The 57,487-nt window shown below is 54.7% G+C and carries 55 protein-coding genes and 6 pseudogenes (2 of these 61 only partly in view); 28 read left to right on the top strand and 33 right to left on the bottom strand.

The window, feature by feature from the left end:
• The 4 genes from P406_RS12110 to P406_RS12090 all read left to right on the top strand — a co-directional run.
• A protein-coding gene (locus tag P406_RS12110; protein ID WP_024648504.1) for a major capsid protein crosses the window boundary here: on the top strand, window positions 1-23 show its 3' end. The gene continues 217 nt to the left of window position 1, outside the view; only the last 23 of its 240 coding nucleotides appear in the window; its start codon lies off the left edge, out of view; it ends in the stop codon at window positions 21-23.
• A 124-nt stretch (window positions 24-147) separates the two neighbouring features.
• The gene (locus P406_RS29570; RefSeq protein ID WP_156174828.1) at window positions 148-1,377 is read left to right on the top strand and encodes a hypothetical protein; all 1,230 of its coding nucleotides are present in this window, start codon (window positions 148-150) and stop codon (window positions 1,375-1,377) included.
• Window positions 1,378-1,384: 7 nt separating this feature from the next.
• Complete coding sequence (locus tag P406_RS12095; RefSeq protein WP_003314998.1) at window positions 1,385-1,744, top strand: DUF2523 family protein; 360 nt, start codon at window positions 1,385-1,387, stop codon at window positions 1,742-1,744.
• Between the two features lies 1 nt (window position 1,745).
• A complete protein-coding gene (locus tag P406_RS12090; RefSeq protein WP_046236270.1) occupies window positions 1,746-3,062 on the top strand; it encodes a zonular occludens toxin domain-containing protein in 1,317 nt (438 codons plus the stop codon).
• Between the two features lie 238 nt (window positions 3,063-3,300).
• On the opposite strand, the gene P406_RS28860 is transcribed toward P406_RS12090, so the two are convergent.
• The 5 genes from P406_RS28860 to P406_RS12070 all read right to left on the bottom strand — a co-directional run bounded on the left by P406_RS28860 (window position 3,301) and on the right by P406_RS12070 (window position 8,311).
• A complete protein-coding gene (locus P406_RS28860) occupies window positions 3,301-3,783 on the bottom strand; it encodes a hypothetical protein (protein WP_129398314.1) in 483 nt (160 codons plus the stop codon).
• Entirely contained in the window at window positions 3,770-4,642 is an 873-nt protein-coding gene (locus P406_RS12085) for a hypothetical protein (protein WP_024642193.1), read from the bottom strand. Before P406_RS12085 ends, P406_RS28860 begins: the two co-directional genes overlap by 14 nt.
• A gap of 109 nt (window positions 4,643-4,751) precedes the next feature.
• Complete coding sequence (locus P406_RS12080) at window positions 4,752-5,579, bottom strand: hypothetical protein (protein WP_024659689.1); 828 nt, start codon at window positions 5,577-5,579, stop codon at window positions 4,752-4,754.
• Window positions 5,579-6,475, bottom strand: coding sequence for a TniB family NTP-binding protein (locus tag P406_RS12075; protein WP_024642195.1), 897 nt, complete (start codon window positions 6,473-6,475; stop codon window positions 5,579-5,581). Before P406_RS12075 ends, P406_RS12080 begins: the two co-directional genes overlap by 1 nt.
• 3 nt (window positions 6,476-6,478) lie before the next feature.
• The gene (locus tag P406_RS12070) at window positions 6,479-8,311 is read right to left on the bottom strand and encodes a TnsB C-terminal domain-containing protein (protein ID WP_158527656.1); all 1,833 of its coding nucleotides are present in this window, start codon (window positions 8,309-8,311) and stop codon (window positions 6,479-6,481) included.
• Window positions 8,312-8,564: 253 nt separating this feature from the next.
• On the opposite strand from P406_RS12070, the gene P406_RS12065 reads away from it, so the two are divergent.
• On the top strand, window positions 8,565-9,419 hold the full coding sequence (locus P406_RS12065; RefSeq protein WP_046236269.1) for a hypothetical protein: 855 nt from the start codon (window positions 8,565-8,567) through the stop codon (window positions 9,417-9,419).
• On the opposite strand, the gene P406_RS12060 is transcribed toward P406_RS12065, so the two are convergent.
• Window positions 9,403-9,843: a DNA-binding protein gene (locus P406_RS12060; protein ID WP_024642198.1), complete on the bottom strand. Its 441-nt coding sequence runs from the start codon at window positions 9,841-9,843 to the stop codon at window positions 9,403-9,405. The two genes, P406_RS12065 and P406_RS12060, sit on opposite strands and share 17 nt — an antisense overlap.
• A 368-nt stretch (window positions 9,844-10,211) precedes the next feature.
• Between P406_RS12060 and P406_RS12055 the strand changes: the two genes are divergently transcribed.
• Window positions 10,212-10,691, top strand: coding sequence for a hypothetical protein (locus P406_RS12055; protein WP_024642199.1), 480 nt, complete (start codon window positions 10,212-10,214; stop codon window positions 10,689-10,691).
• Window positions 10,692-10,951: 260 nt separating this feature from the next.
• Here P406_RS12055 and P406_RS12050 read toward each other — a convergent pair whose 3' ends face one another.
• The 3 genes from P406_RS12050 to P406_RS12040 form a co-directional block, all read right to left on the bottom strand.
• Complete coding sequence (locus P406_RS12050; protein ID WP_024642200.1) at window positions 10,952-11,185, bottom strand: hypothetical protein; 234 nt, start codon at window positions 11,183-11,185, stop codon at window positions 10,952-10,954.
• 465 nt (window positions 11,186-11,650) lie between these two features.
• Window positions 11,651-12,406 (bottom strand): SIR2 family NAD-dependent protein deacylase, encoded by a 756-nt coding sequence (locus P406_RS12045; RefSeq protein ID WP_046236268.1) that lies wholly within the window; start codon window positions 12,404-12,406, stop codon window positions 11,651-11,653.
• A 93-nt stretch (window positions 12,407-12,499) separates the two neighbouring features.
• The gene (locus P406_RS12040) at window positions 12,500-12,970 is read right to left on the bottom strand and encodes a hypothetical protein (RefSeq protein WP_024642202.1); all 471 of its coding nucleotides are present in this window, start codon (window positions 12,968-12,970) and stop codon (window positions 12,500-12,502) included.
• 193 nt (window positions 12,971-13,163) lie between these two features.
• Here P406_RS12040 and P406_RS12035 point away from each other — a divergent pair, with 193 nt between their 5' ends.
• From P406_RS12035 to P406_RS12020, 3 genes and pseudogenes are all read left to right on the top strand, one after another.
• Window positions 13,164-13,436, top strand: a complete 273-nt coding sequence (locus P406_RS12035) for a helix-turn-helix domain-containing protein (RefSeq protein WP_024642203.1) — start codon at window positions 13,164-13,166, stop codon at window positions 13,434-13,436.
• A 1,709-nt stretch (window positions 13,437-15,145) separates the two neighbouring features.
• On the top strand, window positions 15,146-15,403 hold the full coding sequence (locus P406_RS30030) for a BPSL0761 family protein (protein WP_024642205.1): 258 nt from the start codon (window positions 15,146-15,148) through the stop codon (window positions 15,401-15,403).
• A gap of 661 nt (window positions 15,404-16,064) precedes the next feature.
• Window positions 16,065-17,495: pseudogene (locus tag P406_RS12020) on the top strand (IS1182 family transposase).
• Window positions 17,496-17,797: 302 nt separating this feature from the next.
• Here P406_RS12020 and P406_RS12015 read toward each other — a convergent pair.
• From P406_RS12015 to oxdA, 7 genes are all read right to left on the bottom strand, one after another.
• Window positions 17,798-18,475: an energy-coupling factor ABC transporter permease gene (locus tag P406_RS12015; RefSeq protein ID WP_024642026.1), complete on the bottom strand. Its 678-nt coding sequence runs from the start codon at window positions 18,473-18,475 to the stop codon at window positions 17,798-17,800.
• A gap of 72 nt (window positions 18,476-18,547) precedes the next feature.
• The gene (locus P406_RS12010; RefSeq protein WP_024642027.1) at window positions 18,548-18,988 is read right to left on the bottom strand and encodes a nitrile hydratase accessory protein; all 441 of its coding nucleotides are present in this window, start codon (window positions 18,986-18,988) and stop codon (window positions 18,548-18,550) included.
• A complete protein-coding gene (gene nthB / locus P406_RS12005; RefSeq protein WP_024642028.1) occupies window positions 18,985-19,638 on the bottom strand; it encodes a nitrile hydratase subunit beta in 654 nt (217 codons plus the stop codon). The genes P406_RS12010 and nthB overlap by 4 nt, the downstream gene beginning before the upstream one ends.
• A gap of 20 nt (window positions 19,639-19,658) precedes the next feature.
• Window positions 19,659-20,285, bottom strand: a complete 627-nt coding sequence (gene nthA, locus P406_RS12000) for a nitrile hydratase subunit alpha (RefSeq protein WP_024642029.1) — start codon at window positions 20,283-20,285, stop codon at window positions 19,659-19,661.
• 187 nt (window positions 20,286-20,472) lie between these two features.
• Window positions 20,473-21,987 (bottom strand): amidase, encoded by a 1,515-nt coding sequence (locus P406_RS11995; protein ID WP_046236267.1) that lies wholly within the window; start codon window positions 21,985-21,987, stop codon window positions 20,473-20,475.
• Between the two features lie 336 nt (window positions 21,988-22,323).
• Entirely contained in the window at window positions 22,324-23,193 is an 870-nt protein-coding gene (locus tag P406_RS11990; protein ID WP_024642031.1) for a transporter, read from the bottom strand.
• Between the two features lie 140 nt (window positions 23,194-23,333).
• Complete coding sequence (oxdA, locus tag P406_RS11985) at window positions 23,334-24,380, bottom strand: aliphatic aldoxime dehydratase (RefSeq protein ID WP_024642032.1); 1,047 nt, start codon at window positions 24,378-24,380, stop codon at window positions 23,334-23,336.
• A gap of 587 nt (window positions 24,381-24,967) precedes the next feature.
• On the opposite strand from oxdA, the gene P406_RS11980 reads away from it, so the two are divergent.
• Window positions 24,968-25,903 (top strand): helix-turn-helix domain-containing protein, encoded by a 936-nt coding sequence (locus tag P406_RS11980; RefSeq protein WP_024642033.1) that lies wholly within the window; start codon window positions 24,968-24,970, stop codon window positions 25,901-25,903.
• An 889-nt stretch (window positions 25,904-26,792) separates the two neighbouring features.
• Here P406_RS11980 and tnpC read toward each other — a convergent pair.
• From tnpC to P406_RS11960, 3 genes and pseudogenes are all read right to left on the bottom strand, one after another.
• A pseudogene (tnpC, locus tag P406_RS11975) lies at window positions 26,793-27,335 on the bottom strand (IS66 family transposase); the annotation flags it as partial.
• Between the two features lie 170 nt (window positions 27,336-27,505).
• Window positions 27,506-27,976 (bottom strand): methyl-accepting chemotaxis protein, encoded by a 471-nt coding sequence (locus P406_RS29955; RefSeq protein WP_024642036.1) that lies wholly within the window; start codon window positions 27,974-27,976, stop codon window positions 27,506-27,508.
• Window positions 27,973-28,515: a hypothetical protein gene (locus P406_RS11960; protein ID WP_046236266.1), complete on the bottom strand. Its 543-nt coding sequence runs from the start codon at window positions 28,513-28,515 to the stop codon at window positions 27,973-27,975. Before P406_RS11960 ends, P406_RS29955 begins: the two co-directional genes overlap by 4 nt.
• A 503-nt stretch (window positions 28,516-29,018) precedes the next feature.
• On the opposite strand from P406_RS11960, the gene P406_RS11955 reads away from it, so the two are divergent.
• A complete protein-coding gene (locus tag P406_RS11955; protein WP_024642038.1) occupies window positions 29,019-29,504 on the top strand; it encodes a hypothetical protein in 486 nt (161 codons plus the stop codon).
• Between the two features lie 357 nt (window positions 29,505-29,861).
• Here the strand turns inward: P406_RS11955 and P406_RS27605 are convergent, their stop codons facing one another.
• Entirely contained in the window at window positions 29,862-30,830 is a 969-nt protein-coding gene (locus P406_RS27605; protein WP_050594029.1) for an alpha/beta hydrolase, read from the bottom strand.
• Between the two features lie 12 nt (window positions 30,831-30,842).
• On the bottom strand, window positions 30,843-31,361 hold the full coding sequence (locus P406_RS11945) for a phenolic acid decarboxylase (RefSeq protein ID WP_046236265.1): 519 nt from the start codon (window positions 31,359-31,361) through the stop codon (window positions 30,843-30,845).
• 121 nt (window positions 31,362-31,482) lie between these two features.
• Here P406_RS11945 and P406_RS11940 point away from each other — a divergent pair, with 121 nt between their 5' ends.
• Together P406_RS11940 and P406_RS11935 are read left to right on the top strand one after the other, a co-directional pair.
• Window positions 31,483-32,388 (top strand): LysR substrate-binding domain-containing protein, encoded by a 906-nt coding sequence (locus P406_RS11940; protein WP_024642041.1) that lies wholly within the window; start codon window positions 31,483-31,485, stop codon window positions 32,386-32,388.
• A 346-nt stretch (window positions 32,389-32,734) separates the two neighbouring features.
• Entirely contained in the window at window positions 32,735-34,723 is a 1,989-nt protein-coding gene (locus tag P406_RS11935; RefSeq protein WP_024660464.1) for a putative bifunctional diguanylate cyclase/phosphodiesterase, read from the top strand.
• A 100-nt stretch (window positions 34,724-34,823) separates the two neighbouring features.
• On the opposite strand, the pseudogene P406_RS11930 reads toward P406_RS11935, so the two are convergent.
• Window positions 34,824-34,955: pseudogene (locus tag P406_RS11930) on the bottom strand (tyrosine-type recombinase/integrase); the annotation flags it as partial.
• A gap of 150 nt (window positions 34,956-35,105) precedes the next feature.
• Window positions 35,106-36,125 (bottom strand): sensor histidine kinase, encoded by a 1,020-nt coding sequence (locus P406_RS11925; protein WP_197709712.1) that lies wholly within the window; start codon window positions 36,123-36,125, stop codon window positions 35,106-35,108.
• A gap of 557 nt (window positions 36,126-36,682) precedes the next feature.
• Here P406_RS11925 and P406_RS29840 point away from each other — a divergent pair.
• The 5 genes and pseudogenes from P406_RS29840 (at window position 36,683) to P406_RS11905 (ending at window position 41,203) form a co-directional block, all read left to right on the top strand.
• A complete protein-coding gene (locus P406_RS29840) occupies window positions 36,683-37,876 on the top strand; it encodes a PAS domain-containing protein (protein WP_225650022.1) in 1,194 nt (397 codons plus the stop codon).
• 177 nt (window positions 37,877-38,053) lie between these two features.
• Window positions 38,054-38,749: a response regulator gene (locus P406_RS29835; RefSeq protein WP_235203229.1), complete on the top strand. Its 696-nt coding sequence runs from the start codon at window positions 38,054-38,056 to the stop codon at window positions 38,747-38,749.
• Window positions 38,703-39,107 (top strand): response regulator, encoded by a 405-nt coding sequence (locus P406_RS27600; protein WP_024642044.1) that lies wholly within the window; start codon window positions 38,703-38,705, stop codon window positions 39,105-39,107. The genes P406_RS29835 and P406_RS27600 overlap by 47 nt, the downstream gene beginning before the upstream one ends.
• Window positions 39,108-39,573: 466 nt before the next feature.
• Window positions 39,574-39,725, top strand: a pseudogene (locus tag P406_RS27595) (IS66 family transposase); the annotation flags it as partial.
• 683 nt (window positions 39,726-40,408) lie between these two features.
• Window positions 40,409-41,203 carry an SDR family NAD(P)-dependent oxidoreductase gene (locus tag P406_RS11905; RefSeq protein ID WP_024642046.1) on the top strand — a complete coding sequence of 265 codons (795 nt, stop codon included), beginning with the start codon at window positions 40,409-40,411 and terminating at the stop codon, window positions 41,201-41,203.
• Between the two features lie 105 nt (window positions 41,204-41,308).
• On the opposite strand, the gene P406_RS29830 is transcribed toward P406_RS11905, so the two are convergent.
• From P406_RS29830 to P406_RS11895, 3 genes are all read right to left on the bottom strand, one after another.
• A complete protein-coding gene (locus P406_RS29830; protein WP_225650026.1) occupies window positions 41,309-41,461 on the bottom strand; it encodes a hypothetical protein in 153 nt (50 codons plus the stop codon).
• Entirely contained in the window at window positions 41,424-41,891 is a 468-nt protein-coding gene (locus tag P406_RS11900; RefSeq protein WP_225650028.1) for a carboxymuconolactone decarboxylase family protein, read from the bottom strand. Before P406_RS11900 ends, P406_RS29830 begins: the two co-directional genes overlap by 38 nt.
• Before the next feature lie 120 nt (window positions 41,892-42,011).
• Window positions 42,012-43,379 carry an MFS transporter gene (locus tag P406_RS11895; RefSeq protein ID WP_046236264.1) on the bottom strand — a complete coding sequence of 456 codons (1,368 nt, stop codon included), beginning with the start codon at window positions 43,377-43,379 and terminating at the stop codon, window positions 42,012-42,014.
• A gap of 98 nt (window positions 43,380-43,477) precedes the next feature.
• Here P406_RS11895 and P406_RS11890 point away from each other — a divergent pair, with 98 nt between their 5' ends.
• On the top strand, window positions 43,478-44,347 hold the full coding sequence (locus tag P406_RS11890; protein WP_225651242.1) for a LysR family transcriptional regulator: 870 nt from the start codon (window positions 43,478-43,480) through the stop codon (window positions 44,345-44,347).
• Between the two features lie 45 nt (window positions 44,348-44,392).
• Here P406_RS11890 and P406_RS11885 read toward each other — a convergent pair whose 3' ends face one another.
• On the bottom strand, window positions 44,393-44,746 hold the full coding sequence (locus P406_RS11885) for a putative quinol monooxygenase (RefSeq protein ID WP_024642048.1): 354 nt from the start codon (window positions 44,744-44,746) through the stop codon (window positions 44,393-44,395).
• 87 nt (window positions 44,747-44,833) lie between these two features.
• Entirely contained in the window at window positions 44,834-45,031 is a 198-nt protein-coding gene (locus P406_RS11880) for a tautomerase family protein (RefSeq protein ID WP_024642049.1), read from the bottom strand.
• A gap of 259 nt (window positions 45,032-45,290) precedes the next feature.
• Between P406_RS11880 and salA the strand changes: the two genes are divergently transcribed.
• The 4 genes and pseudogenes from salA to P406_RS27585 form a co-directional block, all read left to right on the top strand.
• Window positions 45,291-46,580 carry a salicylate 1-monooxygenase gene (salA, locus tag P406_RS11875; RefSeq protein ID WP_046236263.1) on the top strand — a complete coding sequence of 430 codons (1,290 nt, stop codon included), beginning with the start codon at window positions 45,291-45,293 and terminating at the stop codon, window positions 46,578-46,580.
• A gap of 599 nt (window positions 46,581-47,179) precedes the next feature.
• On the top strand, window positions 47,180-48,001 hold the full coding sequence (locus P406_RS11870; protein WP_024660461.1) for a C58 family peptidase: 822 nt from the start codon (window positions 47,180-47,182) through the stop codon (window positions 47,999-48,001).
• Window positions 48,002-48,075: 74 nt separating this feature from the next.
• Window positions 48,076-48,213: pseudogene (locus tag P406_RS29825) on the top strand (helix-turn-helix domain-containing protein); the annotation flags it as partial.
• 143 nt (window positions 48,214-48,356) lie between these two features.
• Window positions 48,357-48,575 (top strand): annotated as a pseudogene (locus P406_RS27585) (type II toxin-antitoxin system RelE/ParE family toxin); the annotation flags it as partial.
• A 145-nt stretch (window positions 48,576-48,720) separates the two neighbouring features.
• Here P406_RS27585 and P406_RS11860 read toward each other — a convergent pair.
• Complete coding sequence (locus P406_RS11860) at window positions 48,721-49,968, bottom strand: hypothetical protein (protein ID WP_046236261.1); 1,248 nt, start codon at window positions 49,966-49,968, stop codon at window positions 48,721-48,723.
• Between the two features lie 742 nt (window positions 49,969-50,710).
• On the opposite strand from P406_RS11860, the gene catA reads away from it, so the two are divergent.
• The 4 genes from catA (at window position 50,711) to P406_RS11840 (ending at window position 55,358) form a co-directional block, all read left to right on the top strand.
• A complete protein-coding gene (gene catA / locus P406_RS11855) occupies window positions 50,711-51,667 on the top strand; it encodes a catechol 1,2-dioxygenase (protein WP_032607580.1) in 957 nt (318 codons plus the stop codon).
• Between the two features lie 46 nt (window positions 51,668-51,713).
• Window positions 51,714-52,862 carry an NAD(P)-dependent alcohol dehydrogenase gene (locus P406_RS11850; protein ID WP_024642054.1) on the top strand — a complete coding sequence of 383 codons (1,149 nt, stop codon included), beginning with the start codon at window positions 51,714-51,716 and terminating at the stop codon, window positions 52,860-52,862.
• A gap of 27 nt (window positions 52,863-52,889) precedes the next feature.
• Window positions 52,890-54,341, top strand: coding sequence for an aldehyde dehydrogenase (locus P406_RS11845; protein WP_046236260.1), 1,452 nt, complete (start codon window positions 52,890-52,892; stop codon window positions 54,339-54,341).
• A 150-nt stretch (window positions 54,342-54,491) separates the two neighbouring features.
• Window positions 54,492-55,358, top strand: coding sequence for a SphA family protein (locus P406_RS11840; RefSeq protein WP_046236259.1), 867 nt, complete (start codon window positions 54,492-54,494; stop codon window positions 55,356-55,358).
• A 48-nt stretch (window positions 55,359-55,406) separates the two neighbouring features.
• On the opposite strand, the gene P406_RS29820 is transcribed toward P406_RS11840, so the two are convergent.
• The 4 genes from P406_RS29820 to P406_RS11825 all read right to left on the bottom strand — a co-directional run bounded on the left by P406_RS29820 (window position 55,407) and on the right by P406_RS11825 (window position 57,105).
• Entirely contained in the window at window positions 55,407-55,565 is a 159-nt protein-coding gene (locus P406_RS29820) for a glutathione S-transferase family protein (protein WP_231992662.1), read from the bottom strand.
• Between the two features lie 47 nt (window positions 55,566-55,612).
• Window positions 55,613-56,050 carry a glutaredoxin 2 gene (grxB, locus tag P406_RS11835; RefSeq protein ID WP_231992660.1) on the bottom strand — a complete coding sequence of 146 codons (438 nt, stop codon included), beginning with the start codon at window positions 56,048-56,050 and terminating at the stop codon, window positions 55,613-55,615.
• A 113-nt stretch (window positions 56,051-56,163) separates the two neighbouring features.
• On the bottom strand, window positions 56,164-56,469 hold the full coding sequence (locus tag P406_RS11830; protein WP_024642057.1) for a putative quinol monooxygenase: 306 nt from the start codon (window positions 56,467-56,469) through the stop codon (window positions 56,164-56,166).
• 21 nt (window positions 56,470-56,490) lie between these two features.
• Window positions 56,491-57,105 carry a nitroreductase family protein gene (locus tag P406_RS11825; RefSeq protein WP_024642058.1) on the bottom strand — a complete coding sequence of 205 codons (615 nt, stop codon included), beginning with the start codon at window positions 57,103-57,105 and terminating at the stop codon, window positions 56,491-56,493.
• Window positions 57,106-57,212: 107 nt separating this feature from the next.
• Between P406_RS11825 and P406_RS11820 the strand changes: the two genes are divergently transcribed.
• Window positions 57,213-57,487 carry the start of a LysR family transcriptional regulator gene (locus P406_RS11820; protein WP_024642059.1) on the top strand. Its footprint extends 622 nt past the window's final position, so only the first 275 of its 897 coding nucleotides appear in the window; its start codon is at window positions 57,213-57,215; its stop codon lies off the right edge, out of view.

The following is a 57,487-nucleotide window of genomic DNA, read 5'->3' as shown; positions in this document are numbered from 1 at the left end:
TCGCACTCGTCCGCAAGGTCTAACCAGCCTTGATCTGGTCTGCGCTGGTCGGTGTTCTTATGGCCAGCGCACTGGTTTCAGGTATCCGGTGCGCTGAGTATCTCTAACTTCGGCCCCGTTTACGGGGCTTTTTTATGGATACTCATCATGCCAATAAAGTTTGTTTTACGTTTTCTTTTTATCTTCTTTTTTTCTTATTCGTCATTTGTTTCTGCTGCTTATTATGGTTGGAACGGTCCAGCCGGATCTGGCAAATCGTCTCCGCAATCTGCGTGCCTTTCTGATCTATCAATTGGCATTTCAACCACTCTATCTGTTGTCATGCAGAGCCCTACTAGTGCTCGCTGTATTTATTCTTATACCGACAAGGATGGTAACCCCCAAGTCATTAATGGCAGCGTAGTTAACCTCGATGGTGATTCATGTCCTTCTGGTGAAGTTTTCAACCCTTCTAATGGTACTTGTCAATCATCCAACCAGAAGTGCCAAGATGCCAAAGGTGCTGTTTCAAAGTCATATTCTTGGAATCAATCTAGTGACACTCCGCATCCTCCTGATATCGGCGGTTGTGGCACTTCTATATCCGGTGTGGCTATTTGCCGCGCCTCTGGTTCTGGTGCAGGCTTTACCTGCACTGCCGATGTAACCATTACAGGTGATCCCTATGAAGCCCCGGCTCCTGATCCATCCCCCGATACCGGCACTGGCTCTGGCGGTGACACTGGCACTACTCCTACGCCTGGCACTGGATCTGGATCAGATTCGGGCACTGGCACGGGTACTGGTTCCGGCTCTGATACCGGCTCAGGCGGTGGTACAGGTACTGGTAACGGTTCTGGCTCTGGTTCGGGTTCCGGCTCTGGTACGGGCTCAGGCTCAGGCTCTGGTAGCGGTTCTGGCTCAGGTTCAGGTAGTGGTTCTGGTTCTGGTACTGGTTCAGGCTCTGGTAGTGGTACCGGCTCTGGATCAGGTAGCGGTTCTGGGTCTGGCTCTGGTTCTGGCAGCGGTTCTGGCACTGGCAGCGGTGGTAACGGAACTTGTACATCCGACTGTGGTGAAGGTGATGGCCCCTCGACGACCAAGCTTAAAGCCCCCGAGCAAGGTTCTTTAGATGGTGAGAATGAAAAATGGCAGAAGAAAATCGACGATTCTAAAGATGAAATTAAGGACGGTTTAGACAAGCTCAAAAGTGTATTTTCACCTATCGGTGATCTTTCCCTTGGTGGTGGTGGCACTCTTTATTGCCCACCACCCGTTACCGTTCTCGGCAAAAGTATAAGTTTCTGTTTGGATAAATATTCAGGCTCTCTCGACTGGATTGCTCAGGCAGTTCTATTTATGTGTGCGGTTATTGCCCTATTTATTGTCTTTGCATAGGTGATTTATGGATCTTTCGTGGTTAGCTGCATGGCTTGATAGTGCTAATACTTTCTTCCAGTACATCTGGGACTTCATGGCTAGTGGTATCTATCAGTTCTTCAAGGATGCTCTCGTTATCATAACGAAAGCGCTTATCTACTCTTATTTGCAATTCAAAGTTATTATGCTTGACATTGCATACACTGTCGTTAAAGAGATATCCGAAGAGAGCGGGGTGGTTGCGCTTGTTAAGTCCGCATGGGGAAGTATCCCCGGCGATATCCAGTCTACACTCGCGTTCTTTAAGATTCCTCAAGGCTTAACTATGATCTTCTCCGCTATCCCAGCTCGCTGGGCAATGAAGTTTATTCCCGGAGCCAATTAACATGGCCATAAAAATTCATCACGGACCCAATGGTTCATATAAAACGTCTGGTGCGGTCTGGGATGACGCTGTTCCCGCTGCTAAGGCTGGGCGATTGATCGTCACAAATATACGGGGTATGTCTAGTGAAAAGTTCCACAGCTTGTTTCCTGATCTTCCTGATACTTTTGATCTTCTATATATCGATCACGAGTCCCAAGAAGGTATGGAGCGAATTAGAACTTGGTTCCATTGGGTGTCTCGAAACGCCTTTATGATTTTCGATGAGGCCCAAACCCTGTTCCCCCAAAAGTGGACAGATAAATGGGTTGAGCGTTACGACTATCCTGAAGGTATGGATGCAGCCAAGGCTGCTGACCGTCCTATGAACTTCCTTGATGCCTGGACACGCCACCGGCATTGGAACTGGGACATCATTCTTACGACGCCGAATATTAAGTATGTTCACACCGATATTCGTCAGACCTCTGAGGCCGCTTATCAGCACTCTAACCTGATGTTGCTTGGTAAATGGCTAAAGTTCCTTGTTGCCAAAGACTACAAGGAGGCTATGCATTCAGCTCAAGAGAATAGGGCACCTACCGATGGATCAAACATCGTTGCACTCAGAAAAATTGACAAACGAGTCTTCCAGCTCTACGACTCAACAGCAACCGGCCAGCATCGAGACACCATGGCGGGCAAAAACGCGCTCGCATCGCCTCGCGTTGTTATTCTCCTCGGAGTATTGGTTGCTATCTTCAGCACTATTTACTGGCGTAACGGGGCTAGTGCTTTCAGCAATCCGTTATCTGTGGGATCTCCTAAGCCCGTTACGTCGGTTTCTCAAAGTCCTGTTCCTCAAAGTCCTGTTAAAGCTCCTAACGTGGCTCCTGATATTTTACCTAATAAGCAAGTTGTGCCACTTCCTAGCGTAACTTCTGATCCTTTTGGAAGTTATGAGATAGTCATTAAGGGAAGTATCACTAGTGAGACTCGCGGCACTATATTCGTTTTTGAGTTATCCAAAGGCGACCGTTCTTTCACTCAGACCACACGTGACATGCTCGCGGCCGGCTACGCTATTTTTCCACATGGCGGCTGCGTGGCTGAACTGCATTACCGTGGTGAGCAACGTACCGTTGCCTGTCTTGGCTCATCGTCCAGCGGCGGTGGCGAGAAGTGGCTCGGTGCAGAGCGACGAGCCGCCGCCGCTGGACCGAATCCTTCATCCGTTCATTCGTCCACATCAACCCCAGGTACACAAACGCCAGCCTCGAAAGGCGCCAGTTTTACCGTCGTTGCTGACAGCAGTCGCACGGCACGTACCATCAACTGACAGGCAGCCGGTTATAACTCGACTAAACTGTCAGCATTCGTTAATTAATGGAATTCTTAACCTGTTGATTTCAAAGGCTTTCCACTGATTAGCCACTAATCAACGGAAAAAACACCTTGAGATGGCATGGTTTTCCGGTGATTAATGACCAGGTTTCCAGGAAGGGCAGATCGCAACGAAGGCGACGACTACCGGATGTAAGTGGCCTCGTCTGAACCTGTTAGATTTTTCTAATACGCTATTTGAGGTATTGGGCGAGCAAGTTGTGTTCGCTAAATTTTTCCTGAAAATATGTATCAGCAATGCTCGGTTGGAAGTAACCCCATTCGATGATTTTTCTCAAGTACTTCAATGGTAGATCAATGATGAAGTCAACGAATGCTTCATCTGCTTCGTTTAAATTCCAGCGGTGAAAACACTGCGTATGAGTAGCGCTGGTGTGAATTCTTGCTACGCCCGGAAACCATGGCGCGCACCCGTCGAAGGAGAGGCGCCAGGGTGAATGAGATGCTACATTCTCCCGCATACGGCAAGATAGGATTAACCTATGTCGTTGAACTGGAATGTTGCGTGTGAGGATAAATCCGAAGACCTTTCCTGACTGTCTGTCCATGGCAAAGCTAAGATAGTGGGGCAGGATGCCGCTGGTACTCGGTGGCGTCCCAATGCCTAATCTCACATAACGGAAGTCGATTTTTGAAATTTTGTTATAGCGGCTCAAGCGCCATCCCCCTGACGAATGCCTTGGTGTGTTTGTGGTTGAAGGTGCCCAGCGCATTTCGGATCTGCCGCGAGTACGTCTGGTCGTGACTTTTGTAAATTTGGCTGCAGGACGTTCCGAGAAATTCTGGATCCCATCTGCACGCCCACCAGCTTCGGACATATTCGGTCTGGTTGTTGAGCTCCTCAATCTCCTGGCGGGTGACATACCCAGTTATGATGCCCATCATTATCAAAGCGCAGGTGCGTTCTGCAGCGTTGGCCTGAAGTGCACCAACTTTCATGAGAAGCTTGAAACGCATATCTGTCAGTGCGACGTCTCCGGCCCTGGGAGTCGTGACGAATTGAGTCGCGAGGCCCGCGCCGTAGTGGGCGGCGTGCAGCAAAAACTCCATGATGTACTTTCGCGCATGAAAGATTGAGAATTCTCGAGTTCCTGCGCTGTGAGGATTGGAGACTAGCTGCTTCTCGAGTTTTAGCATCAGCACCTGTACCTTCAATCCTGCCTTGATCACAGCGTCGAGCGCGGAACCAGTTATGGTTAACCGTAGCGGGACTGGTGGACCGGTCAAGAACTGTAGATAGCTGGATTTTCGTCTGCCGTAATCTGTCAGGATCTTTGAATGCTTTGGACAGATGGGTGCTAACAGGTACCGCCACGATTTCATTAGGACGATTCGACCATGTTGGCGGAGTGCGTTAGCGATGCAGTCGGCACAGGCGTAATCTCCGACAGTGTGCGGCACCAGCCAAAGGCAATCAGCACGAAAGCGCTCAAAAAACGCCACTTTCTTCAGGCCAAACGCATCCTTAATGCGTGATTCGAAGACGGGCGGTGACTCGAAATCCGGATCACGCAACCGAAGTTCCGCAAGGGGGTGGGGTTTCAGGTTCAGAATCTCGTCAATCGCACGCCATTGCGCTGCTGTGCGAGGTTGCAGCCGATGGCACCACGATGAGAACGACTCTTCAGCTATCGGTAAGGTCACGGAGTGATTTGGCATTGGCATATACAATTTCTCGATAGGACAGTTTGAACAGCTTGGCGCAGACACCAGTTTCTGCTGACAAAATGGTGCGCCTGACGCATTCTCGGAGGTATTCGAGCAGGCGCGCAGTGTTACCCCGGCTGAGCTTGAAAAGTGATTTCGCGTAGAGTGGCAAATCGACATCGAGTTCGTACGTCCTGTAGACGAGCGAAGAAATGTCCTTCAAGTAATTCCGGAACAAGTCATTAAAGCGCCATTCTTCGATACAAATCGTTCGACCGTTTGGCCGATGTGATGCCCACGACCCTTTGATGTGATCAGAAGGGCCGGCGAGCACGATGCGTAGTGAAATGGGTGGCGCAGTAAGCTGACTCCATTGGTGCATATGCTTGCGTTTTTGCTCTAGGCTGGCTACGCCTGCCAGATAATCTTCTATGAGCATTATCGAATGGGCCAGTATGCCTCCAAGCGCAAAGACTTCTCGGGGCAATACCTTATGGTAGTGCCGAGTCGCGAACCGAAACCCAAAATGGTGCAGCAGATACTCGCTTGGCAGATACTGGTCGTTGATCTCCGGTCTGGCCAACGTGAAGCACGCTGTGCCATTTGCGTGGCCCAGGCGTTGTGATGTCTCAGCCAAAACGGTAGAAACGCCCGAACCCGACAAGCCGGAAAGATAGATCACGGGGTCGGCTTCGGTCTGCAACGCCGCCATCATTTGTTGAATGGCAGCCTCCACCTGAGGCGTACGCAGCACCAGGTGCTGGTCTACATCAAACGCTCGCCTGATCAAACTGATATTTTTCATCATCGGTCAGAGGGGGAGTGGAGCAGGATAGAGACGCCGAACTTGGCGGCGAGCAAGGGGGCGCGATCGATAATCTCGGCGGTGATTTTCTCGACACCCGAAAGAATTGCCTCGGCCGCGCAGACCTGGATGATCTTTGCTACGGCGTCCATCAAGCCGGCGGACAAGGCAAAGAGCCGCGTTGCCAGTTCTTCTGACCACAGATTCGAGGCTATCTTCAACGGAAGCACGCGTTCATACCCAGCCAAAAAAGCGCGAAAATCACCATTGAGGGACCACATGGGCAACGGCCACTGCATGTAGCGACGTTCGAGTTGGGGGTCCAGACGTAGCGCCTCGCTGGCCTTGTCGATCCCAAAGGCAAACACGCTCAGGTTATAAGGATCGCCCGAAAGGTTTTTGAGCAATGACAGATTGACCTTTTGCTGAAAAGCGGTAAGTGTCAACGCGTCATGGATTTCATCGATTACGATTCCGCGGATATTCTGTCGTTCTACCGTTAGGGTGAATTCTTTGGAGGCGTCATATGAGCTGAACTTCCTTTTGATGGGTAATCCAAACGCCTCAAACAGTAATTCGCGGAAATTATAGTTATTCGGATTTTGGCGCAAGCTCATGAATACCAGCTTCTCTTCTTGACTGGCATTGTGAGCCTTCAGTTGCCTGATGATGCTGGTTTTTCCGAATCCACCACTTCCCCATACCAACATGCAAGGTGCTTGAACTTTTCGCTTTACCTTCAGCATGTAACTGGAGGTCTCGATAATTGATTGTGCTGCCGGGTAATCAATAAATACATCTTCCAGGCAAAACAAGACGCGTTCTTGGTCAGGCAATGTGGGGTAATGCTGCAACGATTGACGCAGGTGAGGATAAAGATGGGTTGGTGTTGTCATGAATCAGTCCTTGGTGTCAAAAAGCGTAGGTGGTCGACTGTAATCAACGCGCTCGATTACTGGGGCCGCGACGGGCACAGAGGAAATTTCTTTTGGCATATGCTTCGGCACGCCGTTGGATAAATGTTCGCGGTGGTGGGATTTAGCTGCTGACTGTTTTTTCGCATCACGCTTGCTTTTCTGAGTGTTACGTTTGGCTTGCATCACAAGCTTGTTGTTGTGAATCAGTTGAAGTAAGGCTTCTGGATCTGTGACCGTTCCCGGTGGGAGTTTTTTGTTGTATGCTCGATTGGTTCGATAATATTCAAAATTGACGTAATCATGGGAGGCCCGGGCAAGGGGCGCTAGAACGTACTCCGCTTTTAACTTCACCCAGATTTTGGTCATGTCGTAAGGGTCAAACTTGACCACAACCTTGCCTCGACCCTGGTGTGCCATCAAGTCGCGGCAATAATAGATGCCCGCATTGATAGTTATTCCGTTATTGCGTATGGGCTTGTGCTTTTCAGGCAAGAAGTCAAGATACAAATTACGTTTATTGATTGCCACGGGCGGCAGTTTCCCACTTTCGCGTGAGAAGTAGTTTGTCCAGGCATCTTTGGGCGAGCAACGGAGCGTCGAATGGACGGTCCCGTGATAAATCAGGATCTGCCCTGCAAACCAAGATCTGAAATCCTTGAAAGTCATGGCCGCGCGTGCTTCGCTGTTGTATTCACCGCGCTGCTTGACGTTTGAGTAGGTCGTGCCGGGTAGAAAATGCACTTCGGTGGTCATCAGCGTGCCGATGAGGCTTTCAATGACTCCCCCCATGTGTTTCTTGTAAACCCTACGCCAATGAGCTGTACATCCGTGAAGGTCCAAAGCGGCCTCCAGGATAGGTGAACGAAACTCCGCCGCATTGTCCATGCCGATGAACTCCGGCATGCCGTAGTAGGGGTAATTGATCCCATAGGTAGGCGAATTAGGGGAATCCCTGTTTTTGGGAAGGGCAGCCATGCAAACGGTTTGTTGGACCGAAACGAGGCTTGGCGAAAACATGCTGAGGTAAAACCCGAGAATCACCCGGGTATGGACATCCACCAGCAGCGAGACCCACGGCCTGCCAATGATCTTGGTTCGATCCTGCTCGTCACAAAGGATGATGTCGACGCGGGTATGATCCATCTGAGCATGATGCAGGGGGTAATCAGTATGGACATAGCCCGGACGGGACTCAAACACTTGGTTGGTTGCATCAGCCCCATATTTCATGCGGAACACGACTTTGGGATCGAGTCCCTTTATGAAGCGTTGCACCGTAGACAACCCTGGCGGCTTCAGGCCTTTCACATGGCACTGCGCTTGCGCTTGCTTCCAGACATGGGAATAAGATGCGGAGGCCCCGTGGAAATGGTTCCTAAAGCACTCCTCGATAATCTTGATGATTTGCGGAGAAATGCGCTGGCTACCCTTTTTAGGCCCAGCGGAGGATTTGACAATGCTGAGCGCTCCAAGCTTGTGGTTGAACTGCGATACGAGTTTGTAAAAAGCCGATTTTTTTAGCGAGAGCTTGCCAGCTGCTTCCAGCAACTGAAGGCTTCCGTCTAGATACCCCTTGATGATGCCTGCGCGCTCCCCGGCCAGGATCAACCGTGCAGCCTCTCTAGGGTCGGTTGGGTCGTATGTAGACACCTTCTCCATCACCGAATGATCGTCGGGTACCATTTCCAATTCCGCAACCGTCACCACGTGAGTTTGGCCTGTTTCCGAAATCCTGACTTTTACTGAGTCTTCACCTTCTATCGCCGTGATCATCGCCAGCTTTCCGAGCGCGATTACGGCGGTACCTGGTGCCACGGACACCCTCATTTTTTTTCCTCTAGATCTGGTTTCACGAAGCTTCGGATCAGTGATTGGTCCGGTCTCTTTCGTGTGGAACAGAGGCTACAGGGCAAAAACAGGCATACAAACGGGCAAAAATGTAAACTGGATTAATTTGTATAAATGTTGTAAAACAATAAGTTATAAAGCTTTACACTTATTCAAAAAATTGCGCATTGTAAATGCGAGTGATCCTCTGGTTTGATAGGCAACTGCACCAGGAGGATAGATGGCGAGACGCACAAAGCCGCTGGCGGAATATTTTCGAGTGATGGTGACCGCAGCAAGCCTAGCTGACGAGATAAACGTCTCTCGCACTGGATGGGGTCTGGCACGGTGGTTTGAAGCCGACCAACACCTGCCCAGGCATTCGGTTGATGAAAAAAGTTGGCGCCGGTTCCTCGACGGTCACAAGCCTCATCATTCTCGCCTGGAAAAAATCTTCGCCGCAGCGCCAGCGGTCAAATCTTTTTTCGATCACCCATTTTGGGCTGCCCTCAGCCTGACCTGCACTCAAGCTGATAGCGTCCGGATACTGAAATCCTTTGGCTGGATACGCCGGCAGAATGATAGGTTCTGGTTTGAAGGGCCCTCGGAACTATCTGCCCTGGATCGACTCGCCTGTCTGCTGGCCATGCTCAGCTGTGAGAGAGCTCCCTATCATCATCGGGAAATTGGACGCCGCTTATGCGTCGAATATGTCGACCTCACTAGCGCTCGGCTTTGGAAGGACCATTCTGCGGACCTGTTGCGGCTCATCAAAATGAAACTGGAAAAGGCAGTGGGTACGTTATTTGGCGTGACCGATGTGGAAGTGCCCATAGCGTTCAGGTTTTGGGGCTTGGTCAAAGACGATTTTTTCAGGAATGAAAGCATCGCAAGTGTACGCGCATGGCCCGCATGGCGTGAGGCCGTGTACACTTTAAACTGGGAAGATCAGTTTCGCTTGGGAGACTTCATCAAGCATCGAAATATGCCGCTGCAGTCTCAGATTGACGAGTTTGATCGGCGCGTCTATAGAAAGGTACGCGCTCGTATGTACCGAGCCCTTAACAAAGCACGAGCAACTACACCTGCCCTCTGATTGCGGTTTGCATCGTCTCCGAGACATTTTTGAGTAAACTGCGGATCTGATTCATCTCCGTCTCGCACTGTTTGACTTCGAGCCTTAAACGCTGAATGACTACACATAAATCGCTCATAATTCTTGTCGGATCGTCTTTTTCTGAAACAAGATAATTGATAGCGTCTTCCATGCTGGATTTATCATCAAGTTTCTCATAAAAATCGGCTTTCGAAAGATAGGAGGGCATGGGGGTAAGAAATTTGTCACCAACCAGGGGGGATTCTGGCTTTGACTTAATGATCTTCAAAAGTTTTATGATTGTTGCCTTCGAGCCCTTGTTGCCCATTGCAGTGCGAATAGCCTCCAGCGTCGGCGTTTTGCCAAGAGATTTCAGGCGCTCTAGAGCGTTTTCAACATCAAGCTGTGTGATCTTTCTGTTCATAAAAAACTCCGACAGTTATTTTGTCTTAGCAGATTTTAGCATTTATGTGCAGATGCCAATTCTATGTGGCGATGTTGAAGCACTGGTTTAGACATCGCTTATAACAAAATAGTAAGCGCCCGCGTACATCCGCTGCGGGAGAAAGTATAACAGGTGAAGCCCTGTAATCCTCTCTATGCACCATTTAATCCATCACCGGGTGCCAACAGACTCTGCGTTTTCAGTAATTCTATAATATACCCTTTGGTAAAAGCTTAAGGACAGTTTTTCGGCGGAGCGATTCAATACGTGAGTTAAACCCTTCTGCAGCCTACATTGTGCCTTACCGATAGCATCTAGACAAAGCGGGGCCAAGTTGGAGTAGAGTGGTGTCGTCTGCAAAAAAGAACCTGTGGCACTGGCGATCTACCAAAACGGGCTCGCTCCTGGCCCTCTTGGTCAATGTCATTCAGAGCTGGATTACATACCGTTTCTTCGAGATTGATGCATCCGCGATGGCCATATCTAATGGCGCTGTTGCCGTCTTCATCTTTTTAGTCGACTACCGCGACGACCGCTTTCTCAAAGGTTTCTTTCTGATTGCGTATGGCGTGATGATCCAATTTTCCTGCGACTTGGTATTCAAACAAGCATTGGAAGGCTCGCATTGGGCAGATAACGTCAGGATGCTGCTGATGATCACTATCGGTTCTACCAGGGCAGGCGGGAGCTTGATCGCCACACGTAGTTATCGCAGTTCAACCTACCTGGACTCCAATACAATCAGTCCAATGGTGAGGCGGCTTTCGGTCAACTCGGCACACTCGAACGTCACGTGCATGGGCTGGATCGCAAACTGGACCGATTGATCAAACGGGCGGGACTGGCGAGCGCTTGCCTGTTGTTCGCCGGGCTTATGCTATTGATCTTGCTGTTAGCACGCTGAGTCAGTGCGCAAGTGTCGCTGCAATTGGAGACACAGCCATGCCGGGGCAGTTAGTCAGTCCGCCACAGCACGCCTTCGGGGAGACTCAGATGGCTAAGCGGCGCTTGAAACCCTCCAGCCCGGTCTTGGCCACTGCCGAATAGGGCGCAGCTGCGGCCTTGAGTTCTTGCCGCATGCGGTCACCTAGCAGCCGCAGCCGTGTGGCAACACCGGCTGCGGGCGTTCCTCTAGCTGAAGCGCGGCGTCCGGCGCCTCCAATGCGTCGATCGACTTGGCCAGGTCAATGATGAGGTCGCCAAGGAACTCCATGCTACGCAGCACGCGATAGCGGTCTTGCAGCAGCTTAAGACGGTTCAGTCCGTACACCAGGATTAAGGCTGCACCGCGCTGTTGCTGCTTTGGGGTACCGGTCGCCACAATCAATCCCGTGGGGTGCGCGGGCTCAACGCTATACAGCAGATGAGCAACTGGGACGTCATTGCAGGGGCTGGGGAGCAATGGCTGTTCCCGGGAGAAGTCTGGCGCTGAATACTTTCCGCTGTATGCGTTCGACGCGGACCGCGAGTATCGGCCTGTTCCAGTTTTGGAGAGCATTATCCAAGTTCTGGCTGAACGGGGGGGGGGGGGAGAGGGCTTTTGGTTTGGCTCCTCTAACTCTTATCTAGCCGGCAGGGGGCCAAAAGACGTCCCAAAGCAAAATCCAGTGTAGTCATGAATGCTGTCAAGCTTGAGGCAGTCGACATTTTGCATGGATGACAGAGCCGAGCCGCCTCTTTTTTGCTTTTTGGGACGCGGCGGTAGCTAAGCCAGGCGTCAGAAGGTCTGATGGGGGGCGTGATGCAACCAAAATGCAGGAAAAGCCTCGCCTTACGCGAGGCGCTTTCATTGCGCCGAAGTTACCAAGGTCGGCAATACCTCAGACGCTTTTCCGATCAGCATGAGTTCCCGGCTACCTCCGAGCGATACGTCCACCAGGTTTACATGTATGACGGTGGCCCCGGCTGTGTGCGCGATCTCTGGGATGTCGGCGGCAGGGGTCACGACCCCTGATGTCCCCACAGAGATCAGCACGTCGCATTGACGAACCATCGCCATGCTCGCCTTCCACGCCCCAAGTGGCAGGTCCTCCTTAAACCAAACGATGCCTGGTCTGAGCCGTCCATTGCAGCGCAGGCAGCGCGGTGGTTCGATCTCCAGGACCTCAGCGGGATCGGTTGTTTGAGTCATTGTCAGCTTTGCTGGCCGGGCACATGCAAAGCATTTTGGCACTTCGAGACTGCCGTGTAGGTGGATGACCTCTTTCGTACCTGCGCGCTCGTGTAGGTCATCAATATTCTGAGTCACCACGGCCAGGTGGCGCTCGGTAGCTGCCAGGCGAGAAAGAGCCAGGTGCGCGGCATTGGGCTCCGCGCTCTTGGCTTGCTGTCTTCGCCACAAATAGAAGCCCCATACCAACTCCGGGTTCTCACGGAACGCATCCGCCGTTTCCAACTGCCTGGAATCGTATACGGACCATAGTCCGGACTGCTTGTCGCGAAAAGTGGGAATGCCGCTTTCGGCAGAGATCCCAGCGCCGGTAAAGACCACAACTCGCCGCGCGGCACGTAGTGCTGCGGCAGCCAGTGCCATGTCTGTCATAGTTCCTCTATCCTCTGCTGCCGTGGACTGCCCCAGAACATCTGCAGCGGGGCCTATGCGCCGCAGAGAGTGGACAGCATTTCGGTACGGCGCCTACTTCTGCCATAGTGGGCCATACAGGTTCGCCGCTCTCTTATTAATGTCATTCGGTCCGTACGAAGGAATGTGGCTGTACAGGGACTTGGACGAATAAAGCACCCTCGATCGCTTCCTGAACCGCAAATCCAGATCTCCTACCTTGTAGCTAGCCACTGCAGTTCGATAGACAACTGCGCTGTCCTCCGTGGCCACGCCCTCAAACATCACAATACTCTCCAGCTTCTCAAGCACCCATTCGTGTCGGCCGCTGATGGTGGGCGGACACATCATCTGTACCTGTTCAATTACCACGTCCTTCACGACCAATAGATAATGGCGGAGCTCGTAGGCACATTCGATCACCGCAGCGCGGTTGCGCTGGCCGGTGCGCATGCAGGTGATTGTGACGATGAAGCATAGGCCTTCTATTTCCCCATGGGTCCAAGAACGCACCTCCCGGTAGTCGGGGTCGTAAACAAAAATCACTCAGAGCACCGTGGTAAGTAGACGAGGGCCGCTCCGACGAGCAGCAGAGGCTGCCCATACCGTAGCGAGCAGGTACGATCGGGCGTTTCGCTAGGTTTCCCCAGCCGAGCGCAATTCTAACGAAATGAACACTATAGATTGTAGCCCTATAGTGTTCAAAAAGGCTTCATCGTTCCTTTTGCGAGGAGCGGTCATGGAAATCAAACAAGCCTTTGGCGTCGCACTCCGCAACGCGCGCTTGCGCAGGCGGCTGACACAGGAAGATTTTCACGGCATCTGTAGTCGGACCTACATGAGCACGCTGGAGCGAGGCATGAGAAACCCTACTATTGACAAGGCTGCGGCGCTAGCCGAACGGCTCAACATCCACCCTTTAACCCTATTGGCAGAGACATTCCTAGTGCTGGACCCTGATGCGGACCTTGCGTCTCTGCTGAAGAAAGTCATCCAACAAACGGAGGTCTAATCATACTGGCCGGGTGGAAGTCTGGCGGTGGCACATAGAGATCTTTGAAGCCCTCAGCACAGAACTCCGTCATCTGGACGGCCTCCGACGCGCTAATACCGAGTCAGTCAGGACTCGCCGGTGCTGTGTGCTCTTCCCGCCATGAACACTATAGTGCACACTTCGGGGCGTACGTGCAGGGCAGCACACGCGCACTTTTAGGGAAATAGCATAGACATGCGCACAGCTGCGTATGCCTAAGTCGGCCCCTTCTACTCAAAATGCCTATGGTCGACGTTGCTATTTCCCATCTTGAGAACAAGCAGAGCACACCAAGCGAGCCAAACACCGAGGCCTTCATGCATCGGTATTTTCGTCCCTTTGACATTGACCGAACATGCCCCAAGGGCCGCAGATCCTGGTTGGAGTACTCCGTACTCTCCTAGCCGTAATCGATCGACATAACGTGCAGTGCATAGGAATCTAGGCGTTACGCGTATTGTTGTATCTACCAGCGATAGTGTCGCGCACCGTACAGCCCCCCGTCCTGAGAACGGCGACGCTTATCCCAAAAACTTGCTTCTGACAGCGCTCAATAGAACATGAAGATGAGATATCTGGTCACCGGTCGGGACAGTTAGCGATTGTCTGCGCCTACCTTGAAAACCACCTGTGATCCGTCTTGAATCGAGGGACTGATTCAATCAGCTGAGCCGCCAAGGGGAGGGGGCTCGGGCATTAACACAGGGAAGCAGTCATGCAGACAAGTACCGAAGGTATCTATTGCAGCAGTCTGGTCGCGGTTGTCGAGGCGGCCTTTTGACTCGGTTACGACCCTTATGCTTTGGCAGCTCAAGACAAGCTCGATGTGGCGAGATTTTTGGAGATGTCGCCTTTGATGCTACGGCAGGGCCCGGAACGAGTTATCGATAAGTCTCTGCTCGTAGCCAAAATCATTAATGGGCGATGGCCGATTCATGAACTCAGCGGCCCATTCATTCAAGATGCTCAACTCACCGCGTGCCTCCCCGACGACAGCTGATGCGCCAGCCTCGTTAAGCAGTAGGCGTCGAGCCGCCTCACGGCATCTGTACTATAAGGAGTAAGCATGGTAGGTAGAGAGCGAAGGTTTTCTGTACACGACCTTCTGGTCGCGTTACTACGCGACCAGAATATTCACGACGGCTTCTGGGGGCTGACGGTGCAGTTTGAAGCAGAAGGGGCGGCTGTACCGATAGCCGGTAAGCCCGGAGAAAATTTGCCTGGTCTTGCCGTCGCAGTGTCGGGTGTAACTCTCACTCCTGCGACGGAGGGCGAAAACGGTGCCGTTGACGCTTCATTGGTCAACCCCCCGCGGCCAGCTCCTGTTAGGAATCGAGCAAAAGTGAAGACTCTTCAGTAATTGGCTTCCAGGGCTGCAGAGGACTTTAGGGCGAAATACCGTCTTGCGAAGACGGAGCGCTAAGCTCCGGTCAGTATTGGCACCAGAAGTTCGACATCCGTTTTTGGCCGATTGCCGCCTTTGGTGAAGGGCCGCAACCGACCCATAGCTGCCTCCAAAAGACCTTTGAGTTGCCGGTTGAGCTTCAGAATTTGTTTGCAGAGTTATTGCGCTGCGCGCAGAGGATGCGGGCGGCTATCCGGCTAGGACCTCGTCAGCCTTTCAGTCATAATAGTGGCCTAGGCCATTTATCGGTTGACTACCAAAACGCATTAGAGGGGTGGCTGAAATGAGTATGCCGAGTGAACGCACCCGAAGTGTGATCCAAACAGAAGCGTTTTTGCGAGAGTTGTCAAAGAGCCCGCTCATTCCTGAGGAGTACCGTAATGAAGCGAAGCGCCTTCTGCGACATTACCCTGAGTCGTCGTTTGTCCTATTCGCCGGCAAGATGGATGACATTATTCAAAGTGCAGAGCCTGGAGATCCCAGGCGGGAATTAGCCATCAGCGGTTATCACCCTATGTTTACTGCGGAGATAAATCTTTAGGCCAGTGCTTTAACAAGGTCTCCCGTTTGTAATGCAGACGCGCTTGCCAAGTCTCTTATTGTCTTTGTCGGTCCCGATAGGAGATGTCGTGTGGACCCCAAGCATCGAGTGCCCACCGCCTCAACTGGGGCTAGCTCGTCACACTGCGGACACGACTGTCAGTTTTGACCGATTGCTGTCGTTGGCGACCGACAGCTTTCGGTCCAGAGTGTGTAAAAACGTATTCGATCAGCAGCATCGTAAGGCGCTGGGTCAAACCACGTTCTGTGTAGATTCCCGACAGACCGAAAACCATCGAATGATGGGATCGTCTAAAACCAGTGCTCGTTCATTTTCGAAAGAAACTCTGGGTTAACCGGCGCGCTGGATGCTGAGCCGATGACCGAGTCAATCCCACACTTCGGACACAAAACGGTGGTATCCAGATCGACCCACTCTGTGATTTCTGCGGACGAAAACACACTTAAGCAGTAAAAACAGCCACAACGATCACTTGCTTCAATTTGGGCTCGGTGATTTTTACAAAATCGGTGCGCTGAAATTACATCCATGGGTAAGCCCTTCAACTTCAAATTCAGTAGCATATCGTGCTTACGTCAGAGTACGTGAAGACCCGGCTAACGTTGCTATGATTGCCCAAAGTGTTAACGCAGGATTGCCCATGAAACGTTTCATTCAGGGTGAGCATCGCGGACAAAGCAATTTGCTTCCCGAAATCCTTGACGACTACGTCAGTGACACAAATCCGGTGGGAGTAGTGGACGTTTTCGTCGACGAACTCGACCTGGTCAATCTACGTTTTGAAGGCGTCATTCCAGCCGATACCGGCCGACCTGCTTACCACCCCGCAATCTTGCCGAATATCTACATATACGGCTATCTCAACCGCATTCAATCGAGCCGGCGTCTTGAACGAGAAGCCCAACGCAACGTCGAGTTGATGTGGCTGACAGGGCGTTTGATGCCCGATTTCAAGACCATCGCCAACTTCCGAAAAGACAACAGCAAGGCCATCCGAGGCGTCTGCCGCCAATTCGTGGTGCTGTGCCAGCAGTTGGGACTGTTCGGAGAAAATCTGGTTGCCATTGACGGCAGTAAATTCAAGGCCGTCAACAACCGCGACCGCAATTTCACCAGCGCCAAGCTGAAGCGGCGGATGGAAGAAATTGAATCGAGTATCAATCGGTACCTGACTGCGCTCGACGAAGCCGATCGGCAAGAACCCTCGATTGCTCAGCCCAAGGCTGCTCGTCTGCAAGAGAAAATCGACAAGCTCAAAGCTCAGATGAAAGAGTTACGGGTCATTGAAACTCAGCTCAACGAATCGTCGGATAAACAGGTTTCACTGACCGATCCAGACGCCCGCTCCATGATGACTCGCGGCACGGGCATCGTCGGTTACAACGTGCAGACAGCGGTCGATACCCAGCACCATTTGATCGTTGCGCATGAGGTGACCAACGTCGGTTACGACCGCGATCAACTCAGCTCGATGGCCAAGCAGGCCCGCGAGGCGATGGCGTCAGAGACGCTGTCGGTAGTGGCTGACCGAGGTTACTTCAAAAGCGAAGAAATCTTGGCTTGTCACGATGCAGGAATCACTGCCTAGGTGCCCAAGCCGATGACCTCTGGAGCCAAGGCAGACGGGCGCTTTAATAACGATGCCTTCATCTATGACGCGGCAAAAAACGAATACATTTGCCCGGCTGGAGAAACACTGATCTGGCGCTATACCAACGTTGAAAAAGGCCTGACGTTGCACCGTTACTGGAGTTCGAAAAGCCGGGGCTGCGTAATGAAACCGCAGTGCACACCGAGCACGGAACGGCGGGTTCGGCGCTGGGAGCATGAAGCCGTACTGGAGGAAATGCAGAATAGGCTGAGCAACGCGCCGGAAATGATGCGGATCCGAAAACGAAAGGTTGAGCATCCCTTCGGGACACTCAAACAATGGATGGTCGCCACGCATTTCCTGACACGAAAGCTGAACGGAGTAAGTGCCGAGATGAGCTTGAACGTCCTCGCCTACAACCTGAAGCGGGTCATGAAAATTCTCGGTATCAGCGGTTTAATGAAGGCGCTGTCGGCCTGAAGATGTCTTTATTTTGGCCACCCTGCACGGTAAAAGCGACGCTGGGGCTCCTAGGCCCTAGTGATGATTAGCAGGACTTGTTGCGAGCAATTACTCAGCTAATAGCCGTCGGCGCTAAGCGCCGAAAGGTAAGCGTCCGCCAAACACACCACCGCCGGTACGGGTGCCATTTCTGATGACCATCATCAACTACCTCCAGTTCTGCTTGCGAGGTTTCGGTCGATTCTTGCAGTGTGTCGCCCGAGGCATTACGACCTTCGCTTGCCCCGGGGACACCTGAACCTAGACCGGCTCGTGCCGTCTCAGGCGACCTGGTACAGACGGCGTTCGACCAGCGCGCTGCCACGCAGGCGGCGTGCTGCTTTCGCGCCAGCGAGCACGGCCAGATCCAGCAGCGGTTCGAGGATGACAACGGTCATGTAGGCGCTGCCGAAGGTAAGGACTGAAAGTGCGTTCTCTGCCGTGAAGCCCTTCCCGTAGAAGGCCCAGAAGGCAACCCAAGCGACGATGCCTGACTGGAAAACAGTGGACAGGCCTAGTGCCTGGCGATAGCTCAGGTCCACATAGGGCGTATCTGGCGCAATGATACGCCGCGCTAGGGCAGCAACTGCCAACAGCGGTACCAAAAGGGTGGTGACGTTCATGCCGTACTGCGGAAGGTCGAATTGAGCGAAGAACAAACCCTGGATCAGCAGGCCCAGAGCGAGACCTGCCGCCGCGGGCGCGCCGCCGAACAACAGGAACAGCGTCGAGCCGATTATGAGATGCACCTCGGAAACGCCGACCGGTTGGTGCGGTAGTAGCTGAAAGAAGCCAAACACCAGCGACGTGGCGGCGGTGGTGCGAGCTACCAGCGAGACGGCACCTCGTTCGCCAATGGCGTCCGCGGCGAGTTTGATGGTGTAGGTGCCGACGCTTGCGGCGGTAACATAGCTCAGCCAGAGTTTTCCGGCTTCCACCAGACCAGGTTCGATATGCATGACGATGACTCCTTGGCCGCCTCGGCGGCTTGTTAGGGGAAAAATAGAGACAACAAAGAAATTGCTTCGACCTCAGCAGGCGGCTCGACTGATCGCTACGGGCTCGCGATGCGGCAGATGCTCGTGGGTGTGCCCGTGGGCCGGCGGGCAGCTTGCATTGACCAGTGCCACCGGTTGTCCATGGGGGGTATTTAGGTAAGCCTGCCGCCATTCCTCGACCCGCTGTGCGATGTCTTCCATACCGGCCAGGCCGAGTGTGGTGACCATTCTTTCCATCGCCGTGATCCATTGCCGGTAGTAGGCGTCATTGACGCTTTCTCCGGGTTGCGCCGGTGCAGCCTTGATCTCTTCGCTGAACACCTGCACCCAGTCCTTCCAGGGGAACAGGCCGGCTTGGTGCAAGTGCACCAGCAGGGAAAAAGCCTGGGCCTGCCAAGGCTTGTCGAATGCCGGGCCTTTATCGTCGAGAGGGAGACCGACGGTTTTGTAGTCGTGGTGCATGCTCGTGTTCATACGGCCTCCAGGTAGTTGTCCCAGAGGTCAATGCACACACTGTCCGGCCGCGCGACTCCCCACAGTTCTTCAGCGCTGAAGCTCACTGCATAGACCTGCTGCGGCTGCTCGCCCAACCCGTGGGCCATCGTGTCCGGGGTGGCGAACGCTCCATGTGCAATCACGATTGTGCCAACCTTACCGCGCGCGTAGCGTGGCAGTCGGGTGTGGTTGGTAGGATTTAGGTTCTTCGTCCGCACCCGGTCACCGACTCGGAACTGACCGGGGATATCTTCTTTTGCCCGCGAGGAGGCGCCGCCGAGCACTACGGCCTCGACGATGTCCGGTGTTAACACCGTGACAGGCTGTGTCGGTGGGCTCGGTTTGGCCGTGCCCTGCAGTTCGGCGGCGCTAATGACGCCTTTTTCCGTCAGCAGGGTCTCAAAGGCGTGCAGCCAGTGCTCGTAGTAGCTCGCCTGCAGGTATTCGGCCGGTTCCATGCGTTCGATGGCGTGGCGGAATTCGTCGACGTTGAAGTACCCGCCGACGAAGAGTGAGGCGAAGAGCGGAAAAACTCTACGCTCCCAGTCATGATGGAAGATGGGTTCGTGCTCTTCCGTGAGCACTGGGCCGAAGCCATGCATACCGCCCAGGTCGTGTATACCGTTCATAGGGTTTCTCCTTCTCAGATTCAGACCACGTCATCCGGCTTCTTAGGCAGGCCGGTACCGATCATGGAGTCGCGAGTCACGAGTTCGATCAGTTGCTCCTCGCTCCAGCCGTCAGTGCCCGCCGGACGTTCCGGTAGTACCAGATAGCGCAGCTCAGCGCTGCTGTCCCAGACGCGAACTTCCTTGTCATCGGGAATCGTCAGACCGAACTCGGCCAGCACGCTGCGCGGGTCGATGACTATTCGTGAGCGATAAGGCGCAGACTTGTACCAGGCTGGTGGCAGACCCAGGGTCGGCCAGGGGTAGCAGGAGCACAATGTGCACACCGTCACGTTGTGCACGGCCTGGCTGTTTTCCACTACCACCATGTCTTCGCCCTGAACACCGGAAAAGCCCAACTCGGCGATGGCTGCGGTGCCACCTTCCAGCAGCCGATGTTTGTACACGGGATCGAACCAGGCCTTCGCTATCACTTGGGCGCCGTTGCGCGGGCCGACCTTGTGTTGGTAGGTGTCCACCAGCGCGTCCATGGCCATGGAGTCGACCAACCCCTTTTCCGTCAGCAGGGATTCGAGCGCCTTGACGCGCAGCTCGATGGCCTCCGGAGGCTCAGTGTGATCGTGATGATGTTCGTGTGTGTGGCTCATGTCTTTGCCCCCTGAGAAGTTGATGAAATCGCCACCAGCATTACTCACTGGTGAAGATCCGTTCGCCACGCGTCGAAATGGATACTTGGGATAAAGGTGTACTCATCGGTTGTTTCCTCATCTGCCTATACGGATAAACAGCAAACTTTCGACGCGCGACGTTTTGTGAGTCTGCGGTGGAGCAGGCTTACAGCGTCTGCCAATCGACAGAAGCCTCGAATGCGGCTGCCGCTTGATAGAGGGTGCCTTCGGCATAATGCTTGCCGACCAACATCAGACCCACTGGCAGCCCGTTCACCAGGCCACAAGGGATCGACATGGCCGGGTGACCCGTAATGTCTTGAGCGGCAGTGTTGCCGAGCATCTCCAGCGCCCGGGAGACGTTCTCGGTGATCGAGCAACCCGGTTCAGGCAGCGGCTGGGCGATGATCGGTACCGTCGGCATGACCAGCAGGTCGTAGGTGTCCAGCGCCTTGTCATAACCGGCTCGGGCAACGCGTGCGATGTTCTGCGCCTTGGCGTAGTAACGGCCGTTGTAACGCTCCAGACCAAACTGGCCGACGAACATGCAGAGCTTGAGCGACGGGGACAATGCATTCGCCTGATTGCGCCAGCCGGCCTGTTTGTCCAGTAGCCTAACGTCGTACAGCCCCTTCCAGTTAAAGCCTGCGCCATTGCCGTGCATCATCTGCATTGTCAGGCCTTCGCAACCGATAGGGCTCCACAGCGATCCCGCCAGGTTGTGTTCGGGAACGGATACTTCCTCCACGACGGCGCCCAATGCCTTGAATTTTGCGATGGCGCCGCGTACTTTCTCTGCGACGCGTGGGTCCTGGTTGGCGAGTTGAAAGCCTTCCAGCAGGATCCCGATCTTGAGTCCGCTTACGCCTCGCTCCAGATAGTCACTATAGCCGTCGACTTTAGGCGCAGCCTGGCGTGGATCGAGTCCATCCGCTCCGGCCATGACTTCGAGCATGAGTGCGTTATCGCGTACGTTGCTTGTCATGGGGCCGACGTGATCGAAAGTGGCTTCAATCGCCATGACACCGGTGTAAGGCACTAAACCCCAGGTGGGCTTCATGCCATAAATGCCGCACCACGCTGCAGGAATACGGGCAGAGCCACCCTGGTCACCGCCAATGGCCAGATCAACCTCGCCTGTGGCCACCAGCGCCGCGCTGCCGGAGGACGAACCGCCCGTTGCGAAACCATGGCGCAAAGGGTGGTGCACGGGAGCTGGGTCTGAGGTATGGCTACCACCGGAGAGGCAGTAGTGTTCACAGGTGGCTTTACCAAGGATAGTTGCTCCGGCGTCCAGCAAGCGCGTCACCACGGTGGCGTCAAACGAGGGTACGAAACCCTCCAGTGGCGCGGCGCCGTTCATCATGGGGACACCTGCTAGAGAGATATTGTCTTTGAGCGCGACGGTCTTGCCGACCAACTTGCCTGAACTGGCCCCCATCACCTCGGTCTTGTAGTACCAGGCGTTTAGCGGGTTTTCCGTGCTTGAAGGGCGATGAACAGGACCGCGCTCGTAGCGCACTGGAGGGGTAAAATCGGGTAACTCGTCGACCAGGTCGTACGCCTCAAAACTTGACTGCATGAGTGCCAGATATTCACCGGCTTGTTCTGGAGTCAACTCTATATTCAGCCGACCGGCGATGTCCAGAAGTTGATCAAGGGAGGGGCGAACAATTGCCATAGTGGGATCCTGTCATTAGTCCAAACAGCCCCTATACAAGGCGCTTTGGAAATGGGTTGTAAGATTTTTTTGGTGGTTGCCGCGCAAATTAATGGTTCGGCGACGGCAACGCGGTAATTGGGGTCGAGCAACTAAAGTAAGCTGGAGCCTTGACTGCTGCTTGGTTGGGCAGGACAGGTGCTTGGTTGAGCAGGACAGCCCGATATCGGATGTTTTAGTTCAATACTGTGTTCGGCGCGTCGGGATACAAGTAGATCCTCTTGCTGACGGATCCAAGGTAGATCCGCCTGCGCTCTCCCGCTTGGCTGAACAGGACGCCCGTTATGCCTATTACGCTCAGAACACTTTCAGGAGCCGCAGGTTGAGGCGCGCATCTTCCTTGAACCCTTGCTCGACCTCTATGTCCTTGCCGATCTGGGCTTGGATTTGCAGTGTTGGCCCAATAAAGTGCGTCACGGTGAAACGAGCATAAGAAGTGGAAACGCCGTTGTGCTGATCAATGCCGTCCACGGTGGTCGCGGAACCGCTGATGTATCCAGCGCCGACTGCGAAGGTGGTGCTCGGCGTCCAGGCGTAGCGCACCGCAGACTGGTACTCGTAGCGAGTGTCTTCTTCGAGTTTTACGCTGGTCGATCCGTAGTCATTATTGGCTGATACCCAAGACGCCTCAGCCACGGTGTCCAGCGCCCATTTCTGGGAGAAATGGTGGATGTAGGCAGCCTGTAACGTGGCACGCCAGCGGTTCTCTCCGAGATTCAGGGCGTCGTTTTTGTCGTAGCTGCCCACTGGAATATACAAGTAAGGGGCCAGTGCAAAAACATCTTTGTTGGCGGTGGGTAATGTCCACTTTAGCGGTGCAGAGATGATCGGGTCGCCAATGCCGCGAGTGTCTCCAAGGGCGCCAATATCGCCCGAGGCGTTCATCTGACCGAAGGGCACCAGAAACTGGGGTTCCCAGGAGAGGTTCTCCGAAAGACCAATAGCGCGGACGTAACGCAGGATGCCTATGTCCGAACTGAGCTTGGCATTGTCGGAAACCTTGTGGCCATTCTGGTATTGGTCCGAGCGATCGGCATGTTGATAGTAGAGCAGCAGGGCATTGGCGCCGGCCGGCAACGGCTCGAAATCGCCCGGAGCCACTTCGATGGCCTGGGTTTTGAAAAAGGGCAACATGCCCAGTACGAGTAATGAGTGGTTCAGCTTCATGATCGAATTCCTGGCAAAAAGGGTCCCCAACCCCATGCGCTGGAGGAGAGGGACCAAAACTGTTCGGGAAGAGCTCGGTGTCAGGGCGGAATCTGCATCAAGGCCGACCCGGTATTCCTGGTCGTGTCGGGTGTCAGTTACTAAGGCACCGCGTCGCGCAGCATTCCAGTCTGCGGATGGCAGTTGAGGTACTCGAACAACTGCTGGCTGCCATCCGATACCGATACCTCGTGGTACAATCGCAGCTTCGAAAGGCCTCCGATCACGCGGAAGAACGTGGTGAAAATACGTAGGTGAGTGGGGTGGGATTCGGCCCACCGCTCCAGTTTGTCGAGTGAACGCCAGTGACCGATGTCATAGGCGATGTCGAGCAAATTGCCGTCTAGGTCGATGTTGCGGACGAAGCGGTTGCTGTAGCAACCCAGTGCTTGCCCCTCGTCGCGCAGGAAGTCCATGCCGTCCTGCAGTGGCGGCAGCATCTCGTTGAAATACAGCGCGCGTTCTTCCTCGCCAGCTTCGACCCAGTCTTGTCCGGAGCGGATTAGCGTCAGATTGTCGTGACCACGCACCACGACCCTGCCGCCCTTGGCGGGGTCGCCGGAAAGCACTTGTAATTCGCTGGTCGGCTGCATCCAGTCGGTCTGTGAGACCGCAAAGCGGTCGCGTGCAGAGCCCCAGTAGCCGTGCTCCTCGATTTCGCCGCTGATGCCGTCCATGACGGCGCCGATGCCAGGCAAATCTTCCTTGAAGGCATACAGCGTCTCGAACTGCTCGGCGCGCGGTGCGATGACCTCGCGGAAATACCCCAGTCCCTCGTTCAGGCGCGCGTCATCACTCCACCAGTCGGCCACCGGCGGCGAGCGTAGCCACTGGCAATAGGCAACTGGATCACGCCAGTAGCCAACGACGATGAAATTTCCGTAGCCCTGATTGTCGAGGTGGTAGGTCATGTCGTGGTTCCCCGGGCCATTGGCGAGGGCGAAGCTGGACACAATGTGGCGCATGGTCTCTAGAGCGGCGGTGCGCTGTTCTTCGCGAAATTGCACGCCGAGGTAGGCCATCACGACTTGCTGAACGCTTTCGTCAGCGCGGCCGACAAACATCGGGAAGGGGGGCTGGTAGTCGTCGTGAACCCGGCGGGACAGTGTCCGGGGACATTTGAGGTGTTTATCGATTGCAGATTCCATGGGGGCTCCGTTATTGCCGTCTCAGGCGGACGGTTAGTGGTTCAACATCCCAGTGGGTGTTGTCGTTTTTTGCTGGAACAAATCTTTTGGCGTTGCAGCACCAGCGCCCCGAGCTCCAGTAGGTAAGTGGCAAACTCTTCAGGTGCTATGTCCCACCGCTGCAAATACCAGAATGAGTCGGACAGTCGTTGCTGTTCTTGTGGATGCATGGGCCACCTCATCATTTGCGTTTGGAGGAACACGGTGTGGAGTAAAAGTTATCTAGGGGCGATGAGATGCGCTTGGCTCGAATGGACAACCGTTTGGTTAGGAAGGACAGCCACAAAAAGGGCTGGGAACTCTGATGTGCAGTTATGGTGCGGGATGCTGCGACGAGGAGCCTGTTTGTCTCAAGATATGGCACCGGGATCGCTTTGGCGTATTAGGAGGATCTCCCTAAACAGCCCTCTAGCTCGGGCGTGTAAGGTGTTGGCCAGTGGTCTGTACACCCACATTCGCAAGTGAGGAGAAGGATGGCCTGCTTATTGCTGAGCTTGCTGGCAACCGGTACTACCGCCGTTTTGTTTAACCGCAGCGAGGTGAAAGCGATGAGCCAGACCAGTCAGTACTCGACCCTAGCGGTCACCGCGCCACGTCGTTTTGAGTACTGGAAAGAAGTGGTCTGTCATCACTGTCTGGAGGCAGACAGCAAATCGTTGGCGCAAAGTGATTTTGATGGTGCACTGGAGGTTCACAGCATGGGGGCGTTGGACATCTGCACGTTGTCCGCCCCCCTGCACTATTGGGAGAGGTCCGCCCAGCACCTGCGCAATGATCCCAACGATGATCTGTGGCTGGGTTTCACTCGGCGTGGTTATGGTGAACTGGAACAGGGAGAGCGTAAGGCAAAGCTGGTGGGGGACAGTTTGTTTCTTTATGACGCATCTCAGGCATTCCGTTTCAGTCTGGGGGGGGCCGAAAACCACCTGGTGCGCATTCCCCGGCAGTTGCTTAGCCAGCAATTGCCCAATATAGCAGAGTGCACCGCGGTGGTCCTCGATGATCGTCGCCCAGGGGTTACCCCGTTACGGGAGATGTTACGTCAAGCAGCGAGTCCCACTTCTAGCCTCCAAGATACGGGAATATCCAGCCGTTACTCCAACATGCTGCTCGAGCTGCTAGTGATTAGCCTGGAACTCCAGGACTTGAAGAACACGCACGAAGAGCTGGATCTGTATGGGCGGATCATGAATTATATCCATCAGTATCTGACCGAGCCGGACCTATCGCTTGAGCGCATTGCTCAAGCCCATCATGTCTCTACTCGGACCGTCACGCGCGCTTTCGCCAGGTATCAGAAATCTCCGGTCGCGGAGATCTGGAAGGAAAGGCTGCTTGCCAGTCGGGATGCCCTGGAGCGAGGTCAGGTGCGTAGTATTTCCCAGGCGGCACTAGATTTCGGTTTCTCTGATTTTTCCCATTTCAGCCATGCGTTTCGCAAGGCATTCGGTTGTGCTCCCCATACGCTTTTGCGTCGAGCTTGAAACAGACCGCATTCACCAAGCCTGAAACCAATCCTTGAAGCCATAGGATCAACACCAAGGGATTGAGGAATGCGCTCTTGGTGCAAATATTCAATGGGGCGCTTTTAGCCCTTGGATGTGCTTTGGGTAGAAACAACTATCAATCAACCCTGACTTATTCTATTGACCACGCCTGCTGCGTGGACTGCCAGGTGAGGAGGGCTACGCGGATGACAGGCTGGTGGGTTTCAGGACGCAATGGCAGGCTTAGCAGTTTCCGGTGCGACTGCAGGAGCGCTTGGCCAAGCTCGGTCTATACCTCAATGCCTCGAAGATTCGGCTGATCGAGTTTGGTCGTTTCGCTGCGGGAAATCGTAGGAAGCGGGGGCTACGCAAACCGGAGACGTTGGCCTTCCTGGGCTTTTCGCACTGACGTACTAGGCCGCTTCACAGCGGCAAGAAATGAGTACATAGTTAAGTACATCAGCAAAAGACTACGCTTTGAAATCTAAGCTTTTCAGACAGCTGGAGAACAAATTATGATCTCGTCCGCTGCGCCATATTTGCTTCCACTAAGGCCTACTGAACGCCTGGAAGCCACGGAAAAAGCGGCCTTGTGCCGCTTTTTTCGTTTTCTGAGTTTTACTGAATCTATCTCCAGCAACGGCTTTAAGTACTTATTTAAGTACACCGCTGGCACAGGCTTTTATCATGTCTCGCCCATCAATTTTCGTATAGGTTCATCTACTGTGGGGTTGTGCCCCCCTCCTAAACCGGGTCCTTCAGCACCAAAGTGATGAAGTGCTCAATCTTTCGCGAACCGATGCAAGTTGCGTAATTTCTTTGTACGAGGTGCCTGAGTCTTAACTCCGTCGCAAACGTATGCGTCTGGCCATCACGCCTTGCGTGATTAAATCGGTTGCCACTTATGCGGCAGCAACTGATCGATTTCACTCGCCCGCTGCGTCGGCAGGCGTGTGAGAACATCCTTCAGATATGCATACGGATCATGACCATTCAGGCGCGCAGACTGGATCAAACTCATGATCGCTGCCGCCCGTTTGCCGCTGCGTAACGACCCCGCAAAGAGCCAGTTCTTGCGTCCAAGAGCCCATGGTCGGATCTGGTTCTCTGCCCAGTTGTTGTCTATGGGTACAGCCCCGTCATCGAGGTAGCGCGACAGCGCTGCCCAGCGTTTGAGGCTGTAATCGAGCGCTCTGCTGATGGCCGAGCCTTCGGGCACCAGGTCACTCTGGGCGATCATCCAAGCGTGCAGCATGTTCATCACCGGTACAGCTTTTTCTTGCCGTATTCGGCGCCGTAAATCCGGCTCCAGATCGCGAACTTCGCTTTCGATTTCGTACAGCAACTGGATATAACGCAGGGCTTGCTCCGCAAGCGTGCTTTTATTCGTAGAGTGCAGTTCAAAGAACTTACGTCGCGCATGACAGATCTTGGATGTTCACTAGGTTGCGGTCTACTTCACAGGCTACCTGAGCCTGTTCCTCAGCAGCGCTGACAATCACCAAGTTGCGCTCGTTGATCTGGTTAACGCCTTCGCTGATCCGTTCAAGAGCTAGCCCTGCTTCCGTCGCTAACGCCTGGGTGCTTTGCACGATAGTCCTACATGGCATGCACCGCTTCGTCGACTCCGTTACGAATCCGATCGATCATGGCTTCAATTTCACCTGTTGAAGATTGGGTACGATGAGCCAACGCGCGAACTTCATCGGCCACAACTGCAAAATCTCGGCCTTGCTCACCTGTCCTAGCGGCCGCGATCGCAGCGTTCAGGGCTAGCAGGTTGGTCTGCTCGGCAATGCCACGAATGACCTCCAGAGCCTTGGTGATGTCATGAATCTGTCCAGCGAAGGCCTCCACGCGCTGGGTGGAGTCTGTAATTTCAACGGTTACAGTGTTGATGGCCGTCACGGCCTGCTGCACCTGTTTCTGGCCCTTTGAGGCGTCTTCAGCCGTCTGACTTATGAGCGGCTGTTGTCTGAGCGTCAGGGGATTTAGTGGGGGGTTGCAAGGTATGGAGACGACGAGCGCATCGGAGCCACCGGCGCCGGCAGTGTGCGTAAGGTCCCTCATGGAATACCCGGCCCTGCAGGTCGACCTGCTGCGTACTCGCTGGCCACCCATTCCCAATACTTGCGGATTGAGGTTTCAACCTCTGATTCCCGCACTAGATGCTGCCAGCGCAACGCCTCTTCATTCAGATCTTGAAGGCTGGCGAGCTGATCGAGCAGTTGCGCACCCGCAGCGCCGAACCGCGAACGCGCCTTATCCCAAAAGCCGTAGGACAACTCGTATTCGGTCAGCGGCACGATCGGGAGTCGATGGTTCTGCCAAAGGTGCCAGAGCAGCCCCAAGCCTACACCTTGGCGCTGATGCACGACCTCGACCTTGTTGATATACATCCGATCGCGCAACGCATTGACTGAGTAATCGACATGGCCAAGTCGTTGATTGTCTCGCTCGGCCACCAGGTAGGTCTGAGTCCCTGGAAAGGGAAACTCACCGCGTTGCGACGCGGCGCTGTGGTGAGTGCGCACCGAGATTGTCGACAGACGTTTTGTCAAGCGATCAGCCGCTCTACGTTGAAGGAAATACCGGATCGGATCAAACATAGCTACAAGCCGCCTCTGCGAGGGAGACTAACGATAACGTATTTCTTATACTGGTAATAAGCGACAAGTGCTCGATCCGTCGTAGTGAGCGGGGAAGTCCAGAGACGTCAGGTGGACCATAATCTCCGACTTCCAGAGGTCAATGTTTTACCGTCGCGTGGTAGAAACGGCCTGGATGCTGCATGCGTGGTGGCCGTTTATCAAGCAGCCGAGACTGCGGCGGGCTCTAGCAGCTTGGCGCGCATTAAATGAATGCGGGCCCGCTCGAATTTACCGGCGCGCTCCAGCTCGGCGGCCATCTCCAGATCTCAGTCCACCAGTGCCCGAAGTTTGGTTACTGGGTTGGTCTGGGTCTGTCCTAACCAAGCAGCCGCTCATGCCGGAATTTAGGAAAATCGTCACGTAGAATCCGCTCAAAGGCACCCCAAGCTCTGACGTCTATGTCGGAGTAGCCCAGCAAAAGGATTCGATATCCGCATCCGCCAAAACCAAGGAACCCGTTCATGAAATCCCGACTTTCTTTCAGTTCATCCTTTCTGATTATGTTGTCGCTGACAGGATGCGCAGCGAATATGGATGCTCCAAAGCACGATCAGTCTGGGGAAAGCGCACTTTACGGCAGTTGGCATGTTACAGGCGTAGCGATATCAGGCTCTGGCGTGCAGGCACTGGCAGATGATGATCCCAGCTTTATGGGGCGACATCTCAGTTTCAATCACGACCAGCTTGCATGGAAGGCGTCAACAGACTTGACGGAAGATGTGTGCAAGGCGCCGATTTTTCATAAGCTTCCGGCGATGAGTGGAACAGAACCGGAGCCGCAACTTCGTAAGCTTGGCATCGAAAAAGCCGTACGCTATAGCGTTGAATGCAAATCTGGAAGCTGGGGTCCTTTCGATAAAGAAACTCCGGTATTTTTTCTAGCCAAAAACGGGTCGTTAGCTCTTTCCTGGTATGACGGCGGCTTGCTGAAGCTCGTGCGAGACTGAGCTCGGAAAGGAGCCATGAGCTACCCACACAAGCAGTGGTAAAGACCAGATTTAATCGGAGCAATTTGGTTTCCACTACGAGTACCTCCACATCATCAAAGCATTGAATGATGTGGAGGGGTTGGACACACTGCTCCTACATGGGCCCCTGGGAACTTTGCTGCAAAAATCGAAGGCAGAGAATTCTGCTTGAGCGTTGCTCAGCTTGAGAAATTTCATCCAGAACAGTGATAATCCACTACGCTACAGAACTGACGAGGAATTGAGTCAGACGACGAGTAGGAACATATATGCCCTATGTACTTGCCGCTGACGCACGGGAAGTAGATCTGAGCATCCCTAACTCAATTAGAGATATCAAACTCGAGGATTCATATGTGGACCCAAGCATCGTGAAAACCAGAATGCGATAGTCTGCATGGCGTCTTCAACCACATCGAGGACACCCCCCATTTCGATGAAGCCGTGCACTTGCCCTGGGTAATGGCGGTGCAGCACCTCCACACCGGACGTGGCCAAACGATTTGCATAGGCAAAGTCTTCGTCTCGTAGGGGGTCAAAACCTCCGGTGATTATTAGCGCAGGTGGTAGATTGGAATGATCTGAGGCAAGAAGCGGGGAAGCTCGCCAATCAAGGCAAGCGCTTGGGTCAGGTAGGTAGCTGGAGACCATTGTCCTCATTGCCCGTCCCCCCAGAGGTGGAGTTTCAGCTTGTTCGATTCGAGATAAGCGTTGCTCGCCTTCCAAACTATTGTCGACGCCAGGATAGATGAGCACTTGGCAACGTAATTGGGGGCCTGGTACTTCTCGATGGGCGAGGCACGCCACTGCAGACAGGCCACCCCCGGCGCTGTCTCCGATAATACCGATACTACTACTGTCAAGTCCCAATTTTTCGGCGTTATCAAGTATCCAACGACTGGCAGCAATTGCGTCTTGAGGGCCAGCCGGGAAAGGATGCTCCGGCGCAAGCCGATAATCTACGGCTACCACAATACAGCCACACGTGTCGGCAAGCCGGCGACAAACCTTGTCATGGGTGTCAAGGCTGCCGATGACCCAACCGCCGCCATGAAGGTAGATCAATCCGCTTTGAGGATCGCTATCCACTCCTAACGGCCTGTATACACGAATAGGTATTTCTCCGGCTGGACCCGGAACAGATAGATCATTCACTTCCGCCATCGGGCGGCCCTTACCCCCCAATTTTTCGCCAATCGCGTCATAAAAGGGCCGCATCTGCTGAGGGCTCATATTATCAAGCGAAGGGCCACCAGACTTCGCCATAGCGGCCAACACCTTCTCCAGCTGAGGATCCATTAACATACTCACTCCTTCTCAGTTCCGCCGCTGAGCGTAACCATCTGGCAAATCTGACGGCGCGCAGGCGATCACGCTTTCATTATCCTGACCGCGGTCCTCGATAAACGTAACTGGAGCGAATTCGTCGATTACCAGTTTGGGATAGGTGGGTCCCGCATCGCGATATTGATGCATCAAATCAAGGTTTGCGTTCTGATAACAGACGGTTTTAACTGGATCCAAGCCTATCCAACGCGGGAAAAAGATGATGCCGTGCAAATGCTTCTCCGCGAAATTGATCGCGACGCTTACCGTTGTTCCAGTAGGCTCATCCCAGGAAATTTTGCACACATCGTCGCTGAGCCGAACGATATGAGCTAGCTGATCACGAACCCATCGCCCACCGACCATGCCGCTGTGGATACGGTAATCGATGGTGCGAGCATTCTTCAGGTACATTTCATACTGCCAACCGTTTTCGTAGGTATAGATGAAATGCTTCCCCAGAAAACGAGTGAGCTGCTCGGGCTTGGTGGACTCAAATAAATCGGCCATTGGATAGCTCCATGGTTAAAGCTGGCTTGGCGTTTGACGAAAGCCATATTAAAAATCATCCACGCTATTCACCAGTACTTTGTTTCTCTAGACTGATACTTTTCAGGTATGGGTGTGTGGCATGGAACTGCGTCATCTCCGCTATTTTGTGGCTGTTGCAGAGACAGGGGGCTTCACTGCCGCTGCCAAACGCCTGCACACGGTCCAACCTTCCCTAAGTCGACAGATCCGTGACCTTGAGGCTTACGTTAATACGGAGCTGTTTGAGCGCAATAGCCGACACGTCAAACTGACTGCTGCGGGCCGAGTTTTCTTGGACGAGGCTCGCTTGACTTTGGCACAGGCTGATCGTGCTGTAGAGCGCGCACGGGAGGTGTCGAATAGCCAAGCTTCTCGCTTGACACTGGGGTTCGTGCTAGGAGTCGAGGTAGAACTGTTAAACCATGTACTTAATGCTGTTCACGAAAAAATAGAAAATGTCGAACTAGGTATGCAGAGCCTATCTTCTCCGGCCCTTATCGCAAAACTTAAGGAAAGGCAGATCGATGCCGCGTTTATCCGTCCTTCACCCCAGGCGGCTGGGCTCAAAATCCAGATACTAAGGCGTGAAAAACTCATCGTCGCAATGCCTAAGGGTCACCCTCTGGCGACGGAGAGCAGCATTCAGCTCAATCAACTACTAGGTGAACCATTTATAAGAGTTTCGCGTGAGCTCTCCCCGGTACTTCATGATGTCATTGAAGCGTTCACCAGCCTGCACGGCGTCGAGCTACACAACGTTTATCATTCAGAAAATCTTATGATGGCCCTCTCTCTGATCAACTCAGTCGGTGGCATCTGTCTACTACCAGAGTATTCAGTCCAATTATTCCCTCAAGGAGTAGTAGCACGATCGCTCGTCGAAGAGTCGCCATCAATTGAACTTGCCTTAGCGTGGCACCCGGAGAATCGGTCTTCCACATTAGATATGTTCCTGAAAGCTTTCCAAACTCAGGCTACACCAGTGCCATCCAAAAAACAGGGCTGATCTGTAGAAACAACCGCCAAAATACTCTGTAGTCACTTAACCGCCACCTGGCACGTGTAGATGCATGGCATTGAGGTAACCGGTTGCATAGGATCGGCAAGATCACCGGTGCAAGGGCAGGTAACGCACCTTGCCGCCCTTGCCGTGAACCTTCAGGCGCTGGATTCCGCAGCGTTCCTGAGTGTCGCTCACCTGCAGCAGCTGATCATCAAACAGGTCCGCTTTTACAAAAAATGACCTCGGAAACCACCACTGGGCAGATTTCAGTGGCTCGACATCTGCAGCAAGGTAGAATGGTGGCTTATAGCCATAACAAGGCCTTACTAGTGCATGCTGTGGAATTTCTATGTTAGACGCTAGCCTGATTGACCGAGAACTCGAGAAAAAAACCAGCGCTGCACGTTTCTCTGAGCAGTTGGAACTACGTTATCAGAGCGATATCCATACTACCCGCCGGCACCACCTGATCCTGTGCTTGATCTTGGGAAGTTTCACATTCAGTAGTTTTTCACTATGGATAGTGATCATAAATCCGAAGGAGCTGGCATCAGCAATTTTGCAGATGGTCGGAACATGCGTACCAAGCACTCTGCTGGGGGTGTTGCTTCTAAAAAGGTTATCGGAGCGCTGGAGAGAGTACGTCTCCATGTTGCCTTCATACACCGGATTTATAATTGCTTACAACGTAGTAATTAACGGTGAGCAACCTGTTTCGGGTGAGCAGTCACTGTTCATGTTTTGTTGGCCGCTGATGCTTATTTATGTTAACACGTGCATGAAAAGTCCTTTCAATGTTGCCTTGGCCTATAACATATTTTGCTTGACCATCACAGCTTGGGGTGTGCATATAGCCCCGATTTCCCTGAGCGCTGGCGGCCTGATAATAACCGCTATAGGCTCCTCATCCTTTTTCTCATTGCTTGGCAACTACTGGTCCAACGCCGAGGCCAGGCGAAGTTACCTATATTGGCTGCGCGAAGAAACCAGAGCCTCTACTCTCACCGATGCCAATAGTGACTTGCAGCGTCTTTCAGAGACCGACGCGCTGACCGGTCTGGCTAACCGTAGGCACATCCAACCGCAACTGGACGCACTTACGACAAATCATTTGGATGGACAGTCCGAGGGTGCGGTACTTTTGATCGATATAGACCATTTCAAACGCTTTAACGACCATTATGGACATCTCATCGGCGATGAGTGCTTGAGAGCTGTTGCCACTGCTCTAGGCAGTTGCTTCATTTCGCCTTGTGCCGTAGCACGATTCGGCGGTGAAGAGTTCATTGCCGTTTTGCCAGATACCTCCCATGATGAAGCCCGCAGGATCGCTCACCACGTATTGCAAACCATACGTGAACTAAACGTCGCCCACCTAGGACGCACAGACGGCATCTCGATTATCACTGTCAGCATCGGGTTAGCGCACAGTGCGAGTAGTGAGTTAACCGATAGTACCTCACTCTTGGATCAGGCTGACAAAGCGCTGTATCGAGCTAAAAGAGGTGGCCGCAATCGTCTAGAGGATACAGGATTTATATTTCCACAAAACGATGAGTCGCTTCTGAGATTGGAGGATATCCGAGAGGCCTTAGCAACAGACCAATTTGACTTGCACTTCCAACCGCTGTATCAACTAGAACCTTATCAGCTCAATGGCTATGAGAGCCTTATTCGCTGGCAGCATCCCAAGCTCGGAAATGTGCCACCTGATTTATTCATCGCAATGGCAGAACGTAGTGAGCTGATTAATGATGTAGGTGACTGGGTTTTGGATAAAGCCTGTGAACAGGCCAGCCGCTGGCATGACGCTGTAAACATATCAGTAAACCTTTCACCTATACAGCTTGCCAACACCGATTTTCCAATGAAAGTGGCAGGTGCATTACTTAAGCATGGTCTCGCGGGGCATCGCCTAATATTGGAAATAACCGAAGGAGTTCCTCTCCGTATAAATGATCAACTATTGAGTACAGTTTCAGGTCTCAGCAACCTGGGCGTACGACTGGCTCTGGATGACTTCGGTCAAGGTCATGCCAATCTAGCTTATCTCCTGAAACTTCCATTCCATTCTTTGAAGGTTGACCGTCAGGTACTGAGAATTGAAGACAAATCCCAACGCGAGCAGGTATTGCTGGCCCTTTTGAAACTAGGGCATGCCTTTGGTCTCAAGGTGTTGGCGGAAGGCGTTGAGACCGCTCAGGATCTCGAATTACTGCGTAATATAGGCTATGACCATGCTCAAGGCTATTATCTTGGACGTCCTCAACCGGATACATTTTCTTGTAACTCATTGCCCCCCGTACAATCGCTGGCTCCCATTGTCAGCTTCATATAGTTTCGGGTAACTGACTGGACTTGCCATTGAGGTTATCGGTCAATTTTATTGGAAATAGGATTTCTCGAATGCGAGGGCCTTGGTCAATGAAGCCCTTCTATTAATACTTTACTTTATAGGTGGGTGAGTCCTCAGGTCTATTTTCTCCCCGATCGTATATCCTCGTCGTGCTGATGTTGGCATGGCCCAGCCAAGCCTGGATCTTGGCGATATCCGCCTCGTGCTCTAGGGCATATGCGAGCAGGCTGCGCTCGATAATTACATGATTTCTTTGCTGAAGAATTACTGCTAACACCATCGCGCGATTTTTTGAAAATCGTGAACCATTGTTTGATGGTTCGGCATAGAAAGTCTGAGGCAACCCGGCAGAACCTCGGAATAATCAAGCAGAGAATTCCAGGGTAAAGCGTGAGCCAGAAAGAGCATTTTCCCACTGAGGTTCACCTCCCAGCTGCCTGCTCAAGCGAGAGATGAGTTTCATGCCCAAGCTAGCGGGTTTCGTCTGCTGCCAACCCTCAGGTAACCCCGGGCCACGATCACGAACTTCCAATCGTAGACGATCGCCGTTGGGCTTGATGCTGATGCTTACATCGCCTGGTTTCTGTGGAGAGGCGTATTTCACTGCATTGGTGACCAGTTCGTTCACCAGCAGGCCTAGAGGAATCGCGTCATCTGTGGGAATCATTACAGGAGGAGCTTCGTATGTCAGGATTTTGGTCGACGCGGAGCTGCTGAATTTCTCGCAAAGTTCCCTCAGAAAATCCTCCAGGTTCAGGCTTCGCACTTCGCCCGTTTGCCACAAACGGTCATGCAGTTGCGCATTGGTCAATACCCGCGTTTCTGCATCGTCGAGTGCCTGTCGAAGGTCTGCGGACGGTGAGCTGTTGCTCTGCACGCGCAGCAAACCCGCCACAATTGCCAAGCTGTTCTTGACCCTATGACTGACCTCCTGCGTCAACACATGCTGGTATTCAAGGGCTTGTCGTAATTGCTCTTCGTTAGCCCGCAGTGCGTCTTCATAGCTCTGACGTTGCAACGCAACGCCTAGGAGATTGGCAAAGGCCTGCATAAATGCCAGATCGGCTTCGGTGAATCGGCCATCGAGCGGACTGTCCACTTCGAGTACGCCATAGGGCTCATCCGCGACTAGTAAAACCACATTGATCGCCCGCTTCACGTTATGGTCAGCCAGGATTCGTGGTGTGCGGAAACGCGCTTCTGCCTGCAGGTGGTTGGAAATGACCGCTCGTCTCGTCTGAAAAGCGAAACCCGCCGGGCTTTCTAGATCGGCTCCTGCGCGTGCATGCCCTACGTATCCAGGTTTCCAGCCCACACCGGCGATCATTAAAAAGTCGCCCTCTTGCGGCTGAAAGGCCATGACCTTGCAGAGCAGGGTGGACATGCCTTCTGCACAAACGGGTAGCCTCCTGAAGCAACAGCCCTGCCTCGTGGGTTTTCAAGGCGAGCAGTCCAAAATCTGCCGTCAGCTGCTGTTGACGGAGTCGGTAAGCCAACTCTTCGGCGTTGGCCGCTCCTTGCTCGGGGGGGGACGGGCGCAGCATTGTAATGATCAGCGGACATTAATGACCTCTATGACGGGGGGCCTTCGTTTTGATTGAGAGCCTTTGTCATGGCCGTCCAGATCCGTCCTGGGAGTTAGCAGTGAAGCCTGACGAATACGAGGGATTTTAAAGGGATGCGCTTGGGCCGTAAATCCAGGCAAATAGGTTTTACCCGAACCCTGGCGTCTAGAATGGGTCTGACTAGCAGATATTCGTTTACCCTATACCTTCTCGGCGCCTGTACTACGCGGACGCACCGCTGCGTAGCCTATGCTCGTAATGCCACCCTACCTCTTTGGATTAAGCCGGTATGTTCATACCCCCTGCTGATGAATTCGTTTCTTCCTCAAGGGGAAAGCTGACTTCGGACGCTCTACCCATGATCGGTGGGGGCCAAATGGGTGACCTGGTGCGAGGAACCGATTGGTCTCTAACTCCTCTGGGCGCTTACAACAGCTGGCCAGCCTCTATGCGCACGGCACTGTCGCTGGTGTTGAACGCCAAAGGCATCGCTGCATTATATTGGGGAGAACGGCAGTGGCTTCTGTACAACGATGCCTATGGTCTCGCGTTGGGGGATCGGCATCCTTCGGCTTTCGGACAGCCTATGCCTGACGTCCTGACGGACATTGGCCCCGTCCTCGGTCCTCAAGTTGCCGAAGTGCTGAGGACTGGTAAAGGGTTTGCCATCGAGAAGTTGTCCATGACCATGAACCGGCATGGCCATGATGAGGAGACCGTCTGGACCTACAGCTTTTCCCCCATACAGGGCGAGAGCGGTGGTTTTGCCGGCGTCCTGCTCCTTGCTACCGAAATGACTCAGCAGATCCTGGCCGATCGTGAAAGGGATAAAGCCGAAGGAGATCGCGCGCAGGCGGTTGTACAGCTGAAGGAGCTGAATGCTCGGCTCGAAGCTGAGGTGACTCGGCGCACCGAGGATCGAAACAGGCTGTGGTTACTGTCTTCCGACATCATGATTCGGTGCACATTTGAAGGGTTGATCACCGCTGTCAACCCCGCGTGGACTGTTTTGTTAGGTTGGCAGACGGATGAGTTGATTGGTCGGACCATTTTCGAACTGATTCACCCCGAGGACCTGGACCATACAATCAAAGCAGTAAACATGTCGGCTAGTGGACATGCTTACAATCGCTTCCGTCACAGGGACGGCAGTTACCGAAGGATTTCATGGTCGACCCAGCCGGATGACCAGCAAATTAACGCGGTAGGACGTGATTTCACGGCTGAGTATGACGCCGCGCAGGCTCTGGCTAAAGCAGAAGAAGCATTGCGCCAATCTCAGAAACTCGAGGCCATTGGTCAGCTCACTGGCGGTGTAGCCCACGACTTTAACAACCTGTTAACAGTGATCAAATCCTCTACGGATATGCTCAAACGGCCGGACATTGCCGATGAGCGTCGGGCTCGGTATGTGTCCGTTATCTCGGACACCGTTGAGCGGGCGGCGAAAGTAACTTCACAGCTTTTGGCTTTTGCCAGGCGTCAAGCATTGAAGCCCTCAGTGTTTGTCGCCTGCGACAGCGTAAAAGCCTTGGCAGGGATAATAAGTACCATGGTGGGTCTCAAGTAGAGATCAGTCTTGATCTCCCTGAGCAAAATCATTTTATCCGTGCCGACACCAATCAGTTTGATACCGCATTGGTGAACATGGCTCTCAATGCACGGGATGCCATGCAAGGCCAGGGGCGTCTCACGTTGCGAGTCCAGGCTGCAAAGCAATTGCCTGCCGTGCGATCGCATCCTGCCATTGCTGGCGATTACGTTGCTGTCTCGATCAGTGACACCGGCTCCGGTATCCCCCCCAGAAAATCTGGAACAGATCTTTGAGCCGTTCTACACCACCAAGAGCGTAGGCAAAGGGACCGGGCTTGGACTGTCCCAGGTTTTTGGTTTCGCGAAACAATCGGGCGGCGAAATCGTGGTGACAAGCACGATCGGTCAAGGCAGCACATTTACTCTGTATTTGCCTCGCGTATTCCAGCCGGCTGAAACCTTAAACGCTCCTACTCCTGTTGCGCTCATTAACGGACATGGGACAAGCGTATTGGTGGTAGAGGACAACATTGATATAGGTATCTTCACAGTCCAATCGCTCACTGACCTCGGTTATGCTACCTTCCTGGCTCACGACGCCCAGGAGGCACTTGCCGAATTAGCAAAGGATGCTCGCCGATTTGATATCGTGTTTTCTGACGTGGTCATGCCAGGCAAGAGCGGAATCGATTTAGGCCAGGAAATTCAACGGTTGTACTCAGATTTGCCGGTGGTACTGGCTACAGCCATGTACTTGCGCAGAATGGCGCAACAGGTTTTAAGCTTGTGCATAAGCCCTACTCTGTTGAGCAGCTATCGAGCGTGCTTCAACAGGTGCTCAGCGCGACAAAGCAAGGAACGCAATGCCCATAATTTCGGTTTCATCGACGGAAGAGCCCGTCAGTGGTAGCGTGGTGATTGTCGAAGACGATCCCTTGATGCATCGGTTGATCGTGGAAATCTTTACTGACCTTGGTGCTGACTCCATTGGATTTTTCAGCGCTGACGAAGCCTTGATGCACCTCCTGCAGTCCAAAATCCCCTGTGCATTGCTGATCACCGATTCTACTCTGCCAGGTCAGCTTTATGGCAAGGAACTCGCGATGATGGTGCATCAGCGCTGGCCAAGTACCCCGATTATAGTGACCACCGGCTACGGAACGGAGGTGAGCCGTGACCTGCCTGCCGGAGTCGCATTCCTGCAAAAGCCTTGGAGTTTGGATCAGCTGGTGCAGACAGCCAGGCACATGCTCAAAAACGGCCACTAATCGCAGCTAGATATTTAGGGACTTACGTTAAACCCCGCTATGAATATTTAAGCACGGCAACGCGCGAGATAATCTATTGCGCAGAACCGCTGAATACTTAAGCGGTGTGGTGTTTTACCTCAAAGGGCTAGCGAGTGCAGATCATGTGCTGCGGTGGTGTAACCGTCCACCTGTTAGCCCAAATGATAGGAGAAGCCCGTGGTCTGCCGCTTGCTCAACTCCAGATATGAACCCCGACGTATGATTCGAGCGATAGGGCTGCCCCTGGAGTTGCAGTAGGGTCTACAGACGGCGATTGGCAGGGTACGAGCGAAACTTTCCCATTCTTGAACAATGGGTTTGATGTTTTCGATCAAGAAATCGGACAAGCGCATAGCCGTCTCCCTGTAATTAGGCCAAGCGCCTAGACTGGCGCACTGATCGCTTAGTAAAACATCAATCAAATGAGTGGGGAAATCAACGTCGTCGACACGAAAAGATCTTCGGCCGTGTCGGCCTGGCCATACCGCGCTCGACACTGGCGCAGTGGGAGGGTCAAACCGGCGTGCAGTTGCAGCCTCTGGTCGATGCGCTGCGCGAAGTGGTGCTGGCCCAGCGCGTGGTCACGCCGATGAAACGCAGAATGAAAGCACTGACAGCCTTCAATTTTGAACAGGGCTTTGTCACGGCCTCTTTAAACATCCATATCTCGGCGCAGGATCAACCACACCTGATGGCGATCCAGACGTTCTATCAGACCGGCGCCGAGCTTTGCTTTCGAAGAGCCGAAACATGTTGTGTCGGGCCCGACCACGACCTGCTTCACCAAGTCCGGCCCCCCATCATCTTGTGATGCAGTCGGCCGGATCGAACAGCACCCATTCGTCTTCGCCCATCATCTGGATTTCCCGCAGCGAGCCGTTCGTAAACTCCAGTCGGTATTCCCTCAGATACAGGCGCTTTCTGCTCTACAGGGACCACCATGTTAAAGAGTGTATAAAGCGCCAGGTACGGTAAGCGCGGATCTCTCTTTGCGGCCAATACAGAAACGTTGCCATTGCCGGGCCAGGACAGACACCCGCTGTTCTCTAGCCAACGCCGAACAGCGCGAAGCGGCTTGGTTGTTGGCTGCGACAGCTTGATTCACTAGTGTTTGGCGGCCAAGCTTCGTTTCAACACCTTTCGACAGTTTTGCGCTTTCTTCCGAGGAGGCTGGACCCGCCGAATTTCTTATGTCGGTTGCGACAGTATTAATTCTCTAAATTCAGCTGTGGAAGCTTTAACAGGATGGGGCAATCCCAACCGGACGCGATGGAGTAAAGATGAAAATTCAATTGGATACCAAGCGTGCGCTGGTCACCGGTTCAACCGGTGGCATAGGTTTCGCGATTGCCAAGGGCCTTGCCGAAGCAGGCGCCGAGGTGGTGATCAATGGCCGGAGTGAAGGCTCTGTAAAAGATGCAGTCGCCAGACTGGCGAGCGCTGTGCCGGGCGCGACCATTAGCGGCGTGGCCGCTGATCTGAGCGCTGCGAGCGGTGTCGAAACGCTGCTTCAGGGTGCAGGACATATCAACATCCTAGTCAATAACGCGGGGATCTATGGCACCCAGGATTTCATTGAGACCGAAGATGAAGTGTGGGACGCCTACTGGCAGACCAACGTCATGTCAGGCGTACGCCTGAGCCGCGCACTGCTGCCGGTTATGGTGGAAAAGAACTGGGCAAGGGTGGTGTTCGTGGCCTCTGAGTCTGCGCGCAACATCCCGGCGGACATGATTCACTACGGCGTTTCCAAAACCGCGCAGCTAGGATTGGCCCGAGGCCTGGCCAAGCGTGTTGCCGGCAGTGGTGTGACCGTCAACAGTGTTCTACTGGGGCCGACACTCTCCGATGGCGTCGCAGCCATGATGCAAAGCGAAGTGGAGCGTACGGGCAAGTCGCTTGATGAGGTTGCTAGGGAATTCATTCAGAAGCACCGGCCAAGTTCGATCATTCAGCGGGCTGCCACCGTGGAAGAGGTCGCCAACATGGTCGTTTATGTGTGCTCGCCTCAGGCTTCTGCAACCACGGGAGCAGCGTTGAGGGTGGACGGCGGTGTGGTTGACGACATTGTGTGATTGATCACGGTCGGGGCAGACCTGTACCGGGCAGGTCCAGTTGCGACGGCCAGTACCCTGTCGCCAAATGGCGAAAGGGTCGGGGCGATGGCGCGGGTGTGGCCATCAACCTTTGATCCAGCTGCCATCCTTCTGCGCATCGATCTCGATGTCGAAAGTCTGGAGATAGACAGATACCATCCGGTAGTAACCGATGACGATGACTGCGTCGCTCAACTCCTCAAGCGAGAAGTGCTGCTGCGCGTGCTTGAACAGCACGCCCGGTGCCTTGCCCTTCGAGAATGGCTTGTCCGAAACGAAGCAGTACGCGTTCGTCTTCTTTGAGCGCGGCGGAATCATCGAGACGGCCTTCTGCAATGGCGACGAACTGATCCGGCCGAACGCCTGCCACCTGAGCGATGGAAACATGCTGCTCCCACTCGTAAGCGACGTCTTCATGGGCAGCCACCAGCAATACCAACAATTCCTTGTGATAATCGGAGATCGTCAGATCCCTGAAGATGGCGTTGGTCAGATCAATGACCGGTATAAATGCCCCTGCGCTGTAACCCAGCATCCGGAAGAAGTTAACTTTTGTCGGCAGGCTTTCAAACTTTTCCCTGACCGGTTCAGGCAGTGTCGAAAAGTCGGGATACTCAATCCGGACTTTGGAACTTATGTTTTCAATGGATACGTCGGGCTTGCTCATGGGGCACTCCTGGAGCGTTGATTAATAGTGTGCGGTTGTGCGGTGTGGTGGCTCCCGCGATGCGGCAGTGGTTGTTGCGGGAACCTTGAAGTTCCACGGACGAATCAATCGCCGAGATATTCACGTAGCGACGGGTAGCCGGGACGAGCGGGTTACCCAATGGCTCACAGCAAGGCAGAACAGCAGCGCCAGTGCGCAAACGATCATTGCCCTGGACAAACCGTGAGAAAACGCAGCGGGCTCGGTGCTGGTAATCATCGCTCCGAACACTGCCACGCCGACGACTCCTCCCAGCTGCCGCGCAGAGGCCATCAGGCCGGAGGCCATGCCGGCATCGGCCCGGGAGACAGACGACAACATTGAGTTGGTGATGGACGGCACTGATGCGGCGCTGCCTATACCCACGACCATCAAGGCAATGTTCAAGTACAACAACGATGAATCGGGTGTGACCCTGGACAGCGCCAGAAAGCCCAGTACCTGAATCAGGAAGCCTGCGGTAATGATCCGCGTCGCACCCACCCGTTTGGCTATACGCGACGAAATCATGGTGGAGACGGTCAGCACTGCCGTTAGCGGTATGAACGCAATCCCCGTTCTGAAGGCGTCGTAGTGCAGAAACGACTGGAAGTAGATGCTGAATACGAACACCGTCCCATAGAACGTGAGGTTGATAGCGGCTCCGGCCAGAGCGGTGGTTGCCAACACCCGGTTGCTGGCCAGCCGTTTTGGTAGCAATGGGTGTTTTAGCCGACGCTCGATCATTACAAATGCGATCGCGCACAGCACTGCAAGTCCCATGGCCGAAAAAGTCTCGATGCCCCAGCCCTGTCCGCTCAGCTCGGTCAGCCCGTAGGTTAGCGATGCCAGGCACATGGCAATGCTGATCTGTCCCGGAACATCCACTTGCCGTTCAATGCGCGGCGATGGCGGGGCGTAATGCATGACCAGTCCGATCGCCAGAATCCCGATGGGTACGTTGATCCAGAAAACGCTGCGCCAGCCCAGGTATTCGATCAAAAGGCCGCCCATCACCGGGCCCGCAGCCAGGGCAATACCTCCACAGGCACCCCACATCGCGACTGCAGACCTGCGTTTATCGGGGTCTTCAAATGTCAGCCGTATGAGCGTCAGGGACGTCGGGACCAACAACGCCGCGCCGACACCCTGAACGATCCGCATGCCGATGAGCATGCTCATGTTGTTCGACAGGCCACAGCCGATGGAGGCAATCGTGAAAATCGCAAACCCCGAGGCGAATACGGTTCTGGCGCCGAACGTGTCGCCCCAGGCACCGCCAAGAATCAACAGTGCCGAGAACGCCAGAGCGTAACTGTTGATGACCCACTGCAGGCCCGTGAGGTTTGTATCGAAAGCGGATTTCAGCGCGCCCAACCCGACGTTTACGACGCTGACATCAAGCTGGACCACGAGGAATCCGAGGCAGGCTGCGATCTGAATGGCAGCCAGGGATGAGGTTTTTGACATGGTTTCTATCGTCACAATGCTGAGGCAGTGGATGGAAAGTATCGGTTGGCAGTCAATGCGTAAATACTAAACTCCGCTGACCATCAATGCATATTTGCATGGCTTATGAACTGGGAAGATCTTCAATTTTTTCTGACGATTGCGCGGTCGGGCAGTTTGTAGGGCGCGGCGCGTGTCTTGGGTGTCAACCAAGCTACCGTCAGTCGTCGACTGGCCTCGCTGGAGCAGCACTGAATGTTCGGCTGGTGGACAGACTTGCGCGCGAGTCCCGCCTGACAGGGGTAGGGCAACAAATATTGCAGGATGCGCTGGACATTGAAGCGAAGTCTTTTGCCATTGAACGCAGGTGCCTGGCCTCCAGCACAACTGTCAGAGCAAAGGTCTCCATCACTGCGCCGCCGATACTAGCCAGACATTTCCTGGCCCCACATGTGGCTGCACTGGCGCGCCTGCACCCGCTCGTTCAGCTGAGTATTCTCAGTGAACCTCACGTGGCCTCGCTGTCGCGCCTTGAAGCAGACCTCGCGTTGCGACTGGCGCTACCGATCGAAGACACAGACATCATCAAGAAGGTAGGGCAGATGCGGTTCGCCCTGTATGCCGGTTGCGATTATCCCCATGCACAAGATGCCGAGCAGTGGGAGTTCATTGGCTATACCAATAGGCAAGCAGACTTCGCCCATAAAAGATGGCTGTACGAAGTCATTGGCTCCAAGCGTTTGGCCTGCGAACTGGCGGATCTGAGCCACCAGTACGAGGCCGCCTGCACCGGCATCGCCGTGGCAGGAATACCGTGCTTTCTCGGGGACGCCGACCCACGTCTTACCCGACTGGAGAGCAGCATCCCTATGCTTGACCTAGACATCTGGGTCGCCATGCACCCGGACAGTCGCGGCGACCCGGTGGTCCGTCATATCTCGCAGACCATTGCACAATTACTCGAATCCGCCGGCCTTGGGCTGCCTTGAACACAGCCTCTGCGTCCGGAATAGAGTGCGCGTCATCCAATCCTTTTAACGGCTGAAGCCGTCAAACGGCGTCATGTACACAGCGCCAAACGGATCCAGGCGTTTACGGATCTCGGCGTCAGGCGTGCCGTACACGATGAGGCTGGTGATGGTGCACAACTCCAGAAAGCGCGCGCCGAACGGGGCGAAGGTTGTGTCCACATGGCTGACGACGGACTCCACCTTGTAGCGCTCAAGGATGTGGGCGACGCTCTGGTCTTCGTTCACGCTGTACTCGTAAACCAGCGTGTCAGGTTCTTGCTTGGTGGCCTCGACGATGCGTGCAATCAGAGCTTTGAACTCCGGAAAGTCGCCAGGCTTGATGGCCAGGGTGAACTGGCAGGAAATATAAGGATGCATTGGGAGGATCTTCCGTCGAAGAGCGTGCGTGACGCCTGGGAGGATGCATCGCTGGCTTAGCCGATGCACTGAGTACGCTGTAACAGATCAGGGTTTGGCAGGCGCCTCACCAAACAACTTGCCGGCACCTGCCCAGTCGGACGGTGCTACGTCTTCGAAGATAACGTAGATGTATTCGGCGGGGGTGCCGGTGTTTTTCACGATACTTTCAGTGATCTCGGCGGCAACAGTGGCTTTCTGACCGTGCTCTTTTCCTTCAAACCAGCTAACGCGTACGACGGGCATGATGTTTTCCTTTTGGGTATTGAAAAGGCCCGAGGCTCGGGCCATCAGATGAGCCCATGCTAGTGTAGATCACACTAGTGATAAACCGCCTGAAACTATAAAGTGGGTAGCGTTAATCTCTACAATTGCAGGGCTTAAGGCCCAAGCCAGAGCCGCTATTCATGCTGGTGATAGATTTTATGCATGTTACGCCATTTATCAATAACCCTGGGTATGGGCATGATCGGGACATTCCAAAAACAAAACGCAGGTCCCTCCCATGAGCAGTATTCAATCAAGACTACAGATCGCAATCGTCGGTGGCGGTATTGCAGGCGTCGCGCTTGCGCTGGATTTGTGCCGCCATCCTCATCTCGATATTCAGCTGCTCGAAGCCGCCCCCGCATTCGGTGAAGTCGGGGCAGGGGTGTCGTTTGGCGCCAACGCCGTGCGTGCCGTCGAAGGGTTGGGCATCGGTGAGCCCTATCGGCGCATTGCCGACCGTACCCCTGAACCCTGGCAGGACATCTGGTTCGAGTGGCGTCGTGGCGAGGACGCCGGTTATCTGGGTGCAAGCGTCGCGCCGGGCGTGGGTCAGTCGTCAGTTCACAGAGCCGACTTTCTGGACGCTCTTGCGTGCCAGCTTCCGGCCGGCATCGCCTGTTTCGATAAGCGTGCGGTCGAGGTTGAAGAACTCGCCGAGCGCGTTCGAATCCGGTTCACCGACGGAACTGAACACGCGTGTGATCTGCTAATCGCAGCGGACGGCATCAAGTCCTCGATCCGCGATCATGTCCTGCGAGGTCTGGGCCAGCCTGCTGTGGCTCCCCGGTTCAGTGGCACCTGCGCCTATCGTGGAATGATCGACAGCGAGACCCTCAGGGCGGCTTACCGCGCCAATGGCATTGACGAACATTTGATCAATGTTCCGCAGATGTACCTGGGCCTGGACGGCCACATCCTCACCTTTCCAATCAAGCAGGGCCGGCTGACCAACGTGGTGGCCTTTATTTCAGATCGCAGCGTTCCCGAGCCGCAATGGCCCCGGGACAAACCCTGGGTGAAAGACACGACCCAAGCCGAGATGCTCGACGCGTTTTCGGACTGGGGAGACGCGGTCCGGGTTCTGCTGGAGTGCATTACTGCACCGACCCTCTGGGCGCTCCATGACCTGGCAGAGCTGCCCGGTTATGTCCACGCTCGCGTGGGCCTGATCGGTGACGCTGCCCACGCCATGCTGCCTCATCAAGGCGCCGGAGCCGGTCAAGGTCTCGAAGATGCCTCGCTGCTCGCGCGGTTACTGGCAGATCCTCAGGTGAACACCGGCAGCGTCCAGCGCGTGCTTGAGGTTTACGACGAAGTACGCAGGCCGCGCGCGTGCAGGGTTCAGCGTACGTCCTGGGAAGCCGGTGAATTGTATGAGTGGCGTGATCGCGAGGTCGGCGCCGCCCCATCCCTGCTGTCGAAAACCCTCGCCAACCGATTCGACTGGCCCTGGCATCACGACCTGGAAAACGACCTGGCGAGCGCTCGTGCTCAACTCGGATGGCAACCCGCCGCCGTTCGCTGATAACCCCGGTCCCGGGGCCAATTGCTCACATTCAATTATAAAAAAGGAGCCACCTCATGGCTGTCGGTATTGCAAACAGGGGAGCCTAGAGAATTCGGAAAAAATCGTACGCTAAGGTTTCCGACTTGTCGTAACGCCTGAACTTACGCTCTTCCAGCTCTGCCGTTAGACGTAATCGCCGGTCAGGTTCACGTGCTTCCAACCCAACGGCGACAGGTACTGATACAGGTCGGGGTTGTAAGCCGGAATCCCAGAAATTCCCGTCACCCAGTTCCAAGTCCAGCCATGAGTACATCCAAGCGGCGGTCTCGACGGGGGCGACAGACCTTATGCATAGGAATTTAAAAATGCCTATGCATCAAGATGGAACTTTTCCTTGCTCGTTGCCACACACTTTAATTTTGCAGGGTCAGTTACCCTGCAAGCCAGTAAGCGGAGAAAATCAGCATATGGTGGTTATCAACAGAGCAGGGGCATCTGGCGCTTATTTAGGTGGGTACACAGAGTCTGAGCGAGCGAGCGCTCGCGACTCGAGCAGCGCTAGACCCTCGAACAGTCCGCAGGTACCGCCTACTTCGACGGCTCCAGCCGGGCGTGAGATGCTTTTGCTACGGTCCACGGAGTTGTCGCGCCGAACCAGAGAGCGGCTCGAGCAGAGCTTTTCGACAGCGGAGGAAGACAAGCAGCAGGCTACTAGCATCGGTCAACGTGGCAGAACGAGGGTCAGGTTAGGGGCTGGTCTTCATCGGTTAGAAATACTTACTCACCAATCTGTTGAACGCGGCTGTTCATCGTCGAAGGCCTTGAGTAGTTCAGATGACGACGTGTCCTCTGCTGAGTCCTCTGAGGCGGATATCGACGCAGTATTTAACTATAGAATTGCAGCGTTGAATAATGCGAACGCTAGTCAATCTTGTATGGGCTTGGCAATCCAATGGTTGCGATTGCGTGATGAGGGGGAGGCGAGTTACAGAATGGAGGCGCTGGATCTTGACCATGCTTCGGACATCCAGAACCAATACAAAAATGCAGCAGGTTCAGTGAGCGGGTCGCGGGATCAGCGAGAAGCAGGTCGAATATCGGCGCGCAAAACCCTTTTGCGAAGTCAAGATTTGCAGCCTGTAGGTGAACCCTCGGTATTCCATGCGGATCGGCAATCGACCGCATTGCAAAAAATTGCGCGCGATGGTAGCGCCCATTTGATCAGCTTGTGCTTTGAAAACAATGGAAAGCGTGTAAGGCATGCCATCACTGCTTCCAGCTCCGAAGGCAGTGTGAACCTCTTTGATCCAAACTATGGCGAGTTCTCTACCACTTTACCGGAGTTGCCTTTGATGTTCCAGAATCTGATGACCAGATACGGCAGTCGACTGAATGGGCACCTGCAATTGGAGAGCATGGTTATTCAGCGTGTGGAGTGACGCTGCTCGATGTATAGGGATTTCAAAATTCCTATACAGTGCAGTCCGCCGAAAAAGGCATCCTGGTTAAGTAACGTGGAGCTTACCGGGCTCGCAAGAAGACCCTGTCCGACGAACAGGCGGTCGCAGTCCGGCAACTGGGCTTCCGGGAACCGAAAGCCCAGTTGGCCCGTGAGTTCGGTATAAGTAGGGAAGCCCTCTACCAATACCTGTCGCCGTTGGGTTGGGAGCACATCAACCTGACCGGCGATTACGTTTGGCGGCAGAGCCGCAAGCTGGAAGACGGTAAATTCAGGCCGTTACGACAGCTCGGAAAACCTTAGCGTACGATTTTTTCCGAATTCTCTAGGCTCCCCTTACCCGATTATACGAGTGTCTGGCCTCGGTGAATCAGCCTGCCGCCGCACGAACAGTGCAGCAACTTACCGCCGCACCTACCACGCTGCTGACCAATCCGCGCATTGGTCAGCGACTTGAAGAATTTGAACCGCGGGATGTACGCCGAATCCATGTTGGTCATTACGATATGCGCTGCGAGATAGTCGAATCGACTATCTCGCTGCTGCACCTGTGACACACCCGCGAAGACAGATAACTCCGCTAGCAAGCCGCTTCCCACGATCGGGCATAACGCCTCCTTTATAGCCTCAGCTTGATGCATAAGCATTTTAAAATGCCTGTACATCAAAAAGCGATCATTGGCAATGCGCGGACGATCGCTAGGCTTGGCAATGTGCCCGGAACATATCCTGTCCTTCCCGAATCCGCGCCACCAGTTCTTCGTTCGAGTAGCCGTCGAATTCGTTGGCATCAGGGGCCATGGATGGTGATAAACCTGCGGAAAGCAGCAGTTTGTTGAGGAGCAGGCAACCGAAAGTTCGTGCGTTGCCATCCATGAACACGTGCGCGCGCTCCAGGGTGGCGCACGTTCGTGCCACCACATGCAGTGCGGCCTCTGCGTTGGTAGTCCTTTTTATCTCGTGATAATGCGTTCGGAGCACATTTTGCACCAGCTTCGTAACCTCTTTGCGGCTTTTTCCCGGGCACGCCCAAGTAACCCCGGCGTTGCCGCGCTCTACCTCATCCCAGTCGATCGGACGATTATCCCTGCTTCGAAACTCAGCCCACCCGGCGAACCGGGACTGGAACTTTTGCAGGTCGCCGAGCCCGGCCGGAGTCAGATTCTTGGGGTGATCCAGGCCGAACTGGATCAGCTCGTTGTGTCGATACCCACCCGCCAATGGCATTAGGTGATGCGGCAAATGGTAGATTGCCGACGCTGCGCTACTGATCTTATCGCTGATATTGCTGCCAGGCGCGGTAAGGGCGGCGACTGCATTCACGGCTTCGTCGGCATCGACGCCGGACTGCCAAGGATGCATGACGCTGCGCTGGAACACGCCATTGACAGCGATGTCGTGCAAATTCTCCACCCAAGTAGCATCGATTTCGCCTTTTTTCCTGGACGAGGAACCCGCTTCCGAGTCGATGACGAATTTTAAGCCGCGCGACATACCACCCATGTAGCCGGGCTCGTTGTCAAATCGCATGCCGGATGCCGCACCGTGATCATTCCAACGCTCTTGCTCAATGCAAAATTTCCAGGTGTGGGCCACCGGGAAAGACTGAAAAGCCGGGTGTGTGCGCATCGAGTCGGCGAGCTCGGCTTCCCCTTGCAGTTTTTCCCTGACCGCATAAAGTCCGAATTGCAGAACGTTTTTCAAACCTATATCCATATTGTTCGCCCCGCGCCCGGTGCTAATAGCTTGCCTGAGCGCCTCTGCGGCCTCGATCGGCGACAGGTTTTCCGCGTTTGAAATCGAGGCGATATCGTCGATCACATGGGTCAGCAAGGCGCCAAATCCAGGTCCGTCCAACAGCTCGCGAATGCTCGAACCGTTGTCGAGCTCCGCTTTGAGCTGTTGCAGATGTTGAACAGCCTGTCCCTGCCAGAACCAATTTCTCAAAGCGCCAACTGACGCGCCGCCTGGGGGACTGAAAGCCCTGAGCCTGTCCAGCGATACGCGGGGAGAGGTTCTGTTGGAGGAGCGGCCAGATCGACTCAGCGGACTATCGGCAATCTCTTGCCTGGGGCTTTCCTGCCCTATCGAACTCCGATCTTCGTGGCGCTCGACAACATAGTTGTTCGCTCTGCCACTGGCACCCGTAACGTTGAAACATCCCATAGCATAGTTCTCTGTACAAGATAGTGGATATGCATTCAACGTCAGCGATAAGCTCTCGGATTGGCGTTGGCTCACTGCCGCTTTTAAAGGTTTTCAACCGCTAACGATGAAGTTACGCATACACCAAATTTTCATTAAAATGGCCGTATTGTGTGGCATCTGGGATGGATTCAGTTCCTTGCAAACGTAGGCCAACGCCAAAGTTTTTTAAACGTCGAAATCCCTATAAAACCTGCATTAATGCAAGTCATTTCACCGTGAGACTCATGTGGGGACGCACCTTCCCACTATCATCGGTCGCCTAAGAAACGGGATTTTAACAAGCCGAAAACGGCCTCATTGAGCAGCCAAAACATATACGGAATACCGTGTCGGATAGCAAAATCAGCCGGAAACCGCTCTGTTGACGTTTTCCGACGGAGTTTCCGGCGATTACGGCACAGCCCCCCATTAAATCTGACTACTGGTAATTCTGGGCAATAGGAGGCACCGGAAAAGAAGCGCACTCAAGCAGATTCAGCTTATCGTACGATTTTTTCCGAATTCTGTAGGCTCCCCAAACACGCCTGAAGTTCTCGCGTTTCTGGCGGACGCTGCAGGATTGAAAAACACCGCGGGAAGCGCGCGAAACAAGCAGATCGTCTTCCGGCTGCTGCAGGAAACCGTTCGCCTGACCGAGGAGCTGGACGTCAGCGATGACGAGTTCTGGTCGGCGGTCGAATACCTCAACCGGCTCGGTGCAAGCAATGAGGCCGGCCTTTTGGCTGCAGGGCTAGGCATCGAGCACTTCCTCGACCTGCGCAACGACGCGATACAGACACATGCCGGTCGAACCGGCGGGACGCCGCGTACCATCGAAGGGCCGCTTTATGTCGCCGGCGCCCCCCTGTGCGAAGGCTATGCACGGCTGGACGACGGCGCCGAGGGCGATGCCGCCACCGCCATGTTCGTGGAGGGGAAGGTGGTTGACCTGCAGAGCCAGCCGATTGCCGCAGCATGGGTTGACGTCTGGCAGGCGGACACCAAAGGCAACTACTCTCACTTCGACAAAAGCCAGTCCGCCTACAACCTGCGTCGCTGGATAGTGACCGACGAGCAGGGGCGTTACCGCTTTCGCAGCATCGTGCCGTCGGGGTACGGGTGCAACCCGTCAGGTCCGACTCAGGAATGCCTGAACCAGCTTGGGCGCCATGGTCAACGTCCGGCGCATATCCATTTTTTCGTGTCTGCGCCAGGGCATGAGCATCTGACCACCCAGATAAACCTGTCCAACGATGCCTACCTCTGGGATGACTTCGCTTACGCCACCCGCGACGGACTGATCGGCGAGGTCCGCTTTGTCGAAGCCACCGAGCAGGGCCGCAGGGAGGAGGTCGAAGGGCGGTTTGCAGAGATGACGTTCGACTTCCAGCTGCGCCCGGCGCTGGATAAAACGGCCGAGCAGCGAAGCAACCGTGTGCGGGCACTGCCGGCGTTGTGACAACCGATTCCACACCCCGGTCGACAATAAAAAAGAGGATCACCGCATGTCCCCGAGTCAGTCAAAACCTATTGAAATCACTGTCGCCGTCTTGCGTCAGGCAGGCGCAACCCTGCGCCTGGAGCAGGCCGAGCTGAGCGCCCCGCGCAACGACGAAGTCCGCGTGCGCGTGGTGGCGACAGGCGTGTGCCATACCGACATGGTCGTGCGCGATCAGTTGTTTCCCACGCCACTGCCTATCGTTCTGGGTCACGAAGGCGCGGGCGTGGTCGAGTCAGTGGGCTCGGCCGTAACCACTGTCGCGCCCGGCGACCACGTCGTGATGACGTACATGTCGTGTGGGCTGTGCTTGCCGTGCGAGACCGGACACCCGGCCCATTGCTCCCACATGCACCCGCTCAACTTCGGCGGTGGTCGTCTGGATGGCAGCACGGCGACGTGCAGCTGCGACGGGAACGCCCCCATCCATGATCATTTTTTCGGTCAGTCATCGTTTTCGACGTACGTCGTCGCCAGCGAACGCAACGTGGTCAAGGTTTCCAAAGCCGCCCCGCTGGAACTGCTGGGCCCCTTGGGGTGCGGAATTCAGACCGGCGCAGGCTCCGTTCTGAAGGCCATGAAGGTGGAGGCAGGCGCGAGCTTCGCCGCATTCGGTGCAGGCGCGGTAGGCCTGGCAGCGGTGATGGCGGCCAGGGTTGCAGGCGCCACTACCATCATCGCGGTGGACGTCACCCCCAGTCGGCTGGAAATGGCACTTGAGTTGGGGGCGACCCATGTCATCAACAGCCGGGACGAGGACCCCGTGCAGCGCATCCGTGAAATCACCGGCGGTGGCGTCAACTACAGCCTGGAATGTTTCGGCCGCGCGGAAGTGTTGCGACAGGCGATTGACGCGGTAACCACCCTGGGGACCTGTGGCATTGTTGGCGCCACCAAGATGGGCACGGAAGTGGCCTTCAACGTCAACGACGTCATGATTCCCGGCAAACGAATCATGGGCATCGTGCAGGGCGATGTCGTCGCCAACGCATTCATCCCCACCTTGGTCGACTTGTATCTGCAGGGCCGCTTTCCCTTCGACAAACTGTGCCGCTTCTACTCCTTTGACCAGATCAACGAAGCCATGGCTGACAGCGAAAGCGGAATCACGATCAAGCCCATCCTGCGCATGCCGACAGCGACCGATCCGGCCTGAACCCCTGACTCATAAAGGTAGCGAACGATGAATGTGCAACTGGTTATCGACAACCAAAAACAGGACGCCGCCAGCGGCAAAACCTACCGCCGAATGGACCCTGTCAGCGCGCAACTGGTCACCGAAGGGGCAGCGTGCGGCATTGAAGATGCGTTGCGGGCAGCGGCCTCCTCGCAACACGCGTTCAAGACCTGGTCCAGGGTTGGACCGACCGAACGTCGTCGCCTGCTGCTGGCGGCGGCCGACGTGCTGGAAAGCAAGATGGCGACGTTCTGCAGCGTGATGGCAGAAGAAATCGGCGCCTCACAGCTGTGGGCGCAATTCAACGTGGGGGCCTCTGCGAATCTATTGCGTGAGGCTGCGGCACTCACCACTCAGATCAAGGGTGAAACCATCCCGAACGACAAAGCCGGGACCCTGTCCATGACCCTCCGCCAGCCGGTGGGCACCGTGTTGAGCATCGTCCCGTGGAACGGGCCGGTGATATTGGGCGCCCGGGCGATTGCCTACCCGCTGGCGTGTGGCAATACGGTGATTTTCAAAGGCTCGGAGAACAGTCCGCGTACTCACGAGCTGCTGGCGCAATCCTTCCATGAAGCAGGCTTTCCTCCCGGCGTTCTGAACTTCATCATTTCGGCCCCCGAGGACGCATCGGCCGTTACCGAAGCCTTGATTGCTCACGACACTGTGCGGCGAATCAACTTTACGGGCTCGACCAATGTGGGGCGGATGGTTGCGCAGACCAGCGCCAGATATCTCAAGCGGCGCCTACTGGAGCTGGGCGGTAAGGCGCCCTTTATCGTTCTCGACGACGCTGATCTCCACGGCGCGGTGAACGCGGCGGTGTTTGGCGCGTACCTCTATCAGGGGCAGATCTGCATGTCGACCGAGCGCTTCGTCGTTGACGAAACGATCGCGGACCGGTTCGTCGAAATGTTTGCCGCGCGTATCAGCGGCCTGCAGACAGGAAACCCGGTTTCGGCGCTAGCCTGTGTGATCGGGCCGATGATTTCCCAGGGCTCGATCCAGCGCATCAATCAACTGCTCGGCGACTCCACCCGCAAGGACGCAAGGATTGTGGCGGGCGGTTTGGCGGAGCAGGCGTTGATGAGCGCGACGCTGGTCGATCACGTCAATTCGTCAATGGATATCTACGATGAGGAAACCTTCGGACCGGTTACCACCGTCGTCCGGGTGAAGGGGGCGGAGCAGGCGCTGTCAGTCGCCAATGACACTGCGTATGGACTGTCTTCGTCAATCTTCAGCCGTGATGTCAGCCGCGCGCTGGAGTTGGCGAGTCGTCTGGACGCTGGCTGCGTGCATATCAACGGCGCGACGGTACAGAACGAACCCCAAGCCCCCTATGGCGGCATGAAGAACAGCGGCTACGGCCGGTTTGATGGCAGCGCCGTGATCGACGAGTTCACCGAAGTGAAATGGGTCACCGTGGAGCCGTCGGACCAGCCTTATCCCTTCTAGGGATAACACACGGCATAACCCGACCTGTCAGGCGGCCCTGCGATCAGCCATCGTTAGGGCCAGCGCGTACTCACCCATTCAGGGTTGCGAACAATGAATAATAATAAATCGTACGAACCGGCACGCCTTATCCAACATGTTAATTATCCGATGGTGGGATCAGCGCTGATGCTTGTGCAGCCAGGCGCCCAGGCGACGGAGGGCGGGGGATCCTCCTACCCCATGGGGGCGGAAAATTATATGACCGGGGCCATGCCGCCACCGGGTCTGTACGGTCAGATATTCGTCGAAAGTTATCGGGCAAATGAGCTGCGTGACAATCGGGGCGGCGAGGCGGTCGACGATTTTCATCTGAGCGCAGACGTCATCGCGCCAAGGCTGATCTGGGTGACGGAGCAAAAGGTGCTCGACGGTGCCCTGGCCTTTCACGTCAACGTTCCGCTGGTTGACCTGCGGGTCGACGTCAACGGCCAGCATCAAAGCAAGAAGGGCCTCGGCGATGTCATCTTCGGCCCTGCTCTGGGCTATCACTACAGCGATAAATTCCACGCGCTCTACGCGCTGGATATTTTCGCTCCAACAGGACGATATGATCGTGGGGACCTTGCCAATATCGGGCGCAATTACTGGGCATTCGAACCCATCGCGGCGTTCTCTTACGTAGACCCCGCAGGGCTCAATGCCGACATCAAGATGATGTACGACTTCAACTTGCGTAACTCAGACACCGACTATCGATCGGGCCAGGAACTGCACGCAGACTATTCCCTAGGCTGGGGCGTCGGCCATGGCTGGGTACTGGGCGTCGGTGGCTACATCTATCGCCAGACAACCGATGATCGCCAAGACGACGACCGTGTGGAAAACAATAAAGGCCGAGCCTTTGCGATAGGTCCGGCAGTTAAATACAGCGGTTCATCCGAATGGTCCGTCACCGCAAAGTGGCAAAAGGAAAGTGACGTTCGCAACCGTCCCGAAGGCGAAGCGTACTGGATCAAACTTACCGTGCCACTTTGAGGAAACCCCGAACTGACTGTCGAACCTTGATCGCCGGACGGACCGCTATTAAATGGCGATGTGATCGTGGAGGTCGATGCCGGTACGTTCGGCCATGCGCAAGCGGTAAGCCTGGACAGCGGGCGGATACACGATACCGCGTACGATGGACATGCTGCGCAAGGTCGCAAACAGATGGACGTCATCTTCCGACAGCTCGCCATTCACTGCGTCCGGCGACTGGATGATTGGCTCCAGCGCCAGCAGATGACGGTTCAGCGTCGCGATATAGTTGGCGCTGGCCGCCAGTGATCCTTGAAGCTGCCGAGCATGGCCTCTTTGTTGCGCGTGAAATAGGCGCGTGCAGCCGGTGTGGAGAACTCTTCGAAACCGGCATTCGCCCACCGTGGAATAGCCAGGGAGTAGAGCGGGCCGGTCACTTCGCTGTTCCAGTCTGTCAGGGCCGGGTTGCTGGCGCCGGTCAGGACCCGGTCGCCGGACAAGCCATCGACATGGGCCACAATGTCCATGCTTTCGGCGATGTAGCGCCCGTCGTGCTCCAGAATGGGGGCCATTTTCTTGCCGATCATCCGCTTTGGGGTGGCCTCATCGTCGTTCAGGAGAATGACGAGATCGAATGCGGTGTCCTTCAATCCGAAAATCGTGCGCGCTTTCACGCAGAAGGGGCAGTGATCGTAGACGTACAGCTTCACGGTGTTCGAACTCCAGACAATAGGGCCTCGCGACAAAGGCACTGGGCAATGGGGACGCAAGGCAGGCCCGGACCAGGCGGACAACCTGCTCGAAGGCAGTCGTCAGCAATGATTCAGTTTGAATAAGCGGCAAAAAAGATGATGTCGGGTTTGCCGATCATCAAATGTTCGGCGTCGCGCTCGAAGGCGTGGAAGTGCGGTTGAGTCAGATGCAGGTCGAACGCCTCGCGGTCTGCATAAATTTCATGGAAGACCACATAGCTCTCATCATCTTCAGGAACGAGAACATTGAAGGCCACGCAGCCCGTTTCCTGGCTCAGCGAGCCTTCGGCGTCTGCTGCTGCCACTCGCAGGCACGCGGCGCGCGCACCGGGATGCAATGCAATTTTGGCGATGACGACAAAGGTAGATAACGACATTGGGTTTTCCATTAAAAAGAATCAGACGATCGACAGGATGTCGCGTGTTGCCCTGCGTGGTTTTTGAGGCCAGTTATTGGCACCTGCGCGTCCCACAGTCACCAGCATCACGGGAACTTCACGGTCCCCCAGATTGAACGCCGCGGCGACGCCTGCCTGGTCAAAGCCGATCATTGGCGTAGACGCCAGACCTTTTTCAGTGGCGACCATCATCAGCGTCATGGCTGCCAGAGAGGCTGACCGAACCGCCTCATCGCGTTGCATCCCAGGATTGTCCGCGTACATCCCCTCTACGGCCCCAACCCAACCTTTGAACGTCGCTTCGTCCAGGATTCCTGCGTCCACGGAAGGGCGCAACGAACCGGCGATGGTCTTGTGCGGGTCAAGTGTCCCGCAGACGATAAATGTTACGGCGGCGTCGACTACCTTTTCCTGGCTATAGGCCAGAGACAGTAATGTCGCTTTCGAAGCCTGGGTGTGCACGGCGATGAAGCGCCAGTTCTGCAGATTAAACGCGGAGGGTGCATGGCGTGTCAGGTCGATCAGGCCACTGATGTCCTGCTCCGATAAAACGTGAGTGGGATCATAACTGTGAGCCGAGAAGCGCGACTGGAGGGCCTGGGTGACAGTGACCATGAGTGTTCCTTGCCGTGGTTGAGCGAGGCACCACTCTATGTGCTGCATTGTTGAAAGAGAATGCCTGCCAATGAGACTATGGGTTTCATGAATGAGAGGGAAAACGTATGGATCTCAATGCGGTGCAGATGCTTGTCAGCGTCGTGCAGGCGGGCAGCATGACGGCTGGCTCCGACCGTCTGGGCGTGCCGTTACCCACGGCAAGCCGACGGATTCGCGCGCTGGAGCGGGCGCTGAACGTTCAGTTGCTGGAGCGCTCTGCCAGAGGCGTCAAGCTGACCGAAGCGGGGACACGGCTGTTTGAGCATGCCACTCGCGGCCTGGAACTGATCCAGGAAGGCGAAGACGCCGTCATGAGCGATCAAGCCCATGTTCAGGGGAA

Source organism: Pseudomonas syringae pv. coryli str. NCPPB 4273, from assembly GCF_000972175.1.
Taxonomy (GTDB): domain Bacteria; phylum Pseudomonadota; class Gammaproteobacteria; order Pseudomonadales; family Pseudomonadaceae; genus Aquipseudomonas; species Aquipseudomonas syringae.
This window is presented reverse-complemented; position numbering and strand designations above follow the sequence as displayed.

Coding starts and splice junctions, on each gene's coding strand:
- nthB (WP_024642028.1), bottom strand. CDS start 19,638: ATGAACGGTATACACGACCTGGGCGGTATGCATGGCTTCGGCCCAGTG.
- P406_RS12060 (WP_024642198.1), bottom strand. CDS start 9,843: ATGAACAGAAAGATCACACAGCTTGATGTTGAAAACGCTCTAGAGCGC.
- P406_RS11825 (WP_024642058.1), bottom strand. CDS start 57,105: ATGGTCACTGTCACCCAGGCCCTCCAGTCGCGCTTCTCGGCTCACAGT.
- P406_RS11845 (WP_046236260.1), top strand. CDS start 52,890: ATGAATGTGCAACTGGTTATCGACAACCAAAAACAGGACGCCGCCAGC.
- P406_RS11870 (WP_024660461.1), top strand. CDS start 47,180: ATGCTTTTGCTACGGTCCACGGAGTTGTCGCGCCGAACCAGAGAGCGG.
- oxdA (WP_024642032.1), bottom strand. CDS start 24,380: ATGGAATCTGCAATCGATAAACACCTCAAATGTCCCCGGACACTGTCC.
- nthA (WP_024642029.1), bottom strand. CDS start 20,285: ATGAGCCACACACACGAACATCATCACGATCACACTGAGCCTCCGGAG.
- P406_RS12080 (WP_024659689.1), bottom strand. CDS start 5,579: ATGAAAAATATCAGTTTGATCAGGCGAGCGTTTGATGTAGACCAGCAC.
- P406_RS30030 (WP_024642205.1), top strand. CDS start 15,146: ATGAGTATGCCGAGTGAACGCACCCGAAGTGTGATCCAAACAGAAGCG.
- P406_RS11995 (WP_046236267.1), bottom strand. CDS start 21,987: ATGGCAATTGTTCGCCCCTCCCTTGATCAACTTCTGGACATCGCCGGT.
- P406_RS11850 (WP_024642054.1), top strand. CDS start 51,714: ATGTCCCCGAGTCAGTCAAAACCTATTGAAATCACTGTCGCCGTCTTG.
- P406_RS11830 (WP_024642057.1), bottom strand. CDS start 56,469: ATGTCGTTATCTACCTTTGTCGTCATCGCCAAAATTGCATTGCATCCC.
- P406_RS11880 (WP_024642049.1), bottom strand. CDS start 45,031: ATGCCCGTCGTACGCGTTAGCTGGTTTGAAGGAAAAGAGCACGGTCAG.
- P406_RS11840 (WP_046236259.1), top strand. CDS start 54,492: ATGGTGGGATCAGCGCTGATGCTTGTGCAGCCAGGCGCCCAGGCGACG.
- P406_RS11945 (WP_046236265.1), bottom strand. CDS start 31,361: ATGGCCGATTTATTTGAGTCCACCAAGCCCGAGCAGCTCACTCGTTTT.
- P406_RS11935 (WP_024660464.1), top strand. CDS start 32,735: ATGTTAGACGCTAGCCTGATTGACCGAGAACTCGAGAAAAAAACCAGC.
- P406_RS29955 (WP_024642036.1), bottom strand. CDS start 27,976: ATGAGGGACCTTACGCACACTGCCGGCGCCGGTGGCTCCGATGCGCTC.
- P406_RS12010 (WP_024642027.1), bottom strand. CDS start 18,988: ATGAACACGAGCATGCACCACGACTACAAAACCGTCGGTCTCCCTCTC.
- P406_RS29840 (WP_225650022.1), top strand. CDS start 36,683: ATGGGTGACCTGGTGCGAGGAACCGATTGGTCTCTAACTCCTCTGGGC.
- P406_RS11940 (WP_024642041.1), top strand. CDS start 31,483: ATGGAACTGCGTCATCTCCGCTATTTTGTGGCTGTTGCAGAGACAGGG.
- P406_RS29570 (WP_156174828.1), top strand. CDS start 148: ATGCCAATAAAGTTTGTTTTACGTTTTCTTTTTATCTTCTTTTTTTCT.
- salA (WP_046236263.1), top strand. CDS start 45,291: ATGAGCAGTATTCAATCAAGACTACAGATCGCAATCGTCGGTGGCGGT.
- P406_RS12065 (WP_046236269.1), top strand. CDS start 8,565: ATGGCGAGACGCACAAAGCCGCTGGCGGAATATTTTCGAGTGATGGTG.
- P406_RS27605 (WP_050594029.1), bottom strand. CDS start 30,830: ATGTTAATGGATCCTCAGCTGGAGAAGGTGTTGGCCGCTATGGCGAAG.
- P406_RS11955 (WP_024642038.1), top strand. CDS start 29,019: ATGAAATCCCGACTTTCTTTCAGTTCATCCTTTCTGATTATGTTGTCG.
- P406_RS12095 (WP_003314998.1), top strand. CDS start 1,385: ATGGATCTTTCGTGGTTAGCTGCATGGCTTGATAGTGCTAATACTTTC.
- P406_RS12090 (WP_046236270.1), top strand. CDS start 1,746: ATGGCCATAAAAATTCATCACGGACCCAATGGTTCATATAAAACGTCT.
- P406_RS11990 (WP_024642031.1), bottom strand. CDS start 23,193: ATGAAGCTGAACCACTCATTACTCGTACTGGGCATGTTGCCCTTTTTC.
- P406_RS12075 (WP_024642195.1), bottom strand. CDS start 6,475: ATGACAACACCAACCCATCTTTATCCTCACCTGCGTCAATCGTTGCAG.
- P406_RS11900 (WP_225650028.1), bottom strand. CDS start 41,891: ATGAGCAAGCCCGACGTATCCATTGAAAACATAAGTTCCAAAGTCCGG.
- P406_RS11960 (WP_046236266.1), bottom strand. CDS start 28,515: ATGTTTGATCCGATCCGGTATTTCCTTCAACGTAGAGCGGCTGATCGC.
- P406_RS11895 (WP_046236264.1), bottom strand. CDS start 43,379: ATGTCAAAAACCTCATCCCTGGCTGCCATTCAGATCGCAGCCTGCCTC.
- P406_RS12045 (WP_046236268.1), bottom strand. CDS start 12,406: ATGACAGACATGGCACTGGCTGCCGCAGCACTACGTGCCGCGCGGCGA.
- P406_RS11885 (WP_024642048.1), bottom strand. CDS start 44,746: ATGCATCCTTATATTTCCTGCCAGTTCACCCTGGCCATCAAGCCTGGC.
- P406_RS11980 (WP_024642033.1), top strand. CDS start 24,968: ATGAGCCAGACCAGTCAGTACTCGACCCTAGCGGTCACCGCGCCACGT.
- P406_RS12015 (WP_024642026.1), bottom strand. CDS start 18,475: ATGCATATCGAACCTGGTCTGGTGGAAGCCGGAAAACTCTGGCTGAGC.
- P406_RS11890 (WP_225651242.1), top strand. CDS start 43,478: ATGGCTTATGAACTGGGAAGATCTTCAATTTTTTCTGACGATTGCGCG.
- P406_RS12035 (WP_024642203.1), top strand. CDS start 13,164: ATGGAAATCAAACAAGCCTTTGGCGTCGCACTCCGCAACGCGCGCTTG.
- P406_RS27600 (WP_024642044.1), top strand. CDS start 38,703: ATGCCCATAATTTCGGTTTCATCGACGGAAGAGCCCGTCAGTGGTAGC.
- P406_RS11925 (WP_197709712.1), bottom strand. CDS start 36,125: ATGTCCACCCTGCTCTGCAAGGTCATGGCCTTTCAGCCGCAAGAGGGC.
- P406_RS11905 (WP_024642046.1), top strand. CDS start 40,409: ATGAAAATTCAATTGGATACCAAGCGTGCGCTGGTCACCGGTTCAACC.